Origin of the sequence: Streptomyces lomondensis, assembly GCF_014651035.1 — a bacterium.
GTDB lineage: Bacteria > Actinomycetota > Actinomycetes > Streptomycetales > Streptomycetaceae > Streptomyces > Streptomyces lomondensis.
Genome location: NZ_BMWC01000002.1, coordinates 741922 through 798352, shown reverse-complemented (window position 1 = coordinate 798352; position 56431 = coordinate 741922). Strand labels below are relative to the sequence as shown.

Sequence of the window (56431 nt, the reverse complement as noted above, 5' to 3'; positions counted from 1 at the left end):
GCACTGATCAACCGGCAGTTCGAGGGAGTCGACAACGCACCTCACCTCAAGCGGCAGTTGCGTGAAAGTCTCCTGGCGCAGGCAGCAGCAGCATTCCGGGACGGTGGCATCGAGCTGTACCTGAGCCTGCAGAAGGCCGGCGCCCTCACCATCCCGGCTTCTCTGCTCGTCACGCTCCTGCCGCCGCAGGGCGGAGGGCAGTCGACGGTGCAGGACATTGCTGCCCGCCTCTCCGCCGACCAAGAGCTGGAAGTGTCCGTGGTCGAACTCTCCTCGGGGCCTGCGGTGCGCACCCGCAGGTCGACAGGACAGCCTGAACGCCCGGCTCCACCAGGTCTGCCGGGTAGTCCTGAGGAGACTCTTCCCTCGGTCACGCTCGACTACCAACTGCCGGTCCCGAGAGCCGACGGATGTCTACTGCTGACCTTCTCCACTCCCCTGGTGCAGATAGCGGATGCGATGGTCCAGCTCTTCGACGCGGTGGCCGCGTCGTTGGCGTGGGTGGGCGGTGACGGCGGCCATGAGTGACATCAGTGCCTGCGGCATTGTCGTTCCGACCGACTGGGTACCGCTCCCGCTCGAGCCGGCGGACGACGTCAAGAGCTGGGCCAAGAGTACTGCTGCGGAGCTACGTGACCGCAGTAAGGCAGCGGGCTACGAACTGGACAAGCGGACCTTGAGGAAAGAGTTGCAGGCTCGGGCGGACGACAGTCGCAGCCGAGACCCTTTCTATGCGTTCGCCTTCTTCCCTGACGGATTCGACACCGCGCTGGCGATCCTGGAAGTCGATCTTATTCACCCCGATAAAACAGTCCCCAGGATCACGCTGGACTGGCTCGCCGAGACCTTCCGCGCTGACGACTTCGGCCCTCCACACATTACGCGTACGGATCTGCCGGTCGGCAAGGCCGTACGCATCCGTCAGGATTTCGCTGCTGACTCGGCTTCACGCAGTGGACCCGGCGTCCTGATGGAAACACTGACTTACGGGATCCTGCCGACCGGAGCCGAGAGCGCCGTCATGCTGTTGGTGTCGTGGACAGTGCCCGGTATTACGGAAGAAATGGAAATGGCGGCGGACAGCATCGCGCAGACTGTGACGGTTGACTTCTGAAGTCGTTCCTTATGGCCTTTCACTGACAGGAAATGGTGATGAACGACAAAGAGGTTGGCGTGTCAGTCGACGAGCACGTGTACCAGTTCGACTTCAAGTCGGGATGGCTCGACCTGACGCTGGAGAGCGTCGATTGGGTGGATGCCTGGGCCGTGGCCACCGTGCTAGCGACGACGCAGTTCGAGCCTTCCAGACTCACGGTGACGACACGCAAGCTGACCCGGGAACTCAGGCGCCTTGCGCTCGATCTGAACAGGGAGGAATCGAATCTTGCGGCTGCCCGATACACCCCCGAAGGTCAGGTAGTCGCGGATTTCAGACAGGACACCTACGGCGAAGAGGGAAAACCGAGGCCGTCGCCGGTCGAAGTAGTTCCGCTACTCCTGCAGTCCGTTGGGGCCGCCGTGGTCACAGAGCCGGATGTTCGGCACCTGAGCCTGGAAGTCGGTCCAACTGTTCGAGTCCGGGCCGATCTGAACAAGAAGGGACGCTTTGGCCTCGGCCGCAAGCGGGCGGCTGGCCTGATCAAGTACGCCATGTTCCCTCCCGGTCTCGGAGAGCTGAGTGTTGTCACGGTCAGGTTGTGGCAACCGAAGGAGGCTGACGAGGTTACTTGTTTGGCTGACGAGTTGGTGGCCACGGCGCGAATGGTGCCTGCGGATACCGAGGAGCATCGTAGGGGAGCATGATTCGGGCGGAGCACCGCTACCAGGAGAGCCAGCTTCGAGCAGCCCTCAAGGCAGGTCAAGCGCCCTCGTAGTCGTCCTCTGGTGACCCGTCAGCAACATCTTCCGCCGGGTCGACGAAGGACACCGTCTGCAGGACCGCCGACATCAAGCGGTAGATCTCGGCCCAGTGGTCCATCGAGGCGGTGTAAAGCGTGAAGATCGCTGTGTACGGCCCCGTCGGGAACGGCACATGGACCTGGATCTGCCCCGTGCGGAGCTTCGTTTCCTCGCCGGTCGCGGACAGCTCGGGGCTGAGGCTGTACTCGCGAACGGTGACGCAGGACACTGCTGGGCCACACGGCAGGTCGAGCCAGATGGCATCGTTGTACGGGTCGCCGGAGAGCGTTGCGAGGATGCCCTGGGCGACGACGTCGGTGTCCGCGCCGGCCTGGTCCGTGGGAGCGATGGCCACGGTGAGGGCGCATTGGGCCACGCCTTCCGCGGGTTCGTGTCGGAGTACGTGTCCCGCCGGGGCGTCAGGTTCCTCCACTGTGGAGAACAGGCCCATGGCCGCGTAGGAGACACCGGTGTCCCCCATGAGTTCGGCTATGGCCGCGTAGTAGGGGGCGGCAGGCTCCCAGATGCTTTCGTCGCCTCGGGAGTACAGCTCTCGTACGAAGTGCAGCGCGCGCTCGCTGCGTTCCTCCGGGGTGGCGGCCAGGGGAAGGGCGAAGAAGCCCTCGGGGGCGAGGAACCAGAGGGGAGGGAGGTTCCGACCAGCGGCACTGACGTGCTGAGCGGTCGTGGAGTCGGCGGCGGGGGTCATGTGAAGTGGTGCACCGTTCTGGTCGAGTGCAGAGCCTGGTCAGGTGAGGAAGTCCTCTTGGTGGTACTCCGTCAGGCTGAGTTCCGTGCCGTTCGCGTCCATCACAGTGTTCAGCCCGGAGTGGCCGAAGGACGCGTGAATGGTGCTCGGTGCCACAACCTCGATACGGAAACAGCCGCACGGGTTCCGTTTGACCAGAGGGGGTTGGGCATCCGGCGCTTGGGCTGCGGTGAATCTCTCGGCGGTATGGCGCTGTGCCGGGGCGAGTGATTCCAGTGGAATGAAGTCAGGGGGTTCGATCAGATAGCGAGTGAGCCTCTCCCGCTTGATGCTGCTCACCCTGCACCATGAGCCATCCGTGAATGCGATCTTCGCGTCGTTTCCGATCTTGAAGTCCCGCAGCTCGACCTTTTCGATGCTGGACCGAGGGGTCTCCCAGAGGAATTCGTCGCTGATGCGCTTTTCGTCCCCCTTCATGTAGGGGAAGCCCACGATCACGAGTCGGCGGTCGGTGATCACCGCGTGTGTGCGGTACTGGTCCTGAGGCGAGCGGGCGGGGTCCAGCTGCCAGGGCAGGGTACGGGCGATGGTGCCCGGGGCGGCCCACATGACGGGGAAGTCCTCGACCTCGTCGGCTCGGTCGTGAGAGGTGTTCGAGCCCTTGTCTGAACGGCCAGGGCCGACGCTGCCGCTTTGAGACGACAGGAGGCCCATGACGGCTACGCCTACCGCCATGGCGGCGCCCTTCACGGTGTTCCGTGCGGCGGTACCGCCGGCGGAGCGGGGCGTGTAAGCAGGGCCTTCGGGCCAACCGTCGAGTTCGTTCTGAATGTCCCTGCGCTCGGTGTCGCGAAACCATCGCATTCCTTTGACCGGCGTGGCTGCACCGGTGGCGAAAGTCAGCGGAGCACGGGCGATAAGGGTTTCTCCTGATTCGGGCAGCCAGACGCTCATATCCATACAGATCCTTTTTTGCGGTCACCTGGAGTGGATGGCGAGTCCTTGGGCTAGTCGCCCGTCACATGGCCGTAGATCTTGGGAGCAATTTTGAGGCCGGCGTCGAGGGCTATACCGCCTGCCCCGAAAGGATTGATGTTCACCCCCGGAATCAGGTTGGCTCCCTTGGAGCCGATCAACTGGCCTTGATGGTAGCCCGCGTAGGAGAGACCCCCCATACGGGACATCAATCCGCTGCTGCCATGTGCGACCTCGAAGACCTCGTCCGAGATGCCGCCGATCTTCACCAAGCCGGCCTTGCCGAACCCTCCCACAATGTCCGCGGATTCCTTTCCGAAGGACGTCAGGACGCGCGAACTGCCGATCTTGGTCGCGCTGAAGCCCTTGCCGAGTCTCTCAGCGGTCAGTGCGGCCTTGCCCGCGCCGACCACCTTGACTCCCTTGCCGAACATTCCGATGCCGGGCAGCAGCCCTACCGCGTCGAGTCCGAGCTGAGCCCAACTCACATCCGCACCAGCAGCCTTGGCTACTCCATGAGTGGCCAGGGTGAGGCCGGCGCCGATGAGTGCCGCGGTGCCGAAGATGGCTGCCAGGGGCGGGAACGGAAGCGTGACGATGGCCAGCATGCCGAGTACGGCGGTGATGTCGCCGAGCACGTCACCGATCGCCTTGATCAGGTCGGCGTGTTCCTTGAGCCAGTCGCCGGTGGCGTCCCAGGCGTCCGCGATGCCCTGGCCCAGCTTCTCCCAGAAGCCCGGCTCGTCGGGGGCGATGTCGGCGGCCTTGTCGAGTTCCTTGCTGATCTTCGCGGCGGCCTGCTTGTAGCGGTCCTCGAGGTCGTGGACTTTCTGGATGAGGCCGGTGACGTCGCCGGAGGCCTTGCCGTACTCCTCGGTCCCTTCCTTGGCCTTGGCCTTGGCGTCGAGTTTGTCCCCGGCCGCCTTTTCCAGCCGGTCCGTCTCGTCCTGGAAGTCCTGGAGCTCGTTGGCCCAGCGATGCAGTGCGCGCGAGGCCTTGTCGAAGGACTCGTGGCTCTTGCGGATGAGCGGGGTGACGTCCTGGCCTATGTACTCGGTGAAGGCGATCGCGGTCTTGCCCTTCCAGGCGCCGCATTCGATCCGCTCCAACTCGCGCACCGCCGTGCCCAGTTCGCCCGCCAGCTTGCCCAGCCGTTTGGCGAGTTCCCGGGTGTCCTCCACGCTTCCAGGGGTGGGGTCCCAGCCGATGTTGGGAAGAGGGGGACGCTGACCAGCCACGCTACTTGCCCTTCTTCTTGGCCTTGAGCGACTGGGCCAGCTCCAGGTCGAGGCCGTCGAACGTCTCGCCGATCTTGTTGATCATTTTCACGGCGCCGTGGGTGTGCTTGCCGAGCTGCTTGATGCCGTAGCCCCAGTCGTCGGCGAAGTCCTGGACGTCCTCGACGAGTTGGCTCTCGCCGACGGCCGAGGCGTCTGCGCCTCGAAGGCTGCGGCGGGCGTCCTCCATGCGGTCGCTGATGGAGGAGAAGGTCTTCTTCAGGTGCTCGAATATGGTGTCTTCGAGGCGCAGATCGCTCATCTGGGATTTCAGTCTCTTCGGTGGGCGGCGGCCTGCGGAGCGAACGGACCCCGCATGCGCGGGATCAGCGGCGGGCGACGCACGGCGGACGCGGCGGCGTGCGGAGTGGAAGGCGGCGCTTCAAGTGACTCCCCCGAGAAGCGAGAACGATCAGCCGGGAGCCCTGACGCTAGCTGCCGGGTTCCTCGGTTCGCCAGTGCGAACTCTGCTAAAGGCTTGGCAATTCCTGGCGTAGTGGTTGTTGTTGATGCGCGCGGGTGGTGTGGTGGTGTGCGCGCGTCGAGTGCGTCTCCCCAAAGGTAGACCTGGGCATCCGCTCGCCGAGGCGGGCGGTCGCGGTCGTGAAGAGGTCTTCACAAAGGTCACACGATCGCGGCGGCCCCTTGGGGGTTTGGGTCGGCGGCGGTCCCGCATGGGATCATCCTCGAGCACGCCGACCATCTACATCTGAGGACGGGCGCCATGTTGACCACGCGCCGGAGGGTGGCTACGGCCTGCCTCCTTGCTGCTGTCACCTTCTCTGGGGCTGGTTGCAGCAGCGATTCGGGCGACGGATCGAGTAGCGACGAGATCGCGGGAGCCGGTACGGGGGAGACGGGGGCGTCGACGCCGTCCGCCTCTGCCACGCCTGAGAAGGACGCGCCGACCTTCGACTTTCCGTCGGACGTCAAGGTGACCGTCGAGAACGACCCGACGGGGGATGCCACGAAGGACGCCCTCCTGCGCGATGTGGCGTACTCGGCTCAGGCCCGCCTGGAGGCCTTCGGCAAGGGAAGCGGCCAGACGGAGAACATGAACCGCTACTTTGCTGCGTCCGCCCTCACCTACTGGGCTGATCGGGTCGCGACGGTCAAGCAGGACGGGCTCACTGTCAGCGGCGACTACCGGTACTTCGGCTTCGAGGCCACGGACGTGGCGAACGGCAAGACCGCAGCGGTCCGCTACTGCGAGGACCAGAGCAAGGGGTACAGCAAGGAGATCAGCACCAACAAGGTGTTGCGCACCCAGCCGAGCGACAAGGACTTCATCCTGTACACGCTCCAGGCCGCGAAGGACGCGCGTGGTGACTGGCAGGTGCTGAAGCAGAGTTGGAAGAAGGGGGACGCGTCGTGCGTCCAGGGATAGGGGCACGGACTGCTCGTCCGGTTCTTCGTTCGGCCGCCGCGGCGGGACTGCTCGTGGCGCTGAGCCTCGGCTGTCCGGCGTACGCGGGCGATGTCCAGGTCGGCGGCGACGGCGGCACCACTGAGTCCGACCAGCCGGGTGCCGGTTCCGGCCCTGATGCCGGGGCCGAATCCGGCAACGGATCCATCGGTGCCCACATCCGTATCAGCCAGAGCGCTCCCGCCTCGAGCGGCTCCACTGCATCCGCCACCTCCTCGGACGCCAACTGGAAGCCGCCGGTGTGCTGGTACGAGCCGATGTACACGCCGGAGGAATACGAGAAGTTCATCAAGACCGCATATGCCGGGGCGGGGAAACCCGCCGCCGATTACGCCAAGAAGCGGGACGAGCAGGACTACCACAAGGGTGACGATGGGCTGTGGTGGCAGGTGCAGTTCCGTGACGACACCTACAGCGAGGCGTGCCCCGTCACGACGGACAACTGGGAGATCTGGGTTCCGCCTGCCGACCCGCAGCCGGACCCGAACAAGGTGACTCCCGAGATCCTCTCCGAACTCGCCTTCAACTCCACGAAGTTGCCCGCACCCCCTGTCGAGCTGAAGCCGCGCGCTGACCGGCTGCTCGTGAATCTCGGTACGCGGGTGGCGTTCAAGGGCGATCTCGATCGCGTGTGGACGACGGCGAGCCTCGACTACAAGGGCGTTCAGCTGGCCGCGACCACCGTCGCCACCCCTGTGGCGCTGAAGGTCGACGCCGGCACCTCCGACGCCGACCCGCAGAGCTGCACCTACGACCTGGTCAAGGGCAAGAACGGCTACACGGCCGACAGCGGGGACGCGGGCTGCAACGTCACCTACCTGCGCTCCTCCGGCAGCGGCACCTACCCCTTCAAGGCGTCCATCACCTGGAAGGTGACGTGGACCGACTCGGCCGACCCGGACGGGCCGCCGCGGCAGCCGGGGCTGCCGGACGGGCTGTCCACGTTCGAGCAGGACGTGACCGTCAAGGAGGCCCAGGCGGTGAACCGCTAGGGTCGCGCCTCGCGGAGTCCGCGAGGCGCTGTGCCGAGCAGAGTGTCCCGTCTCCGGCCCCGTCACCTGTTGACGGACTGGATCTCCTGGACGGTGACGTTCTGGGCGTTGCCGAAGGTGCCGTTGGGGAGCTGCGTCGGGTTGGGGTTGCCCGTGCCGGTCCACGTAATGTCCCAGGTGACGGTGGCCTGCAGCTTGAAGGTGCCGTCACCGGAGGAGCGGAGGTACCGGATGCCGCACGGCGGGGTCTGGTTGGCCTTGCCCTTGGCGTACGGCTCGCCGATCGAGCCGTCGTCGTTGATCGTGCACTCGCCGGAGGCGGGGTAGGTCTCGGCATCGGGCGTACCGGGCTCCAGTTTGAGCGAGACCGGCTTGGCGGTGGTGGTGGCCTGGATGTTGAGGCCGCCCACGTTGAGCGCGGCGGTGACGGAGACCTCCTTGAACCTGGCCTTGTCCAGCCAGGCCCACGTGGGGAGGTTGACCTTGGTGGTCGCCTCGGGGGCGAGGGTTACTTCGGTCGTCGGCAGTTGGATGCGGTTGTAGGCGAGTTCGGCGAGGACTTGCGGGGTGACCGCGTTCTCCACGGGCGGGGTGGCACCGTTCTCGACCCAGAAGGGTTGCTTGTCGCAAAGCTGGGCCTCGGGCTCCGTCCAGCGGTCTTCGTCGCGGACGGCCACCCACCAGTTGCCCTCGTCCTTCTTGTCGAGGTTGTAGTTCTTGTACTTTCCGTCCTTGTATTCGTTGCGGAACATACCGACGGCAGACTTGGCATAGCTGTGTTGGCCCGGAGCGTTGACCGTCTCGTCGTACATGTTCTCGACGTACTTGGAGAACTCCTCAGCGGAGCGCGGTTCGTACCAACATGCGGGCGGGGTCCAGTTGCCCACAGGGGTGACGTTGCCCTTGCCTTTACCGCCCGTGGTGGTGCTTGTGTACCTGATCATGGAGACGAGGTCGCTTCCGGACCTCATGCCGCTGGTGTCGACCTCAGCCTCGGACGCGCCAGGGCCCTTTGCCTCGGCGGCGCCTGAGGTCATTCCGAAAGCCACGACGAGAGCAATTGCTGTGGTTGTGCCACGGGTCAGGGCGCGCACGTCTTGTCCCCTCTCTTCGACAGCACCTCCGTGGTCTGCCAGACCCCCTTGCTGTTCTTCTTGAGCTGCGTGCTGTACGTGACGTACGGGCTCTCGTCGGACGGTGACTTGTCCACCGTTCCGGTCTTGCGGTTCTTGTTGTAGGCCTTACTTTCGTCGGCGCAGTAGACGACCGCGGCCGTGTCCCTGTCCGCGACCTTGACGTTCGGGTCGAAGTAGCGCGTAACGCCTGTCCACGTGAGGTCCTCGTCCAGCCAGGCCTGGACCCACTTCTGCGCGCTCACGAGCGCTTTGCCCTGGCGGTAGTACGCGAGGGTCGCAGAGTTCGTGTCGCCGCGGAGGATCGCATCGTCCACCGCGTTCACCGTCTGCGTTACATCGGACAGCACTGCATCCTTGGTCGGATCACCCGTCTTCCAGCCCTCGAACCTGTTCTCCACACCTTCGGGAAACGTGATCCTGGGCCTGTCGGCGGGACCGGATGCGCTGGCGCTTGGTGATGACGACGTCGCCGTGTCGCCGGAATCGGCGCCTGCGATCTTGTCGTTGCTCTTCGAGCTGTCGTCCCCGCTACCGCAGGCCGTCAACAGCAGTACGGCCGTCGTCGCCAACGCGGCAGCAGCGGACAATGGGCGGCGCTTCACAGTGGCTCCCCGTGAGACGGAAGTTCAGTCAAGAGCACTGACGGTATCGGTGAGTTTCCCCGTTTCGCCAGAGCGAACTTCCGCGAGAACGGGGGCAATCCGGGGTGTAAAGGGCTCTCGGGGGCTGGATGTGTCCTGATCGTGCCCAAGCAGGCGGTGGCTCCGGATACCGCAGTGTGCGCCGTCCGGGGCCATGAACTGAAGCGTCTCGATTCACTAGTGCGGTGTCCTGACTCGGTCAAGCGCACGCAGCGTCTGCCGATATGAAGGTGCGTCCATCGCCCAGAGTCTTGTCACCGCTGCCTCGTTGGCTGGTGCTGGGGCCTTGCCGTCGCCCGTCTGCTACTCGGGGTGAAAGGGGGATGCGGACCCAGCCGGGTGGCAGGTCGAGTTCGTAGCCGCGGGGAGCGGTCACCTCGACGGGAGGTGGCCGCGGGCATGCTTCTTGAGCTGTCGGTCGGCCACCAGGATCGTCAGGGAGGAGAGCACCGAAATCACGGCCAGCCGGCTGTAGCCGATGGCCACGATGATGTTCAAGAACAGGTACATGGCGGCAACGATCTTGATCGTCTGGGAGAAGTTGGAACCCATCCGCGGGTTGCGGATGAGTTCTCGGCTCCTGAGGAACAGGACCAGCATCAGTACAGGCGCAATCATCAACGGCCATGCCGCGTAATCTTTGGTGAGCCAGTCCATTCCTCCGTACTTGCTGCCGAGGTCCTGAAAGGCGAAACAGAGAATCGGTACCAGTGTGCACGCGGCAAGGAATTTCATGGCCCGCGATTCCTGTGAGCTTTCCGCCGGGATTGTCGCCACTATCTCCACTCCCTCGAGTTGGCGCTCGTACCCCGCTTGCCCGGATGCCGCTCGTACTGCCGTGAAGGGGCGGCTGACTTACGGCGTTGGGGTTTGGCCGAGCCTTCCGCGCTTTCTGTCTGCTTCTCGGCCCGTCACCTGTTGACGGACTGGATCTCCTGGACGGTGACGGCCTGGGCGTTGCCGAAGGTGCCGTTCGGCAGGTCGCCGCCCGCGCCGCCGGTGCCGGTCCAGGCGATGTCCCAGGTGATGGTGGCCTGGAGTTTGAAGGTGCCGTTGCCGGAGGAGCGGAGGTACTTGATTCCGCATGGCGGTGTCTCGTCGGCCTTGCCCTTGGCGTAGGGCTCGCCGATGGAGTCGTCGGCGTTGATGGTGCACTCTCCGGAGGCCGGGTAGGTCTCGGCGTCCTCGGTGCCCGGTTCCAGCTTGAGGGACACCGGCTTGGCGGTGGTGGTGGCCTGGATGTTGAAGCCGGGGACGTTGAGGGCCGCCGTCGCCTGGACCTCGTCGAAGACGGCCTTGTCGAGCCAGGCCCAGGTCGGCAGGTTCACCTTGGTGTTGGCCTCAGGGGCGAGGGTGACCTCGGTGTCGGGGAGCTCCATGTGCTGGTAGGCGAGAGCGGCGAGGATCTCCGGGGTGATGGCCTCTTCGTACTGGGGCGGCGGCGCCTCGCCGTTCTCGACCCAGAAGGGGAGGTCGTTACACGAGGTCCGCTTGAGAAGGTCCGGCTCATTAGGGTTCTCGACAGCGGCCCAGAACATTCCCTCGCCGTCCTTGTCGACGTTGTAGTCCTTGTAGCCGGGGGTGTCGGTCCAGCCGTACTCGTCCTCGTAGTGGCGCTGCATCTCGCTCAGGGCCGCGCCCGCGTGTCCGCCCATGCCGGGGGTGTTGAGCTGACTCTCGAGGTCCTTGGACATCTTCTTCTTGAAGTCCTTGGCGCCGAGGTAGGGGGCGTACCAGCAGGGCGGAGGCGTCCAGTTGACGTCGGAGGACGTCACGTTTCCGGTGCCGCCGCCCTTGGCGACGGATCCGGAGTACTGGATGCGGGCGGCGGCGTAGATGCCGGTGCCGTTGCCGCCGCCCGACTGTTCTGTGTTGGCACCCTGGGTATTGGCCGGCTCTTCTCCCGCGTAGGCCGGTTCCGCGAGGGCGAGTACGCCCATGGTCAGCCCCAGGGCAGCTGCACCTGTGCTGAGGGCTAGACGCAGTGATCTGTTCACTGGCACTTCGCCGCCTTGGCCTCGACGTACACCTTGGACGCCTGCCACAGACCATCTCCCGTGGGGAGCTTGACCATGATGATCTTGAAGTAGTCGAAGTCCGTGATGCTGGGGGCGCCCTTCAGGACCTTTCCGGTCTTGACCTCTTTGGAGTAGAACTTGCTCGAATCCACACAGAACGCAACCTCCACCGAGTTGCCGTTCGGTGCGGACCGGGTGGTGGCCTGGTAATGGCGCCGTGTGCCGTATGCCGTCCAGCCGCCTTCTAGCCGGGCTTCGATCTGCGTCTTCGCGTACCTCGTCCCATCGCCTGTCGAGTAGGCGACCAAGGAGGCATCCTTGGTCGTGCGTTTGTCGACGCCTCGATAGATGGCCCGGACGAAGTTCGCCGCGTCCTGCATCGCAGCCGCCTCGTTCTTGTCCTTCGGCTTGTTCCAGTCGAAGACCAGGTCCATGTCCTTCGGCAGGGACACGTCCACGCCGTCCGGCTTGTCCCCTGCCGGCACTCCTGAGGGTGATGCCGACTCCTTCGGCGTCTCCGCTCCCTGGTCGGCGCCGGCGATCTTGTCGTTGTCGCCGGACTTGTCATCCCCGCTGCCGCAGGCCGTCAACAGCAGTACTGCCGTTGTCGCCAACGCGGCAGCAACGGGCAATGGGCGGCGCTTCACAGTGGCTCCCCGTGAGAGACAGAAGTTCAGTGAGGGCACTGACGGTACCGGTGAGGTTTTCGGTTTCACCAGAGCGAACTTCCGAGTGGGCAAGGCCAAGCCGGGATCTTATAGGGCACTACCGCGGTGCCCACAGCGCCCCCTTCGGCAGCTCGATCTGCCGGTACCGCACCCACCGCCCCACCGTCTCCTCATAACGCCCCGCCACCACGAACAGCACGTATGGAGCCGGCAGGCCGATCAGGGCCACCGCCCAGCCGGGGAGCAGCCAGCCCAGTTGGGACACGCAGAGGCAGCAGGCCAGCACGGCCGTCGATGTGCGGGCGAAGGACCCCGCGTCGTCGGTCATCCTGCGGCGGCTGTCCGGCGAGTTCGTGAGCAGGGCGCCGACGCGCATGCCCAGGGCGGCGCCCGCCAGGAGGCCCCAGAGGATGCCGCCCGGCAGGAACATGGCCGGGTAGCCGTCCCGCGGGAAGGCGAAGTGATAACCGGACATCAGGCCCGTGACCAGGCCGATGAAAGTGCAGCAGAGCACCGTGACCGCGGTGAGGTGGTCGCGGATCCGCGCGCCCTCGCCTCCTGGCGTACGGAACACCCCGCCCGAGCCGACGGCGAACAGCGGCGTGCCGATCACCATCAGGATCGCCGCACCGAACAGGCCTCCGTTCTTGCCGGGAGCGTCCGGCCCGGGGAAGAACTCCCGCACCTGCCACGCCACCAGCGCCATCAGTGCGACGTACAGCCAGTACCCGGCGATCAGCGCCCAGCCCGCGCCGATCCGGGCGCGCCTGGCCAGCGCCGGGGGAGTGTGGAGCACTCCCGCGACGGGGAGGGCGATCAGGGCCCAGACGAAGATGAAGGCGTCGGAGGCGCGGTCCTCGGCCCGGACCCGTTCGAAGAGTTGGGGGGAGGGGGAGAGGCCGAAGCGTTCGGGAGTCGTCGTCAGGAGCAGGGCCAGGACCAGGGAAGCGACCCCCGCCGTCGTGCCCGCCGCGATGCGCGCCGCCTTGGCCCGACGTGGTGGTGTCTCCCGCGCCGACCCGCCCGTCACCGTGGTCGGAGTCACCCCGCCCCTCCCTCTCCCGCTGTCCCGCTCACCTGTGAAGCTTGCCGTTCCGGCCCTGCGGCCGGAGTTCCGAAACTACACTCGCGCCTCATGCGTAACTCCCTTAGCCCGCAAGCGAGTACGACGTCCGTTCCGTCCGGTCGGTACGAGCGGGGCTCGTGGAGAAGACGGCATGCGCAGGACCCGGGAGCCGGCACGTGGTCGGAGCCCGGGGGCGGTGTCGCCCCCTGACCAGCCCCGCATCCCCCCACACCCCACCCCGCCAGGCCAGAGCCCGCCACAAACAGTCCCGAGACCCCCGGGCCCACTGGCTGTTGCTCGCCCTCACCCTCCCCCTCGTCTTCGCCCTGCTGATCTTCGAGGGCTGGACCCAGCACGAGGTCGACGCCGCGAAGGCGCGGACGCCCTGTGTCTCGCCCGTGCCGGAGGCCGTCGCGAAGGGCGGGCCCGTGATCGGGATCAACCGGGACGGGATCCGGACCGGGTCCATGCCCGCCCGGACCGTGGCGCTCACCTTCGACGGGGGGCCCGACCCGGTGTGGACCCCGCGGCTGCTGGATCTGCTGCGCCGCAATCGGGCACGCGCGACCTTCTTCGTGCACGGGGCCCAGGCCGCGCGCCACCCGGAGCTGATCCGGCGCATCCGTGCCGAGGGGCATGAGATCGGGTCGAACACGTACACCGGGGCCGTGCTGGGCGAGTCGTCCGCGCCCCGCTTCCGGTCCGAGCTCGAACTGACCCAGAGCGCACTGGCCGGCGCCGCCGGAGTGCGTACCAATCTGCTGCGGATGCCGCGGACCACCACCCCCGACACCCTGTGCGGCCGCGAGTGGCAGGCGGCGCGGCGGGCCACCGGGTACGGATATGTGCTGGTCGCCGCCGACAGGGGGGCGCGCAGGCCCGCGCAGGGAATCGTCCGGCAGCTCAGCCAGACGGAGAGCGCCTATCTGGAGGCGCGGCGGCTGTTGAAGAGCAGGAGCGTCGATCGGTTCACCACCGTGTCCGAGGGGCTCGGGCTCGTTCCGTACAGCTCCCCGTCCGTGGTCGAACGGTGGCTGGGGGCAGGGCTGATCCAGGTCACGCGCCTCGGGCAGGCCTTCTCCACCGCGATGATCTGGGTCCTCGGCGTCGCCGGCGGGCTGGGCGTGCTGCGGCTGTTGCTGCTCGCGCTCTTCGCCCGGGCCCATGTGCGGCGGCTGGAGCGGTTCCGCACCGGGGCGCCCTGGATGCGGGAGACGTCCGGGCCGGTGACCGTGCTCGTCCCGGCGTACAACGAGGAGGCCGGGATCGGGTCGACCCTGCGGTCGCTGCTCGGCTCCACCCACCGGCAGCTCCAGGTCATCGTGATCGACGACGGGTCGAGCGACCGGACCGCCGACATCGCCGAGAACATGGGGGATCCGCGGGTCGAAGTCGTACGGCAGGCCAACTCCGGCAAGGCCGCCGCCCTCAACACCGGGCTCGCCCGGGCGCGGTACGACATCGTCGTGATGGTCGACGCCGACACCGTCTTCGAGCCCGATGCCATCGAGCGGATCGTTCAGCCGCTCGCGCACCCGGCTGTCGGGGCCGTCAGCGGTAACACCAAGGTCGGCAACCGGCGCAGTCTGCTGGCCCGTTGGCAGCACCTGGAGTACGTCTTCGGGTTCAACCTCGACCGGCGCATGTTCGAGGTGCTGGAGTGCATGCCGACCGTCCCGGGCGCCATCGGGGCCTTCCGGCGGGACGCGGTGATCGGCGTCGGCGGGGTCAGCGAGGACACCCTCGCCGAGGACACCGACCTGACGATGGCCCTGTGGCGGGCCGGCTGGCGGGTGCTGTACGAGGAGTCCGCCGTCGCCTGGACCGAAGTGCCCACCACGCTCCGGCAGTTGTGGCGGCAGCGGTACCGGTGGTGTTACGGCACGTTGCAGGCGATGTGGAAGCATCGCGGGGCGCTGGTCGGGACCGGCCCCGCCGGGCGGTTCGGGCGGCGGGGGCTGACGTATCTCGCGCTCTTCCAGGTCGCGCTGCCGCTGCTCGCGCCCGTCATCGACGTCTACGCCCTGTACGGGGTGCTGTTCCGCGACCCGCTGGAGTCGGCCGGCGTCTGGTTCGCCTTCCTCGGCGTGCAGATCGTCTGCTCCGGCTACGCGCTGAGACTCGACGGCGAGCCGGTCCGGGCCCTGTGGTCGATGCCGTTCCAGATCCTCGTCTACCGGCAGTTGATGTATCTCGTCGTCATCCAGTCGCTGGTCGCGCTGCTGTTCGGCAGCCGGCTGAGGTGGCAGCGGATGAAGCGCTCCGGGACGGCCGCTGAACAGATCGGCGGGCCCGTTCCGTATAGGAGCGTGCCCATGCCTTGACCCCCACTGAGCCAGCGGGAAGGGCCGATGAACGACTGGACCGACCCTCCGGGAGACCACCAGGCGGGGCAGGACCCGAGAGGCGTCCCGCCCCGGTCCCTCCTGGCACCACCGCCGTCGACCCGCACGGCGCCCCTGCCCGGCATGCCCTCGCCGGCCGCGCCCGGCCGCTACGACGGCAGCGTCCACGAGCGTGGGCGGCGGGGCGGCAGCAGGAACCCGCGGCGCCGCGCCGGCAAGGGCCGCCGGTTCCTGCGCGGCGCGGCCGTGCTGTCGTCCGTCCTGCTGCTCGCCGGTGCCAGTACGTACGTCTGGGCCGACACCCGGCTCAACCAGCAGGTCGACCTCGGCACGCTCTCCGGCCGGGTGCCGCGCGGCGAGGGCACCAACTACCTGGTCGTGGGCTCCGACAGCCGGGAGGGCCTGACCGAGCGGGAGAGGAAGGAGCTGAACACCGGCTCGGCCGAGGGCCGCCGCACCGACTCGGTGATCCTGCTGCACACCGGAGCGGGCGGCACCACGATGCTCAGCCTGCCGCGCGACTCCTGGGTGACCCTCCCGCCCTACGTCGACCCCGACACGGGCCGGAGCTACCGGGCCGCGCCGGACAAACTCAACGCGGCGTTCTCGCTGGGCGGTCCCGACCTGCTGGTGCGGACCGTGGAACGCAACACGGGCGTGCACATCGACCACTACGCGGAGATCGGCTTCGCCGGCTTCGTGGACGTGGTGGACGCCGTCGGCGGCGTGGACCTGTGCCTGGACAAGCCCGTGCGCGACAAGGACTCCGGCGCCGATCTGCCCGCGGGCTGCCAGACCCTCGACGGCGCCGAGGCGCTGGCCTTCGTACGGCAGCGCAAGCAGGAGGCGCAGGGGGACCTGGGCCGCACCCGCAACCAGCAGAAGTTCCTCGCCGCCCTCGCCCGCAAGGCGGCCACCCCGTCCACCCTCGCCGACCCCTCCAGGTCCTTCCCGACCCTGCGCGCCGGCCTCGACACGCTCATCGTGGACGAGGAGACGGAACTGCCCGACCTGATGTCGCTGTTCGAGGCCCTGCGCAAGGCCGCGTCCGGCGGGGGCCGGCAGCTCAACGTGCCGGTGGCCGACCCGGACCTGCGGACGTCCAAGGGCAGCGCGGTGAAGTGGGACGACCGGCGGGCCCGGGCCCTGTTCGCGGCCCTGCGGGAGGACCGGCCGCCCGGCTGATCAACGCGCCCTGCCGAGCCCTTCCGACGGCGGCATCAGCGAGCCGTACCCGGTCGCCGCCCAGACGCTCCGCCCGGCCGGGAGCTCGAAGTAGGGGACGGTACGGCCGTCCGCGGCCGTGTCGGTGAGCACCTCCGGGGCGCGGCGGTCCCGCAGCGCGTCCCCGCACTCCTGGCACACCGCCACATCCAGCCGGTCCCGGCGGCCGAGCGGGCGCCAGCCGGTGCGGCGGGCGGCGCGGCCGTGCAGGGGGTTGAAGAAGCAGAGGGGGAGGCCGGGGGTGTCTGCGAGGGCGTCGCGGCCCTCCAGCGCCAGAGCCAGCACGCCCGCCAGGTCCGGCAGGCCCCGGGCCTTGTCGAGGACCCGGCCGGCGGCGGCGTAGGCGTCGAGGGCGTGCTGGAGGCCGGGTGTCGTGGCGACGTCGGCGGCCTGGGTCGCCTCGCCCAGGGCCAGCACCTCCGCCTCCGCCCGGCGCCGCAGCTCCGCCTCGTCGGCCGCGCGGGCCGTCGCGAACACCAGCTGGGGAACGGCCGGATGGCGTGAGCGGGAACGGGCCAGGGCGCGGATCGCGAGTGCGGTCAGGGCCAGGGCGGATACGGCGATCAGCGGCCAGAGCCACCGGCCCGATCCGCCGGAACCGGACGTGGGAGCCTGTGCCTCGGGCGATGCCGGGCCGCCCGGGTCCTTCGTCGCCTCCTCGTACCGCTGCGTGCCCTTGCCCTCCGCCACCAGATCCACGGCCTTCGCCGTCAGGTCCGCCAGCCCCGCGTGCCGCATCTCGTCCAGGAAGCCGGCGGCGGCCACGGCGTCCCGGGCCTGGTGGGTGGGGGCGGGCCACTCGTAGCCCTGGAGGGAGTCCGGGAAGGCGCCGTCCGTCGTGATGAGGATGAGCTCGCGCTGCTCCGGGAGCCGGTCGCGGACCGTCTCCGCCAGCACGGCCGAGTCGCCGTCGAAGGCGTCGCCCTTGGTGAGCGGGGTGAGGACGACCTTGATGGGCAGGCCCGTGCGGCGGATCCGGTCCGCCAACTGCCGTTGCCGGGACGGCGGTACGGCATCGGCGTACGCCTCGTCGACGTAGACGGGCGAGGTGCGCAACGCCTCGGCGATGCGCTGCCCGGCGCTCGGGCCGTCGCCGTCCGCCGCCCGGGCGGTGGTCGTGCCGAGCGCCGCGAGCAGCAGCGCCGCGAGGGTGGCGAGCACGCGCCTGACGTCAGTGGACACCCGCGGTCTCCCTCACCCTGTCGATGAGCCGGGCGATGCCCTTGGGTACGGCGGCCAGCGGGCCGTCGGTCGCCTCGTAGTACGGCACGCGGCCGCCGCCGGACGAGGCCGGCAGCCTCATCAGCAGGGCCGGAACGCCGCGGGGATCGGCGATGGCCGTGTTGCGGCAGTACTCGCAGACGGGGAGCAGGCGCCGGCTGTTGCCCTCGGTGGCGACGCGGACGTGATGCAGGCTGACGCCGGGCCCGTGCAGAGGGTTGACGCCGCAGCACAGGTCGGCCTTCTCGCCGGCGAGCGCGGCACGGCCCGCTCGGGCGAGCGCGATGACGGCGACCAGGGTCGCGGGATCCAGCCCCGGTTTCCGGGCGCGGTCGGGGTCGCCGTCGACCAGGAGCAGTGCCGCGTCGAGGCAGTCCCCGGCGCGGGGGCTGCGCTCGCCGGACTGGGTGAACTCCCGTGCGAGGGCGCTGATCTCGGTGTACGCGGTACGCCGGAGGTAGGACGCCGACGGCTCCGTGGGTGCCGTGAGGGGCAGGAGGTGGGCCGGCACCGGTGCCGGCCGCCGCCGGCGCAGCACGAGCGCCGTCACTCCGGCCAGGACGGCGGACAGCAGGAGAGCCGCGAAGACGCCCACGGCCAGACCCGGCCAGAAGTCGGTCGCGAACAGCGGGGGAAGAGCGGTCTCCTCCGCGGAACTCGGCGCCGGGGCGGGTGTGAAGCCCTCGGTGGGGCGGTCCGTGCGCGGGGTCTCGTCGAGGAAGGTCATCAGCGCGTCGAGGCGCTCGCCGAGGAGGTGGTCGTCGGCGTCGTCCGCCCTGCTGTCGCCGAGCTCGATGGACTCCGGCAGGTCCAGGGCGAGGTGGTTGGCGTCCAGGCGCAGGCCGTGGTTGTAGACGTCGATCGTGCCGTCGCCCGGATCGGCGACGACGTACACCCCGTCCTCGCCCACCTTGGCCCGCACCGCCGCGGCGAACAGCTCCGCGTCGCCGGCCGCCTCGCTCTCGTGCGTCTGCGGCACGAGCGAGACGTACACCGGCCCGCCGCCGTCGGAGCGCCGGAAGTCCCGGATCCGGTCGTGCAGCCGGTCCAGTTGGCGCGCGTCGAGCACCCGCGGGCTCTCCGGGTCGGCGTAGACGGGGTCCTGCTTCAGGCCCGCCGCGACGCGTTCGACCCGGGCGGACAGCTCGGCGGGGGTGGGCGGCTCCGTCGCGCTCGACCTGGTCTGGTCGAAGACGGCGAGGGCGGTGAGGGCGACCGCGACGGCGGCGATCAGCGCGGCGGTGACCACGGCGACACCGGCGGGTATCCGGCGCCCGGCACGGGCGGTGGCGCTCTTGGCGGACCCGGAGTACCGGCGGCGGCGCAGACGCCGCACGTACGCCGCCGTCAGCAGGATCAGCAGGGGGACGCTGGTGAGCAGGACGCCCGTGAGGAACGACTGGTTGCGGCGGTCGGCCTGGCCGATGTACATCGCGGCGGGCTCGTCGCCCTCGTACTTCTCCCGAGCCGCCTCGGCGCGGGCCGAGGCCTTCTCGGGGCCCTGGGCGATGACGTCCGCGAACCGCTCGAAGCTCAGCAACGGGCCCGCGTCATACGGCAGTTCGTACAGCTGGGCCGTCCAGGCGTCGTCGGCCGGAGCGCGCACGCCGTAGGCCGCGGCGTCCGTCACCGAACTGTCGTCGACCAGCACGTACAACCCGTCCCGGCCCAGCCGGTCGTGCACCGCGCCGAGCAGCTCCTTGCCCTGCCTGACGCTTTCGAGCGGGAGGACCAGCACGTAGGTCGGCACGCCGGTCCTCTTCGCGAGCCGCGCGAAGTCGGGTGCCGTGGACCGCGGTACGGCGCGGGGGAGCTGGTCGCTGACGTAGACCGGGTTCTCCCGCAGCCGCTCGGCGAGGTAGGCGGCCTGGGTGGGAGCGGGGGCGTCCGCCGCCCGGGCCGGGGTGGCGGTTGCGAAGACCGCCGTCAGCGAGCAGAGGGCCAGAACCAGACGGAGCACGCGCAGCCACCCGCTGCTCCCTGCCGCTATAGGTCCTGCGTATGCCCCATTTGCCGTGACTGTTCTCACCGTTGAGCCCCCCCGCGGTCCGCTCGCTGTCCGCGCGGCACTCTACTCGGGGGTTCGCGAGTGCTATAGATCGCCTGGTTGTGGTGGGGTCGTGGCTGTCGGGGCGGCGGAGGGCCGATGACGAGGAGGCCGGAATGTGGCGTGACATGGTCGACGAGTTGCGGACGGGGGCCTTGCGCCCACCGGCACCCCGTGCCGTCCTCCACCGCATCGAGGAGTCCCTCGGCCAGCCCTTGCCGCCGGCCCTGCGCTCCCTCCTGCTGGAGACCGACGGGATCGAGGGCCCCTACGGCGAGGATGTCGTCTGGCCCGCCGAGCGCATCCTGAACGACAACCTCACCTTCCGCACCGACCCCGGCCTCCGCTCGCTCCACCGGCCGTTCGAACCACTGCTGTTCTTCGGCGACAACGGTGGGGGCGACCAGTTCGCCTTCGTACAGGACACCGGGGATGCGGGCGTGTACGTCTGGGACCACGAGACGGACGAGCGCACTCTCGTGGCCACCGACCTGTCCGTCTATGTCCGGCAGGCGTTGGGCAGCGGGGGAGAGGACTGGTACCGGTGACGGCCTGGACGTGCGCGGTACGAGGCGGGGCCGTCCGGCGCTCCCCTTCCGGCTTCGTGAGTGAATCGTGCAGGCATGATGGCCGACAGGTGACGAACAAGCCCGTCGCGCGGGGCGGTTGGGGTGGGTGCCGATTCGCTGGCGCACAGGGGGCGTCCCGTTCCGGCTCTGTTCACGACGGGGCTGAGCCCTTATGACGTTGCAGATGGATAACAGCCCGCAACCTGAGGTCCAGGAGGCAGGACGCGCCTTGAGGGGCTTATGTGCGGCTGATACGGTGCGATGGCTTGACACTCACCCCCAGTGCTGGCTATTCGCCCAGGTCGGGCGGGTACGTCCGGCCCGTCCCGCACATCTCCGTGCGGGTGGACGCGGGTGAAGTGTCCGACTTTGAAAGCAATTTGACAGATATATTCTTGGGTGTACGGGGAGCGGTTGCGTGAAGATCCAAGAGCGTACGGGGGCGGGCGCCGGTCGTTCCGCCACTCCGGCTCAGCCGTCGGTCGGTGACCGGCTTCCCACACCGCCTCGCGAGCGCAAACCGGCACTGGCCGCCCTCGCCGTGCTGCTCATCCTGGTGGGCGCGCTGGGCGCGACGATGCTCGTGCTCCAGGCCGGTGACCGGATCGAGGTCGTCAAGGTGACGAAGGAGATCCAGGCCGGGGAGTCCGTCGGTGACAACGTGACCTCCGTGATGGTCGCCGACGACGCCGGCATCAACTACGTCAAGTGGTCGCAGCTGAGCACGCTCAAGACGCTCAAGGCCAAGACCACGATCTACCCGGACACGGTCGTGATGGGCCAGATGTTCGCCAAGAAGGCCAGCCTCCCCGCCGGCAAGGCCTCCGTGGGCCTCGCCCTCAAGGAGGGCCAGTACCCCTCGGACATCAAGCCCGGTGACCTCGTCTCCGCCTACCGCGTCGGCACCAGCAGCGCCGGCTCGAACAGCTCCGGCGACAGCTCCGGCTCGTCGAGCGGCACCTCGTCCGCCGGCGGCGGCCTCGTCGACAACGCGCGCGTGAACACCGTCGCGGCGGACGACGACGCCACCGTGAGCACGGGCAACCTCTCGCTCACCCTCCTCGTCGACCAGGCCGACGCGGCCGCGCTCGCCACCGCGGCGGCCGCGGGCGAGGTCGCCATCGTGCACGTCCCCGGCAATTAGAAGGCGGCACCCACCCCATGGCGCTCATCGCTCTCGCCGCCGACAAGGGTTCCCCCGGCGTCACCACCGCGGCCGTCGCCCTCGCGGCGGTCTGGCCGCGGCGCGTCCTGCTCGCCGAGGCGGACCCGGCGGGCGGTGACCTCGTCTACCGCAGTGCCGCCGCGCACGGCGGACCGCTCAACCCCAACACCGGCATGCTGTCCATCGCCGCGACCGCGCGCCGCGGCCTCGTCCCCGACCAGCTCTGGGACCACGTACAGCCGCTGAGCGGGGGACTGGAGGTGCTCGTCGGGCTCGGTATCGCCGAGCAGGCCGCCGGGCTCGCGGGCCTGTGGCCCACCCTCGGGCACGCCTTCGCCGCCCTCGCCGACTCCCCGCACGCCGCCGCCGACGTCATCGCCGACTGCGGACGCGTCAGCGGGGACACCCCTGCCGTCGAACTGTTCCCGCACGCCTCGCTGGTGCTGCTCATCTCGCGCACCGAGCCGGAGGCCCTCGCGCGGGTCCGCGACCGTGCCGCCGCCCTCGCCGGGAAGCTGCACGGCGGACCGCGCGGCGCCGCCAGCCTCGCCATGCCCATGATCGGCGTCGTCCTGATCGCCGACACGGCCACCGCGGGCAAGCTCGCCTCGCAGGTCAACGACATGCTCGTGCACGCCCAGACCGGCGCCCGCGTGGTCGGCACCATCGCCGACGACCCGGCCGGCGCCGACCAGCTGGCCGGCCGCAAGCGCGGCCGTCTCGACAAGTCGCTGCTGATCCGCTCGGCCCGCAAGGTCGCCGCCGACCTCTACCAGCAGTACGGCGCCGCCTGGGCCGCCTCCGCCCAGGCGAACCAGGCCCAGCAGCCCCACCACACGCAGCACAGCCACCCTGGCCAGATGCAGGGCCACGCGGGGGCCGGCGCATGACCGCTGTCGACCACCAGTTGGTCAAGCGGTTCCGCCAGGACGCCGGCGACCGCATCGCCGAGCAGCGCCGACAGGACCAGCTCAACAACGTCACTCCGATGTCCACGGAGGACGAGCGGCAGTACGCCCGTGCCGTCATAGCCCAGATCCTGGAGGAGTACGCCCGCGCCGAGATCAACGCGGGCCGTACGCCGCTGGACGCCGAGACCGAGGAGCAGTACGCGGCCGCCGTGCACGCCGCCCTGTTCGGCGTCGGCCGGCTCCAGCCGCTGCTGGACAACCCCGAGGTCGAGAACATCGACATCAACGGCTGCGACCAGGTCTTCGTCGGATACGCCGACGGGCGCGAGGAGAAGGGCGACCCGGTCGCCGAGACCGACGAGGAGCTCATCGAGCTCATCCAGGTCCTCGGCGCCTACTCGGGCCTGTCCTCCCGCCCCTTCGACTCGGCCAACCCGCAGCTCGACCTGCGCCTGCCCGACGGTTCGCGACTGTCTGCCGTCATGGACGTGGCGCGGCGCCCGGCGCTGTCCATCCGCCGCGCCCGCATGGGCAAGGTGTTCATCTCCGACCTCGTCGGCAACGGCACGCTCACCCCCGAGGTCGCCCACTTCCTGGCCTGCGCGGTCCGCGCCCGCAAGAACATCATGATCGCCGGCGCCACCAACGCCGGTAAGACCACGCTGCTGCGCGCCCTCGCCAACGAGATCCCGCCGCACGAGCGCCTCATCACCGTCGAACGGGCCCTGGAGCTCGGCCTCGACACCTTCCCCGACCTGCACCCCAACGTCGTCGCCTTCGAGGAGCGGCTGCCCAACTCCGAGGGCCAGGGCGCCATCTCGATGGCGGAGCTGGTGCGCCGGTCGCTGCGTATGAACCCCTCCCGGGTCATCGTCGGCGAGGTCCTCGGCGACGAGATCGTCACGATGCTCAACGCGATGTCCCAGGGCAACGACGGTTCGCTGTCCACGATCCACGCCAACAGCTCCAGCGAGGTGTTCAACCGTATTTCCACGTACGCGTTGCAGGCCTCCGAGCGGCTGCCCATCGAGGCCAGCCAGATGCTGATCGCGGGCGCGGTGAACTTCGTCGTCTTCATCCAGCGGCGCAACAACTTCGGCAACGGCGGCCGCCTCCAGCGCATGGTCACCTCCGTGCGCGAGGTCAACGGCGTCGACGGGCGCGTCCTGTCCAGCGAGGTGTTCGCGGAGGCCCCCGACGGCCGGGTCGTGCCGCACGCCCCCATAGCCTGCCTGGAGGAACTGATGGCACACGGCTACCGGCCGTCCGGGACCTGGGGGTGAGCCGGCGATGACCACCACTCTCGCCGCACTCGGCTCGCTCGGCACCATGGGCGGCCTGTTCTCCACCACCGTCCTGTACTCGATCGGCAGCGGCGTCGCCGTCGGCGGCGGCCTCGCCCTCCTGCTCGTCGCCGTCCGCGGACTGCCCGCCAAGCCCGACCACGAGAAGCAGAAGGCCGCCCAGCGGGCGAGCGAACTCATCCGCTTCGCCGGTCAGCGCGGCTCGCTCGCCGCCATCGTCGGCCTGGTCGTCCTCGTCCTCACCCGCTGGGCCGTCGCGGGCATCGCGGCCGGCGTCCTCGTCTTCTTCTGGGACCGCCTGTTCGGCGGCGCCGGCGAGGAACGGGCCGCCATGCGCCGCGTGGAGGCCCTGGCCTCCTGGACGGAGTCCCTGCGCGACACCATCGCCGGCGCCGTCGGCCTGGAGCAGGCCATCCCGGCCTCCGCCCGCGCCGCCGCCCCCGTCCTGCGGCCCCACCTCGACGCCCTCGTCGACCGCCTGCGCGCCCGCACCCCGCTGCCCGAGGCGCTCCAGCACCTCGCCGACGAGATCGACGACGCCTCCGCCGACATCATCGTCGCGGCCCTGATCCTCAACGCCCGGCTGCGCGGCCCCGGTCTGCGCCAGGTGCTGGGCGCCCTGGCCAAGTCGGCCCGCGAGGAGGTCGACATGCGCCAGCGCGTGATGGCGCAGCGCGCCTCGACCCGCCGCTCGGTGCAGATCGTCGTCGCGGTCTCCATCGCCTTCGTCCTCGGCCTGTCGATCTTCAACCGCGACTTCGTGGAGCCGTACGGCACGGCCGTCGGCCAGCTCGTCCTGGCCTGTGTCTGCGGCCTGTTCGCGCTGGGCTTCTGGTGGCTGCGCAAGCTGTCCACCATCGAGACGCCCGAACGCTTCCTGGTCCGTGACGAGGCAGCCGTCCAGTTCGTCCGTCCCAGGACGCCGTCGCAGCAGCCCCAGCAGCAGCTGCCGCAGGAAGAGGGGGTACGCCGGTGAACCTCACGATGCCGCTCGTCGTCGGCGCCGTCATCGGCCTGGGCATCTACGCCCTCGTCCGCGCCCTCATGCCCGGCAAGCGGAGCGCGATCTCCCAGGTCGCGCGGATCGACGCGATGCGGGCCCGCGGCTCGGCGTACGAGTCGGCGCGCACCGAGCGGGACACCGGGCGCTTCGGCTCGCTGCGGGCCGAAGTCGGCATCCGCGTCTCCGAGTTCTACCTCCAGCAGGGCTGGGAGCAGCGCTCGCTGCGCGCGGACCTGGCCGTGCTGGACCGCAGCTGGGAGAAGTTCCTGGCGACGAAGGTGCTGCTGGGCGTGGCGGGCCTGTTCTTCGGCCCGTTCCTGTTCGCCATCGTCTACACGCTGGGCTTCGGCAGGAGCCCGATCATCCCGGTCTGGCTGGCGCTGCTGTGCGCGGTGGTCTTCTTCTTCCTGCCCGACCTGGAGGTACGGCGGGACGCGGCCGAGAAGCGGCGCGACCTGCGGCGCGTGATCGGGGCGTACCTCGACCTGGTGTCGATGAGCCTGGCCGGCGGACGCGGTCTGCCGGAGGCCTTGATGGCGGCGGCCGAGGTGTCCGACGGCTGGGCCAGCCAGCGCATCAAGAACGCCCTCTCCGACGCCCGTATCACCGGCCTCAGCCAGTGGCAGGCGCTCGGCCAGCTCGGTGAGGAGATCGGCGTCGAGGAGCTCAAGGACCTCTCCGCCTCCCTCGCCCTGGTCGCGGACGACGGCGCCAAGGTGCGCGAGTCCCTCGCCTCCCGCGCCGAGACCATGCGGCACCGCGAACTCGCCGAGATCGAGGGCAGCGCGGGCGAGAAGTCCCAGTCGATGCTCGTGGCGCAGCTGCTGCTGTGCGCCGGGTTCCTGGTGTTCCTGATCTTTCCGGCGGCGATGCGGGTGTTCCAGGTGCAGTGAGCCGGCCTACCGACTGAAGAACCTCCCCGAACGGATCTCGAAAGGACAAGACGTCATGAACGGACGCACCTTCCACACCGGCATCCCCGCCGTGGACTTCCTCGTCACCTTCCTCCAGGCCCGCACCGAGCGCGCCCGCTCCGGTGAACTGGACCGCGGTGCCTCCGCGGTCGAGTGGGTCATCATCTCGGCGGTCGTCGTGGCGATCGTCGGTGTCGTGGCCGCCATCATCAACGCCGCGCTGAGCGAGGGCGCCAACAAGGTGGGCGACTGCATCAAGGGCGCCGACGCGGGCAAGACCTGCTGATCTTCTCAGGGGCAACGGGGTTCACGGGGATGCCGGCAGACGTGAGCAGACGAGTACGTCGCAGGGTGGAGACCGCACGCAGACGCGCGGCCGCCCGCGGCGACTCAGGCATGACCGCGATCGAGTTCGTGCTGCTCACCCCGGTCCTCTTCTTCATGATCTTCGCGACGGTGCAGTTCGCCCTGTACTTCTTCGCGGACCACGTGGCCCAGGCGGCGGCCCAGGCCGGAGCGCGCAAGGCGCGCGCCACGGCCGACGAACAGCCGGGCGCGTGGCGGGGCGAGGCACGGGACGTGGTCGACAGCTACATCCGCCAGCTGGGCCCGCAGCTGGTGCTGTCCCCGGACGTGACGATGCTCCAGCCGGAGCCGAACACGGTGGGCGTGGAGATCGCGGCGAGGGTGCCCACGGTGTTTCCCGGGCTGGATCTGACGGTGCACGCGCAGTCGGCCGGGCCGGTGGAGCGGTTCGTACAGGAGGAAGGGAACTGAATGACCGTCTCTCCTTCGCTCAAGAGCCGCCGGCCGGGGGACGACCGGGGCCTGTCCACGGTGGAAGTCGTGATCCTCGCACCGGTGATGATCCTTTTCATCCTCGTCCTGGTGGCCTTCGGCCAGCTCGTGGACGGCCGGGGAGCACTCGACGGGGCGGCCCGGGACGCGGCCCGCGCGGGCTCGATCCAGAAGAACCACGCCCTGGCCATGGCCGAGGCCAAGAAGGCCGCGGAGGCGAACCTGGCGGACGTCTGCTCGGGCCCGGTGTCGGTCGTCCAGACGAGCCAGGGCTTCGAGCCGGACACCATCTTCACGGTCGAGGTGAGCTGCCAGGTGCGGGGCCTCGCCATGCTCGGCCTCGACATCCCGACGACCCTGTCGGCCAGCTTCAGCTCCCCGCTCGACCCGTTCCGGAGGTCGGCGTGAGACACCTGCGGCTGGACCGGCGGTCGGGCTGGGCCGCCCGTCGCGCCCATCTGGACGACCGGGGCTCGGGCGCCGGAGCGGTCATCATCTTCGCCCTGGTCTTCCTCTCCCTGTCGGCGTTCGTCATCGACGGCGGCCTGTCCATCTCCAAGCGGGAGCGCGCCGCCGACATCGCCGAACAGGCCGCCCGTTACGCCGCGCAGGACATCGACCGCGATGCCCTCTACGAGAACGAGGGCGGCCCGGCGCCGATCAACTTCGAGAACTGCAACGCCCGCGTGAAGGCCTTCGCCCGCGAGATGGACATGACGGGCGCGGACATCGCGGCGACCCACTGCGTGGCGGCGGACGCCGAGCAGGTGGAGGTCGAGGTGCAGCTCACGTACTCCCCGGTCTTCACCGGGATGTTCTACGGCGGTGACGTGGTGGTCCACGGACAGGCGGTGGCGCAGAACGAGGTCGGCTGAGGCCCGCCGTCCTCGTTCCCCGCCCCTCGCGGCTCCGCTGAGCACGATTCCCCCCACTGGAGGTACAACCCCATGCGCACACGCACGACCACGGCGGCCGCCACCGCCCTGACCGCGGCGGTGGCGCTGCTGCTGACGGGCTGCGGCGGCTCGGACAGTTCCGGCGGCTCGGACTCGAAGACCAGCGACGAGATCGCGGGGGCCGACACGGGGCCGGGGTCGGCGGCGCCGTCGGAGTCGGCCGCGGGTGATGGCATTGAGCGGCCGGAGATCAAGCTGCCGTCCGACGTCGAGAACGTCTTCGAGGGCGGCACGACCGGCGACGAGGCCAAGGACGCCGTGCTCGCGGACAACGAGCGGATGATCAACTCGATCGACGAGGCCATCACCGTCGACGCCGGGAAGCACCCGGCCCTGAAGTTCTACAGCAAGGGCGACGCGCTGCTCGCTGCCGCGACGTACATCAAGTCCTTCTACGACTCCGGCACCTCGTGGGCCGGCGTCACGCGCTACTACGACCGGGACGTCACGCTGAACGGCACCACGTCCGCCACGGTGACGTACTGCGGCGACGAGACGAAGTCCTACAGCAAGGACCGCAAGACCAAGCAGGTCAAGAGGACGCCCGGTGACGCGGACGACTACGTCTCCTACAACGCGCGCATGGAGAAGAACGCCCAGGGAGTCTGGCAGACCGTCAAGGTGTCGTCCGAGCGAGGAGCGGAGCGGTGCCGGCCTTGATCCCCATGCGTTCGCGAGTGCGGATCGCCACCCTGCTCGCCCTCCCGTTGGCTCTCGTGCCGTCGATGGCCCAGGCCGGAAGCAAAACGGGCGACGGGGCCAGCCTGGGCGACGCGCAGGGCGGTACGAAGGGGCGGAACATCACCGTCCAGACCAAGGTGCGGACGACGGTCAACGGAGCTCGCAGTACTGCCAGGACCGGCTCACTGTCCTCGGCCGACAGCAACTGGACGCCCCCGGCCTGCTGGTACGAACCGGCGTTCTCGCCCAAGGAGATCCAGGCCACGGTGAAGGCGTGGCGGGGCATGGACGGCATCGCGTTCCTCGACGGTATCGGCGACATCATCGGTGAGATGCTGGACCAGCGGTACAAGAACGGGCACCCCTACAAGAACTACAACCTCGACAAGCAGGGCGAGGGAATGTTCTGGGCTGCGGCAGTGAACCCCAACCGCAAGGACGACCCCGAAGCCATGTCCTGCGACAAGCCGCCCTTCTGGGTCGACGAGGGCCAACCCCCGAACGAGCCCCTGGCCGTCTCCCCGCAGGTTCTCGCCGAGTACGCCTACGACGAACTCCCCGTCCCCGGCACGGAGATCGAGATGGCCCCGGCGGGCAGGTCGACCGTCAACCTCCCCACCTGGGTCTGGCTCGACAAGGCCAGGTTCAAGAAGCTGTCGGTGACGGCGAGCCTGCCCGGCACGGGCCTGTCGGCGACCACCACGGCGGAGCCGGTCTCCCTGCACATCGAGCCGGGCACGGCCGACGCCCAGACCTACCCCGCTTCCGGCAACTGCGCGATCAACGACGACGGCAGCATCGGCGAACCGTACGCGAAGGGCAAGGCCGACCGGACACCGCCCTGCGGCGTGAGCTACCAGCGCGCGACGGGCTCCGACGGCCCCTACTCACTGCGGGCCACGGTCACCTGGAAGATCAGCTGGACCAGCACGGACGGCGACGGCGGTGACCTCCCCGACGGCACATTCGGTACGACCCAGGACGTGGCGGTGCGGGAGATCCAGTCGGTGAACCGCTGATCCCGAAACTCCCACGGATCTGCACACCGTTCACCGACAGGTCGTAGGGAACGCGGGTAGAAAACGAGCCCCGCTCACCTCCAGGGGCGGGCGGCGTGATTCCGTCCGCCGGATCGGTGGGACATGTGAAGGTGAGGGACCTTTCGATGACCGAATGGTCACAGTCATGAATTGGGCGGGCGAAAGTCACCGCGCGTCCATATCCGCTGACTGGCCGACCCTTCTCCCGACGTGCTTTGATCAGTCGCGCTCCAGCACTTCGAATTTTTGAAACGAAGGGAACCACCCCTCATGGCCTTCACCCCGCAGATCGAGACCGCCCAGATGTCCGACGCCGAGCTGGACACCATTGCCGGCGGCCAGGCGGGCGGCGTCGCCGCGGGTGCCGGCGCCGCAGCCGGCGTCTACGTCGAGACGTCGGCTGCCGGCCTCAACGCCGGTGTCGGCGGTGGCCTGGGCCTCGCCGTCTCGCCCCAGGGCGTCGCGGCGGACCTGCACCTCAACGCCGCCGTCGCTTCCTGACGAAACGCACGCGAAAGGCCCCGGATCTCCGATCCGGGGCCTTTCCGTATGCCGGTATGCCGGTCGGCGGCTTACTTACCGCCCCCGCCGTCCCCTTTACCGCCCTTTCCGCCCCGCTTGTCCTCGGTCTTCATGGCGTCGTTCACCTGCTTGGCGAGTTCGTCGTCGAGTTTCTTGAACTCGCGCACCACGGCATCGGACATACTCGCCAGCGCATCGAGCTGCTGCGTGATGTCCTCACGCCCGTCCTCCCAGTTGGACTCGAAATCACCGAGCGCGTCATTGACGCTGCCGTCGCCGATGTCGTCCTTGTAGGAGTCGAAGAGCTTCTTGGTGTGATTCAGCCGGGTCTTGATGGAACGCAGCCGGCGCCCGTAGCTCTCCAACTCGGTCAGCGGGAGCGCGAGGTCGCTCTTGCCCTTGCCCATACGGCAGTCCCCCAACGTCCGAGGCTCTGGTCCCACCGGCACCGTACCCCGGGCCGATCTTCCCGTCGAACGACTGTGCCTTGTAAGTTCACGTGACCTCACCTCGGCGGACTCATGGAAGGGGTTCCGTGACTATTACTGGTGAGTTGACCGAGGAGTGGCTGAGTCGTATGCAGACGCTCACCTCCACCTTCATGGAACGGTTCCAGTCCACATTCGGCTACCCGCCCGACGACAACTGTGTGGTACCCGCTTCGACGTCCGAGTCGGGAGAGTCCTCGAGCCTGGACGACCTGCCCCAGGAACTGATCACCTTCTATCGGCACGTGGACCGGGTCAGCCTCCCGGACGTGGGTTCAGGGTTCTTCGTGCACCCGGTCGACCAGACGCTGGGAGGGATGCGGGGAGACCTCCCGACACGGATCGTGGGCTCGCGTGAGGACTCCGTCGTGGTTTTCGGGTCTGATGGGGGAGGCGCTCTCTTCGCCTTGAGCACTTCGGACGAGTCGACCGTGTACCGGCTTCCGCCTGCGCGTGTCGAAGACGGCGTATACACCGAGGGATCGATCCCGTGTGAGGTTGTCGCCCCCGGACTTGCTGCGTATCTGTCGCTCCTCGAGCAGGAGCTGCAGTGCGCCGGGTAGGTGCTGCTTCGGGCCTGCCTGCTCGATCCGAGGCGGGCAGGCAGACACGGCAAATCTCACATGGCGTTTCCGGCGGGCCAGTGGCGGCCGGACTATCTTCGTGGGGCAGCGGTTGACCGACTGGATCTCCTGGACGTTCATGTCCTGAGCGGTCTCGAAGGTGCCGTCGGTCGCACGGAGTTAGTGAAAGGTCAGGTTGTGCCCGTCCCGGAAAGCGTGCTGGCGCGCGAGGTCTTCGGGCCGCTCGGAGGCGTCGTCGAGGTCGGTGCGGTGTCCGCGACCGGTACATGGAGCCTCGGTACGGCCTCCGTCGGGGAGTTGGTGATCCGGCGGCGTGACGAGATCGGCCGGGTACTGGAGCTCATCCGCGGCATCGGTGGATTCTCCGACTCCACGATGGCCATCGCCGATGAGCTCGGCTATCTGCGGGACCACGAGGTGACGGCCCCGGCCCTGCTGCTCTGGTCGGGGGCGATCGAGGGGATCCCGTCCCGGCTGGAGGACCTGGAACGGCCGGACGCCGTCCGCCGCATGTGTCACATGGCTGCCGACCTGCAACTGACGTATCTTCTGCAGGCCCTGGTCACTTCGGCCATCGCGGCGGAAGGGGACGTCCCGGACGTCCGGCGGAAAGCGGCCATGGTCGCCGAGGCCCTGGGGATCGCGTGCGAGATCGCGGACGGGACCGGCAGGAGCGCCCCACCGCTCGTCTTCAGGGCGTGGCGAGTCGCCCACCTGCCGGGCATCCTCCGTCCCGACGCGGGCACACCGGAGCACGGCAAAGCGGGGTTCCGTGCCTACGACCAGGCGCTCGAAGCCCTGATGACGCGCGCCTGACCCTTCGCCTCCGTGCGTCACCGCATCAGCGGTTGACCGACTGGATCTCCTGGACGTTCATGTCCTGAGTGGTTTCGAAGGTGCCGTCGGGGAGGTCGCCGCCGGTGCCGTCGGAGCCCCGCCAGGTGATCTTCCAGGTGACGCTGGCGGAGAGCTGGTACGGCGTGCCGTCCGTCGCGCGGAGGTAGCGGATTCCGCAGGGCGGGGTCTTGTCGGCGGCGCCCTTGGTGTACGGGGTGCCGATGGAGCCGTCGTCGTTGATCTGGCAGTCGCCGGAGGCGGGGAAGACCTCGGCGTCCTCGGTGCCCGGGTCCAGGTGGAGCGCGACCGGCTTGGCGGTGGTCTCCGCCCACAGGCCCGTTCCGGGGAGTTCGGCGCGGACCTTGACCTCCTTGAAGGTGCCCTTGTCGAGCCACACCCAGGTGGGCAGGTTGACCGTCGACCGGGCCTCCGGCTTCAGCTCGATCTCGGTGCCGGGGACCTTGACCTTGTCGTAGGCGTACTCGGCGAGGGTCTGCGGAGTGGGCGCGTTCGGTACGTCCGGGTTCTCGCCCGCGGGGACCCAGAACATGAGCCGGCTGCACATCGACGTGTCGTCCAGGGCGTTGAAGTCCGGTGCGACTCCGCGCCAGAAGTAGCCCTTCTCGCCGAGGTTGTAGTTCTTGTAGCCCTTCACCGTGGACGGCTCGGTGAAGATGGTGTTCGCGTCCTTGCCGTCCCTGAAGTGGTCGGTCCACAGCTCGGATCCGTACCACCGTCACGCAGACCGGCGTCGCCGCTGCCGTCGTTCTCCGCGAAATTCTTCAACTGCTCGGGCGTGAAGACGGGCTCGTACCAGCACAGCGGCGGCTCCCAGTTCACGTCCGCCGACGACAGCGTGCCCTGTTTGCCGCCGGTGGGGCCGCTCGTCTGCGTGACCTTGATCCGGGTGTGCTGGGCGGAGGCGGTCAGTTCGCCGCTGTCGTCGCTGCCGCCTCGCACGTCGCTGCCCGAGCCGCCGAACGCGGCGGCGGGTGTCGAGCCTAGCAGCGCCACGACGAGGGACGTGGCGATCAGGGGTATCGCCCGGTACCGCCCCCTCACCTGGAGCATCCCCCTCGCTCACCGTGCAGCGACGAGTTCTGCCACACGCCCTGCGCGTTCTTCGTGAGCGAGACCGAGTAGCGGACGTAGGGGTTCGTGCCCGCCGGGTTCCCCTCGACCTTTCCGGTCTTGCGGTTCCTGGTCTTCGCGTCGGTCTCGTCCGTGCAGTAGCTGAGCGACGCGCCCCTGCCGTTCGGGGCGAGGGTGACCTTGGGGTCGAAGGCGGGCAGCTTGCCGATGACGGTGAGGTTCTTGTCCGTGTAGGACTTGATCCACTCCTTGGTCTGCCCGAGGACCCCTTCGGTGTCGTAGAAGGCGACGGCCTCGCTGTCGGGGTCGTTCTCGATGATCGCCGCGTAGCCGGCCCGCAGCTCTTCCCTGGCGTCGGTGAGTACCGCCTGCTCGCCCCGGTCGCTGCTCGTCCAGTTCTCGAACGTCAGCCGGAAGCTGTCGGTGATGGTGATCTCGGGGCGCTCGGGGCCGGACGACGCCGAGGCCGACGCCGGAGCCGGCGGACTGCCCTGCCCCTTGCCGGGACCCTTGATCGCGTCCGAAGAAGCACTGCCGCCGCTCCCGCCGCAGGCGGTGAGCAGGAGCGCCGCGGTCGCGGTGAGTACGGCCGTGGTAGCGGGCAAAGCGCGGCGGGCCACTGGTGTCCTCCTCCGTGGTGGATCGGATCGTCGTCTGCGTGTCAGCCCGCCCTGCCGTTGAGGCTCAACCGCGAGGGCACGGCTCACTGCCGGTACGAATCGACGTGCGAGAGCAGCCCCGGGACCGTCGCCAGCACCCGCGGGTCGACGCTCGCCCGCAGCAGGTCGGCAGCCTCGTCGCCCCGCTCGTCGGCGAGGACGGCCACGACGAAGTCCGGCGGCAGGTTCGGGTGCACCCGTCCTTGGCGCGCGGACGCCGTGATCTTCCGGCAGATCCGGGCGATCGCCCGGTCGTGCGCGGTGTCGAGCGCGTCGGTCTCCGCTTCCGAACCACTCGCCTGCGCCAGCGCGGTGAGCCGTTCGTACCACGGCCGCATCGCCTCGCTCGCCTCGTCGATGACGTCCCAGCGCCATTCGGCAGGCGTGAAGCGGGTGGAGACTTCGTACGGCTTCGTCACGGCGGACTCCGCGTTCGCGGCGAGGGCCGGGGGCAGGATCTGCGAGCCGTCGCTGTAGAAGAGGTGGAACGCGGCGGCGTACAGGCGTTCCTCCGGGTGCGCGGCGGCCAGACGAGCGATCGCACGGCAGCCGTTGTCGCACCACGCGGCTTCGAATGCCTCCCAGTCCATGGCCCTGTCCTCCACGGCCCTCCTCAGCGGTTGACCGACTGGATCTCCTGGACGTTCATGTCCTGGGTCGTCTCGAAGGTGCCGTCGGGGAGGTCGCCGCCGGTGCCGTCGGAGCCCTCCCAGGTGATCTGCCAGGTGACGCTGGCGGAGAGCTGGTACGGCGTGCCGTCGGTGGCGCGGAGGTAGCGGATGCCGCACGGCGGGGTCTTCTCGGCGGCGCCCTTGGTGTACGGCGTGCCGATGCTGCCGTCGTCGTTGATCTGGCAGTCGCCGGAGGCGGGGAAGACTTCGGCGTCCTCGGTGCCCGGCTCCAGGTGCAGGGCGACCGGCTTGGCCGTGGTCTCCGCCCACAGGCCGGTGTTGGGAAGCTCGGCCCGGACCTTGATGTCCTTGAAGGTGCCCTTGTCCAGCCACACCCAGGTGGGCAGGTTGACCGTGGACTTGCCCTCCGGCTTCAGCTCGACCTTGGTGTCGGGGACCTTGACCTTGTTGTAGGCGTACTCGGCGAGGGTCTGCGGCGTGGGCGAGTTGGGGTCGTCCGGGACCTCGCCCGCGTCGACCCAGAACATGATGCGGCCGCAGTCCCAGGAATCCGGGTCGCTGGGATTGGGAGCGACGCCTCGCCAGAAATACCCGTCCTTACCGAGGTTGTAGTTCTTGTAGCCCTCGGCGGAGCTGTTCGTCGGCGCGTGCAGATCGAAGTTGTCCGCCGGCTTGCCGTCCCGGTAGTGATCGGTCCACAGGCCCTTGCCGAACCAGGACTCGTGGATGCCGACGTCACCACCACCGTCCCTGTCCACGAACCTCTTCAACTGCTCCGGGCTGAAGGCAGGTTCGTACCAGCACGCCGGTGGCTTCCAGTCGGGGTCGACCGTGCCGAGGTTTCCTTCCCCGCCGCCGCCGCCGTCACCGCCACTCACGTACGTGACCTTGATGTTGGAGACGGATGCCGACAGACCGCCCTTGCCGTCCGTGCCGCCGCCGCTCTGCTCGTCGGCCGGCGGCACGTTGGTGTTGTCTTCCGGGCCCGCGGCGTACGCGGTGCTTCCGGACCACAGCACGGTGGCAGCGGTCAGTGCGGCGGACCAGGCCAGAGCGCTTCCCGCGAACCTCATCGCCGGCAGTCCTCCACTCGCCCCTGCACCTCGATCTGCAAAACCTTCCAGACTTTCTGGGAGCCCTGGGGCGGCTTCATCAAAAGGCGGAACTCCTGGAAGTCGTCGAGGCTTTCCTTCGTGTACCGGATCTTCTTCGTCTTGACGTTCTTGCCGTAGAACTTGCCCTGATCCCGGCACATCGTGACGAGGACGCCGCCGGAGCTGCCGACGTCATCGGTCCTGCCCTTGTAGTAGCTGTCCGTGCCCGTCGCCGTCCAGCCGTCCTCGACCCACGCCTGGATCTGCGATTTCGCGTACTTCGAGGCGCTTCCCAGTGAGTAGAACCGGTACGCCGGATCCTCCGGGTCCTGGGCCGTGATGCCGTGGTTCAGGGCCAGGATGTAGCTCTCCGCGCTGTCGAGGGCGGCCGCGTGGCGTGTGTCGGACGGCTTCGCGAGGTCGAACTCGACCTTGAGGTCACTCGGCAGGCTGACGTCGGGTCGACCGGCAACCGCGGACGGGGAAGCCGAAGGGCTGCTCGCACCGGTGCCCGCTCCCTTGATGTCGTCCGACGACCCGTCGTCGCCGCTCCCGCCGCATGCCGTGAGCAGAAGGGCTGCCGTCGCCGCGAACGCGGCGGCTGTGGTGGTCAGAGCGCGGCGGGCCACGGTTTCTCCCCCGAAGTTCGGTGTGTGCAACAGAGAACGAAGCTATCAGGGGCTGGTGACACTCCCCTGAATGGCCATGGCGGACTGTGTGGGGAAGGTGAGGAGTGTGCGTGGCAGTCGCGAAGAGACGGCCCCGGCAATCCGGTCGATGGGTGCAAGCGCGCGGAACACAGGGGCAAAACGGACGCCGCCGGCGTTCGTCCCCTCCGCCCTTCGACGACCCCCATAAGAGTCAATAAGATCTCTGTAGGCTCAGCACACCTCTCACCTCACAGCTCGGCCTCACCGCACTCCACACACGACCCCAGGACACCCGCCATGCCGCGACGCCGCACCTCAAGCTCGTCAAGCTCGACGGGAAGTACGACGGGAACGCCGGCCCCGAGGAACCGGACGCCGCAGCCGGTCCGGGTGCGGCGGCGGTCGTTCGGGGACTTCGTCAAGGCGTTCCTGGCGTTCGTCGCCCTGGTCGTGCTGCTCGTCGGTGTGCCCCTCGCGCTGGCCACGCAGATCGGGTGGCCGCTGCCGAGCGGGGTGCCCAGCCTGGACTGGCTCCAGCAGGAGATCACCGTCCAGACGTTCCTGAACATCCTCACCGTCGTGGTGTGGCTGGCCTGGGCGCAGTTCACGGCGTGCGTGCTGGTGGAGATGAAGGCCGCGCTGTCCGGTGTCGGCGTGCCGGGGCGGGTTCCCGGCGCCGGGCCCAGCCAGTTGCTCGCGCGGCAGCTCGTCGCCGCGCTGCTGCTCGTCGGCGCCACGGCGGCCAGCTTCACGCCCGGGCTGTCGCAGCTCGGGCAGAGCTACGACGCCAACCAGAAGCCGACCGTCGCGGCCGCCCAGGCGACCCCCGGGCTCTTCGCACAGCAGCAGGAGCAGGCCGCCGGTGCCGCCTCCGCCCTGGCCGAGCAGGCCTCGCACGCCGCCTCGCACGCCGAGGCCGGCGGCAGCACCGCCCAGCAGGGCGACACGAAGTACTACCGGATCCAGCCGCCCGAGGGACGTCACCACGACTCCCTGTGGGAGATAGCGGAGCGGCACCTCGGTGACGGGCGTCGCTACAAGGAGATCTTCGAGCTCAACAAGGACCGCATCCAGCCCGACGGGTCCAAGCTCTCCGAGGCCAGCCTCATCCGGCCCGGCTGGATCATGGAGATGCCGGGCGACGCCCGCGGCGGCGAGCTCGTCGAGCTGCCGGACGAGGCGCCCAACGTGTCGCCGGACGTCCAGCAGCAGATCTCCGACTACGCCCTCACCGGGGACCACGCCCAGGGCGGAGGCGGCGCCCAGGGCGGCAGCGACCACGCGCAGGGCGGCGGTGCCTCCCAGGTGTCCCTCCCGGACCAGCAGCGGCCCGCCCCCGACACCGGGCACCAGCAGGTCACCGGCGTCGACGCCGAGTCCGAGAGCTCCTTCGGCCTCCCCGAAGCCCTGCTCGCCGCACCGCTCCTCGCCGCCGGTCTTCTCGGCGCTCTCGGGCGGCGGCGCCGGCAGGCGCTGTGGCAGTCGGCGTTCGGGGCCGTCGGCGGGCGGCGCGGCATGGAGCCGCCCACGCCGAGCGGTGACGCGCAGGACGTCCAGGACGCGCTGCTCGTCGGTGCCGACCCCGAGGGCGTGCGGCTGCTCGACCGGAGCCTGCGGGGTCTCGCCGCCTCCCTCGCCGAGGAGTCGCGCGCGCTGCCGGTCGTCTACGCGGCCTGGCTCAGCAACGGCGACCTGCACCTCCAGCTCGCCCAGCCCGCCGGCAAGCCGCCCGCGCCCTGGCAGCAGGGGCAGGACCAGACCTTCTGGATGCTGTCCCGGACGGACGCCGAGCGCTACGACGACGTCGACACGGCAGCCCCGTACCCCGGGCTCGTCAGCCTCGGCACCATGGACGACTCGCGGCTGCTGCTCAACCTGGAGGCCGTGCCCGGCATCGTCTCGCTGAGCGGCCGGGAGGCCGACCGGGCCGCCGTCTTCGCGTCCGTCGCCGCCGAGTTGGCGACCAACGGCTGGTCCGACCGCATGACCATCACGCTCGTCGGCTTCGGCGAGGACCTGACGCCGCTCGCCCCGAACCGGATCCGGCACCTGGAGGACGTCGAGGCGCTCGTAGAGACCATGGAGGCCGAGACGCGGCAGCGGCGCGGCGCGCTGGGTGCCGCCGGGCACGACTCCGTCCTCACCGGGCGCACCGGGCCCGCCCAGCACACCCGTTGGGCCCCGCACCTCGTGCTGCTCGCCGCCCAGCCGTCCGCCGAGGACGCCGTCAAGCTCGCCGAACTCGCCGCCGACGCCGGCCGGCTCGGCATCGGCTACCTCGTCGGCACCGAGTCCGGCGATCTGCCGGGCGCCGCCTGGGAGATGGAGATCACCGGCCAGGGCAAGCTGCTCGCGCCCCTCCTCGGGCTCGAACTCGACGCCCAGCTGCTGCCCGCCGCCCAACAGCGGGCCGTGGTCGAGCTGTTCGTCGAGGCCGACCCCGAGCACGGGCCCGAGGGCGGCCCGGCCAACCGGCCGCCGTTCCTCGTCGACATCAGCGAGCAGGGGCGGCCGGCCGTCTACGCCCGGCTCGTCGGGCCGTACGAGATCATCGGCCTGGACACCCCGGACGGGGACCGCAGCGCCCTGCTGCACGAGGCGCTCGCGCTGCTGCTCCTGCACCGCGAGGGCGTGCACCCGCGCGTGCTGTCCTCGGCGCTGTGGCCGCGCGGCGTCACCGACGACGTCCGCGACGCGCTGCTGGACCGGCTCCGCGACTGGCTCGGCACCGACCCCGACGGCACCCGCCGCCTCGGTACCGACAGCACCGGGCGGCTCACGCTCGCCAAGTCCGTCGTCTCCGACCTGGACGTGCTGCGGTCCCTCTACTACGAGGCCACCCAGGGCAGGGGCGTCGACAGCCGGGCCGTGCGCGGGCGGCTGCTCACCGACGCGCTCGTGCTCGTGCGCGGGCCGCTGCTCGCCGACCGGCCCGAGGGCCGCTACCGGTGGCTCACCCACGAGATCATCGACGCTCAGCTGCCGCTGCTCGTCGCGGACACCGGGCTCGCGCTGTGCGAGTTCCACATGGAGAAGAACCGCGCCGAGAAGGCCATCGAGGCCCTCAACGCGGCCCTGCGCACCGCCCCGGCCGACGAGCGCCTGTGGCACGAGCTGCTGCGCGCCACGCACGCCACCGGCGACACCTCCCGGCTGACCGCGCTCGCCACGGACCTCATCGGCCGCAGCGGGGCCCGCGGGCTGCCGCCGCGCACCGAGGCGCTGCTCGACGAGCTGCTGCCGACGTGGCGTGACGCGATCGCCGCGGCGGGATGAGCACCGGGCTGCTGGTCGTCGCCGCCGCGCTGTGGGGCGCGGCGGCGGGAGCGTTTCTGCCGCGCGCGGCGTACCGCTTCTCGGCCCCCTCGGGCGAGCCGTGGCGGGAGCACTGCCCCGCCGGGCATGCCGTCCGGGGCTGGCTGGGGCGCGCGGGGTGCCGGGAGTGCGCAGCGCCCGGCCGCTACGGGCCGCGCACGACACCCCTGGTGATCGCCACCGCCCTCCTCTGCGCCGCCCTCGCCGCCGCCACCGGCACCCGCCCCGAGCTCGGCGTCTGGCTGCTCCTCGCCCCCGTCGGCGTCCTCCTTACGGTCGTCGACTTTCGCGTACGGCGCCTCCCCGACCCGCTCACCCTCCCCTTCGCCGCGGCCGCCCTGGCCCTGCTCGGCCTCACCGCGCTCGTCCCCGAACACGGGGGGCAGTGGACCACCGCCCTCCTCGGCTCCCTCGCCCTGGGCGGCGGCTACTTCGTCCTCTTCCTCGTCAACCCGGCGGGCATGGGCTTCGGCGACGTCAAACTCGCCCTCGGCGCCGGCGCCGTACTCGGCTGGTACGGCTGGCCGACGGTGATGCTCGGCACGTTCGCCGGGTTCCTCCTGGGCGCCCTGTACGGCGCCGCCCTCGTCCTCACCCGCCGGGCCACCCGCAAGACGGCCATCCCCTTCGGCCCGTTCCTGATCGCCGGGGCCTGTCTCGGCCTCCTCGTGGGCGCCTACACGGCCTGATCTCCGGCCGGAGGTTCTCCTTCTGGGGGCGGACGCCCCCGGTCTGCCCCGGTTGGCATGCTTGTGATCATGACAACCGAAGCCCTGCCCGGCCCCACCGGCGTCCCGTACCACCGTCTGGACCGCGCAACGGGCCGTCACCGCTGGTGGCGGCCGCTGGTCGGCAGTCTGCTGGTGCTCGGCGGGTACGTCGTGCTCGTCATGGCCCTGGTCGTCGCCTCCTACGTGGTCGGGGCGATGGCCGGACTGCCCGAACTGCCCGACGGGGGCGTCGACCTGGGGCCGCTCGGGAACACGGCGATAGAGCTGATCTCCCTCGCGATCGCCCTGCCGCTGGTGCTGCTGGCCGTGCTGTGGCCGGGGCGAAGACCGGTCGGCACCGTGTCGTCGGTCGCCGGGCGGCTGCGGGCCGGCTGGCTGGGCCGGTGCCTGCTGGCCGCCGTGCTCCCGCTCACCCTGCTGACGGTGACGGCCTTCCTCCTGCCGGGCTCCTCCGAGGGGTCCGACGTGTGGGTGGGCTGGGGTTCCTTCCTCGTCTCCCTGGCCGTGCTGGCCGCCCTCGTCCCGTTGCAGGCCGCGGCCGAGGAGTACGTCTTCCGGGGCTGGCTGACCCAGGCCGTCGGGGCCTTCGTGCGGTCACCGTGGCTCGCGGTGGTCCCGCAGGCCGTGCTGTTCGCCGCCGCCCACGGCTGGGGCACCCGCTGGGGCTTCGCCGGCCTGCTGGTGTCCGGACTGGTCTCGGGGCTGCTGACGATCCGCACGGGCGGGCTGGAGGCGGCCATCGCCCTGCACGTGCTGAACAACCTGCTGGCCTTCGGCGCCTCCGCCGCGGTCGTCGGCGGGCTGTCGTCCGACGAGACCGCGGCCGACGCCCCGCTGTCCCTGGCCCTCGCCGCCGTGGCCGCCGACCTGCTCTACGCCGGCATCGTGCTCTGGCTCGCCCGGCGTCACCGGCCGCAGCGCCTCTGGACGCCGGCCACCGCGCCGGCGCGGCTCCCCGGACCCGCCCGCACGGCCTGACGTCCGGCGCCCCGAACCCCTGGCGTACGCTGGGCTGGTCCGTCCACAACCCTTACGAAAGGGACGCCCGGTGACCGAGAAGGCCGACCTTCAGCCCATCCTCGACCGCGCTGCCGCCGGTGGGCGGATCACCCCGGACGAGGCGCTCGTGCTGTACCGGGACGCCCCGCTGCACGCGCTGGGAGCCGCCGCCGACGCCGTACGGCGGCGCCGGTACGCCGGGACCGAGCACATCGCGACGTACATCATCGAGCGCAACATCAACTACACGAACGTCTGCGTCACGGCGTGCCGCTTCTGCGCGTTCTACGCCGCGCCCAAGGACACCGCCAAGGGCTGGACGCGCGACCTGGACGACATCCTGCGCCGGTGCGCCGAGACGGTCGAGCTGGGCGGCACCCAGATCATGTTCCAGGGCGGGCACCACCCGGACTACGGCGTCGAGTACTACGAGAAGCACTTCGCCGCCATCAAGCGGGCCTTCCCGCAGCTGGTCATCCACAGCCTGGGGGCGAGCGAGGTCGAGCACATGGCGCGGATCTCCAAGGTCAGCGTCGAGGAGGCGATCCAGCGCATCCACGCCGCCGGGCTCGACTCCTTCGCCGGCGCCGGTGCCGAGCTGCTGCCCGAGCGGCCCCGCAAGGCCATCGCCCCGCTGAAGGAGTCCGGCGAGCGCTGGCTGGAGATCATGGAGATCGCGCACAACCTGGGTGTCGAATCCACCTCCACCATGCTCATGGGCACCGGCGAGACCAACGCCGAGCGCATCGAGCACCTGCGGATGATCCGGGACGTGCAGGACCGCACGGGCGGCTTCCGCGCCTTCATCCCGTACACCTACCAGCCCGAGAACAACCACCTGAAGGGCCGGACGCAGGCGACCCTCTTCGAGTACCTGCGGATGATCGCGATCGCCCGCCTGTTCCTCGACAACGTCGCCCACATCCAGGGCTCGTGGCTGACCACGGGCAAGGAGGTCGGCCAGCTCTCCCTGCACTACGGCGCCGACGACCTCGGCTCGATCATGCTGGAGGAGAACGTGGTGTCGTCGGCCGGTGCCAAGCACCGGTCGAACCGGATGGAGATCATCGACCTCATCCGGAAGGCGGGCCGGGTCCCGGCCCAGCGGTCCACCACGTACGAGCACCTCGTCGTCCACGACGACCCGGCGAACGACCCCGTCGACGACCGCGTGGTCTCGCACATCTCGTCCACGGCCATCGAGGGCGGCACGGCTCATCCCGAGCTGAAGCTGATCGCCTCCAACTAGCGCGTCGCGGAGAAGAGTTGGAGACCATCCACACGGCGGACGCGGTCCGCGTCACCTGGGACTCCGATCCCGTCAAGGGCGGCGCCGTGGCCGTCGGACGGGACCGTATCGGTGCCGTCGGGACCCTCGACGACGTGCGCGGGGCGTTCCCGAAGGCCCGCGTGCGCAGCTGGCCCGGGACCCTCGGCCCCGCCCGCGTCCACGAGGGCCCGCTGCCGGACGCGCCGAGTCCGCGCGAACGCGTCCACGCGGTGCTGAAGCTCGGCGCGGTGGCGGTCCTGGAGGAGTACGTCGACTCGGCGGAACTCCGGGCCGCCGCCGAGCGGAACGACGTCGTCGTCCTGCCACGCGCCCCCCGGCCCGCGATCGTCCCGACCGGCCGCGCCGACCTCGCCGTCTTCGACGACGCGGGGGAGTGCGTCGCGACGGTGTGCGCGGGCCGGCTCGTACACCGGCGCCGCTGAACCGCATTCCAGGCGCCGCGACTTCGCTGCCGCTGGGCCGCGTGTCGTTGTCCCGTCGCCTCGCTGTCGCTGGGCTGCGTGTCACGCGTCCGTCGCCTTGCTGTCGCTGGGTTGCGTGTCGTCGTCCCGCCGCTTCGCTGTCGCTGGGCGGCGCGTCACGAGCCCGTCGCCTTGCCGTCGCTGGGCCGCGCGACACGCGCACGTCGGCGCGTCAGCCCGCGAACGCCTTCCCGAACGCTCCCGAACTCTGCGTCACCCCGCTGCAGTCGGTCGCCGCCTCACCGGACCCGGAGCCGGCCGGGCACTGCCGGTCCCGGGCCGTGGACCACATCGACACCCACGCGATGCCCTTCTCCTCGGCGAAGGCACGGACCTGGGCGGCGTCGGAGAGCGTGAAGGTCTCGCCCTTGACGTCGTTGACGCCGATCATGGAGGTGAGCGCCATGCCCCGCCAGGCGGCCGCGTCCGACGTGCCGAAGACCTTCTTCAGCTGGGTGTGCGCGGCCTCGGCGGCCGTGAGGGCGTAGCCGCCCATGTCGCCGTCGTAGGACGTGCCGTAGTTCATCGTCATCAGGTTGACGGTCGAGACCTGGACGCCGTTGTCGTTGGCGGAGGCGAGGAGCGCCAGGCTGTCCTTCCCCAGGCCGGACGGCATGACCGGGAGGGTGAAGGAGACCTCCAGGTCGGCGCGTTCCCGCTGCAACCGGGCGATCGCCTGCGAACGCAGGGCGATGGACGCGGAGTCGGCCAGCTCGTCGCCCTCGATGTCGAAGTCGGCCAGGGTCGCGCCGGCCGCGTCGAGCGCCTCGTCGTACGCCGCCGCCAGGTCGGACGCGCTGTCGCAGTTGGCCGCGAGCTCCTTGCCGGAGGCGCCGCCGAAGGAGACCCGGACCTGGCCGCCGGCCTCCTTGAGCCGCGCGATCCGGGACGCGATCGCCGCGTCGCCGATGGCGTGCGTGCCGTTCCAGCGCGGGGTGCAGTCGCCGCCGTCGGCTATGACGAAGGCCAGGTTGTACGTCGCGGGGGAGCCCGCCGAGTCCGTGCCGGCGGCTTCCGTGGAGCTGACGTACGGGGCATACGACGTGCCGGTCCCGGCAGGCGGCGAGGTACCGGGGGCGGCCGTCGTCACCGGGGGACTCGCGGGAGCCGCGGGGGCCGCGTCGCCCTGCCCGGAGCATCCCGCGGTGGCGAGGGCGAGCAGGCAGCCCAGCCCGATCGCCGCCGGTTTCCGGTAACTCCTCATGACGTGCGCTCCCGTTCTCGTGAGGTGGGGGTCAAACAGGAAGTACGTTTCCCGCCAGCAAACGTCTCACGAGGTCGGTCACTCACGGCGAGTTCCGCGGGCATTCCCGAGAACTCTCAGAGAAAGAACAGCTTGGGCCGTTTCTCATGGGTCTCTCACATGAAAACCCGAGTTTGGGGCACATAAAGGCGCCCTAGTGTCCGGGGAATGCATTCCGAGCCTGCCATCGAAAGCCGCGCCCCTCGCGGTCGCCGCCGCAAACGCGGCAACGGGTCCGCCGCGCCCGGACGAGGCGCCGAAGGACCCGTGTTCGTTGACACCTCCGGGCGCCGGGCCCGGCTGCTGCGCCGGATCGGCCTCCTGCTGGGGGCCGGCTGCCTCGGGTACGCGGCCGTCCTCGGCGCCGCCTTCATGGGCTGGGGCACCTCGCTCACGCCGTCGCAGCTGCTGCCGTTCGCGGGCGCGGGGCCCGGGGGCGGCCCCGGCGGTCCCGGCGCCCCGGGGGTCCCGACGGCACCGCCCGGCGCCGGAACCGCCGTTCCCACACCACTCCCGACCGCGTCCGCCGCCGCGGCCTCCGACTGACCGGGGCCGCCGTATGACCACGACCACCCCCTCCCGCGGTCGCCGCCGCGCCCCCTCCCGGATGGAGCGGGCCGCCGGCAGGGCCGCCGCGCTCCAGAGGCCGCGCGTCATCCTCGCCCTGCTGCTCCTGCTCGCCCTGGTCTGCGTGATGCTCCTCGACGGCTATCTGCGCGCCGAGGTCGGCGGCGACCAGCGCGTCCGCACCGGGGCCAGCTCCAGCGACGTACCCGACGACGTCCTGAACGGCGGGCCGATCGTCACCTTCCGCGGCGGACAGGCCACGACCGTCTCCGTCCCGGACAGGACCATCGCGCTCACCTTCGACGACGGCCCCAACCCGACCTGGACGCCCGAGGTCCTGGAGATCCTGGAGAAGTACGACGTGCCCGCCACGTTCTTCCTGGTCGGCTCGATGGTGTCGCGCTACCCGGGCATCGTGGCGGACATGGTCGAGCAGGGCCACGAGGTGGGCATCCACACCTTCACGCACGTCGACCTGTCGTACCAGAGCGACGCCCGCGTCCGGCGCGAGATGGAGCAGACCCAGCTCGCGCTGGCGGGCGCGGCCGGCATCACGACCACCCTGTTCCGGGCGCCGTACTCCTCGCAGACGGACGCCATCGACAACTACAGCTGGCCCGTGTACAAAAAGCTCGGCCAGGACGGCTACACCAGCGTCTTCGTCGACACCGACAGCGACGACTGGAAGCGGCCGGGCGTGGCGAAGATCGTCCAGTGGGCGACGCCGGAGAAGAACAAGGGCGCCTCGGTCCTCTTCCACGACGCGGGCGGCGAGCGCTCGCAGACCATCGCCGCGCTGCCGAAGTACATCGAGAAGATGCGGGCGAAGGGCTACACCTTCACCACCATCAGCGGCGTCATGGAGAAGCAGCAGGCGCCGGCCGGAGCGCCCCAAGCCGGCGGGACGCGCCTCCAGGCCGCCCACCGCGAGGCCACCGGCGCGATCCTCTACGAGGGCAGGGCCCTGGTCGCGGCCGTCACGGTCGCCGAGTGGGCCGTGCCGACGCTGTCCGTCGGACTCATGGTGGTCGGCGTCGCCGTCATGGGCCGCTTCGGGATGATGCTGCTCCTCGCCCGCCGCCACCACCGGCAGCGCAACCGGCGCCGCTTCAGCTGGGGGCCGCCGGTCACCCGGCCGGTGAGCGTGATCGTCCCGGCGTACAACGAGAAGGAGTGCATCGCCAACACCCTTCACTCGCTGGCGCGGAGCACGCATCCGATCGAGATCATCGTCGTGGACGACGGCTCCACGGACGGCACGGCCGACATCGCCGAGTCCCTCGGCATGCCCAACGTCCGCGTGATCCGCCAGGCCAACGCGGGCAAGCCGGCGGCGCTCAACCACGGTGTCCGCAGCGCCCGGTACGACATCGTCGTGATGATGGACGGCGACACCGTCTTCGAGCCGGACACCGTACGGCAGCTCGTCCAGCCCTTCGCCGACCCGGAGGTCGGCGCGGTCGCGGGCAACGCCAAGGTCGGCAACCGCACCACCGTCATCGGCGCCTGGCAGCACATCGAGTACGTGATGGGCTTCAACCTCGACCGGCGCATGTACGACCTGCTGCGCTGCATGCCCACCATCCCCGGCGCGATCGGGGCGTTCCGCCGCGAGGCGGTGCTCCAGGTGGGCGGCATGAGCGAGGACACCCTCGCCGAGGACACCGACATCACCATCGCCCTGCACCGCGCGGGGTGGCGGGTCGTCTACCAGGAGCACGCGCGCGCGTGGACCGAGGCGCCGGGCTCGCTCAAGCAGCTGTGGTCGCAGCGCTACCGCTGGTCCTACGGCACCATGCAGGCGCTGTGGAAGCACCGCAAAACCATGACGGACAAGGGGCCTTCGGGGCGCTTCGGCCGGGTCGGGATGCCGCTGGTGGTGCTCTTCCAGATCGTCACGCCCGTCTTCGCCCCGCTCATCGACGTGTTCACGGTCTACGCGATGATCTTCGTCGACTTCCAGGCCTCCCTGCTGGCCTGGTTCGCGGTGCTGGGCGTCCAGCTCCTGTGCGCCGCGTACGCCTTCCGCCTCGACCGTGAGAAGTACCGCTACCTGCTGATGATGCCGCTCCAGCAGCTGGCCTACCGGCAGATGATGTACCTCGTCCTCATCCACTCCTGCGTCACCGCCCTCACCGGCGGCCGGCTGCGCTGGCAGAAGCTGAAGCGGACGGGCGAGGTGGGGACGCCGGCGGGGGCGGGCTGATGGGGGCGCACAGCAAGGGCGCGGTGGTCGCGGACCGGATCCGCACGACGGCGCCGGCCCGCCGCGACCGCTACTTCGACACCCTCCGCGCGGTCGCCCTGGTCCGCGTCGTCGCGTACCACACCTTCGGCTGGGCCTGGGCCGGACTGGTCTTCCCGTCCATGGGGGTCATGTTCGGCCTGGCCGGCACCCTGATGGCGCGGTCCCTCCGGCGCCCGGCGCCCACGGTGATCGGATCCCGGGTCCGCCGGCTGCTGCCGCCCTTCTGGTTCTGGGGCGTCTTCGTGGTCGGCGCGATGCTGGTGCACGGCTGGATGCCCGGTTGGCAGATCGTCTACTGGATCGTGCCGCTCGGCGACCCGCCGGGCAGCGCCTGGGGCGAGCAGGCCTGGGAGATCCTCTGGTACCTGCGGACCTACCTGTGGTTCGTGCTCCTCTCCCCGCTCCTGCTGCGGCTCTTCCGGCTCGCGCCCGTCCCTGTACTGCTGGCGTCCCTGATCCCGGTCCTGGCTCTCCAGTACGCCTGGCAGCCGCCGGACGACCGGCTCGGTGCCGCGCTGTGGGACCTGGCGACCTTCCTGTGCTGCTGGCTCCTCGGCTTCGCGCACGAGGACGGCGTCCTGGCCCGGCTGAAGCCCGCCGCGGTGGTCCCGCTCGCGCTGGGCGCCCTCGCGTTCGGCGGCTGGTACGCCCTCGCGCACCAGGCCGAGTACGGCACGTACGACCTCGACGAGAACCCGCTCGCGCAGGCCTTCTGGTCGGCCGGGTTCGTGACGCTGCTGATGTACGCGAAGGCCCGCTTCCGGACCGACTTCGCCGGGCTCGCCCGGTTCCGGCGCCTCGACCGGCTCGTGACCGTCTTCAACGCGCGGGCCGTCACGATCTACCTCTGGCACGAGATCGCGCTCGTCCTCGCCGTACCGCTGATCGACCGGTTCTGGGACGTGCCCGCCTTCGAGGCGTACCTGCCGCTGGACAGCCAGTGGTTCCTGTTCGGCGTGGGCTGGGTGCTGATCGCGGTGTTCGTGCTGCTGTGCGGATGGGTGGAGGACGTGGCGGCGCGGCGGAAGCCCAGGCTCCTGCCGTGACGGCGTGCTGCAAGAATGGGCCCGTGACCCGCGCATCCCTGGACAAGCAGCCGCACGAAGTCGCCTCGATGTTCGACGACGTGGCGGAACGGTACGACCTGACCAACGACGTGCTGTCCCTCGGCCAGGACCGGCGATGGCGCAAGGAGGTCGCCAAGGCCGTCGACGCGCGGCCCGCGCAGAGGATCCTCGACCTGGCGGCGGGCACGGGCACCTCCTCGCTGCCCTTCGCCCGCACCGGTGCCTACGTCGTCCCGTGCGACTTCTCCCAGGGCATGCTCAAGGTCGGCAAGCAGCGGCAGCCCTGGCTGCCGTACACCGCCGGCGACGCGACGCGGCTCCCCTTCCGGGACGACACCTTCGACGCCGTCACCATCTCCTTCGGGCTGCGCAACGTGCAGGACACGGACGCCGCCCTCAGGGAGATGCAGCGGGTGACCCGGCCCGGCGGGCGGATCGTGATCTGCGAGTTCTCGCACCCGACGTGGGCGCCGTTCCGCACGGTCTACACCGAGTACCTGATGCGCGCCCTGCCGCCGGTCGCCCGGGCCGTGTCCTCCAACCCCGACGCCTACGTCTACCTCGCCGAGTCCATCCGCGCCTGGCCCGACCAGCCCGCCCTGGCGGAGCGCCTGGGCAAGGCCGGCTGGTCGCGGGTGGCCTGGCGCAACCTGAGCGGCGGGATCGTGGCCCTGCACCGGGGCTTCAAGGAGGCCTGAGGGCGCTTACGGCGAGCTGGGGACCATGGACGGGTCGCCCGGCTCGTCCAGCTCCCGCTGGAGTCCGCCCCTCGGCGGTCGCGGGAGGCGCGGCTCGTGCACGCCCCCGCCGCCCTCGCCCGGGCCGAAGTCGAACCACACGTAGACCATCGAGTCCCGCGGCACCTCGGCGCCGGGCTGCGGGTACTGGCGTACGACGTAGTCGACGACGGCGAGGTGGAAGTCGGGCCGGTCCGGCGCGTTGAGGAACAGCCCCCGCGCCCGGGCCGTCTCGCGCGCGTCCACGGCCATCAGACCGACCAGATGCGGTACGCGCACTTCGGGTGTCTTGCGGGATATGTGCACAGATGTCACCCCCAGCGGTACAGGAAGGGTAACTCCCGCCCCGCACCGGCCGGAAGCGAAAGATGTCTTTCTGTGACAGTCGATTACTGTGCGTCGCCGACGGGGAGGTCGAGCCGGTAGCAGTGCCCGGCCCGGTCCGACGCCGGCGTCGTGAGCGTCTGGGCGAGGCGCATCCCGAGTCGCCGCGTCACCGCGATGGACCGGCTGTTGCGGGCGTCGACCAGCGCGACGACGCCCGGTACGCCGGCCGCCCGCACCCGCTCCAGCGTCTGCCGCGCGGCGGCGGTGACGTACCCCCTGCCCCAGTGCTCCCGCCCCAGCCGCCAGCCGATCTCGATCTCGCCCGCCGGGCCCCACTCCCGCTCCCACGGCTGGGCCCCGGTGAAGCCGATGACCTGCCCGGACCCGTCGAGCACGGTCCACAGGCAGAACCCCAGCTCCGCGTCGTGCCGGCGCTGCCGTGCGGTGAGCTCCTCGTACACCGACAACTCCGCGGCCCTGCCGCCCTGGTACTCCATGACGTCCGGGTCGTCGAAGAGCCGGTGCCAGGCGAACGCGTCCTCATGGGTGGGGACGCGCAGCCGCACAGCGGGGAGAGCTCGGTTCACGGGGCAGCCCTTCAGCCGGGTGATGAATGCCGCTGCATAGACTGCCCATGTCCTGTGCCGGTCGGCACGCAGATTTCGAACTGGGGGAGATCCCGCCGTGACCGTCGTGACCGAGCCCCTCTCCGAGAACACCGCCGATGTGATCGTCGTGGGCGCGGGGCCGGCCGGCTCCACCACCGCCTACCACCTCGCCAAGGCGGGACTCGACGTCCTCCTGCTGGAGAAGACCGAGTTCCCCCGGGAGAAGGTCTGCGGCGACGGCCTGACCCCGCGCGCCGTCAAGCAGCTGGTGGCGATGGGCGTCGACATCTCCCAGGAGGCCGGCTGGCTGCGCAACAAGGGCCTGCGGATCATCGGCGGCGGGGTGCGGCTCCAGCTCGACTGGCCGGACCTCGCCTCCTTCCCCGACTACGGACTGGTCCGCAAGCGCGACGACTTCGACGAGCAGCTCGCCCGGCAGGCCCAGAAGGCCGGCGCCCGGCTGTTCGAGAAGTGCAACGTGGGCGCGCCGATCATCGACGACCGCACGGGCCGGATCACCGGTGTGCACGCCAAGCTCGGCGAGGAGAAGCGCGAGGTCACCTTCCACGCGCCGCTCGTCGTGGCCGCCGACGGCAACTCCACCCGGCTGTCCCTCGCGATGGGCCTGCACCGCCGCGAGGACCGCCCGATGGGTGTCGCGGTGCGGACGTACTTCACCAGCCCGCGGCACGAGGACGACTACCTGGAGTCCTGGCTCGAACTGTGGGACCGCCGCGGCGCCCAGGACCGCCTGCTGCCGGGCTACGGCTGGATCTTCGGCATGGGCGACGGCACCTCCAACGTCGGCCTGGGCGTGCTCAACACCTCCGACTCCTTCAAGGAGCTGGACTGGCGCGAGGTCCTGAAGGCCTGGTGCGCGTCCATGCCGGAGGACTGGGGCTACACCCCGGACAACATGACCGGGCCCATCCGCGGCGCCGCGCTGCCCATGGCCTTCAACCGCCAGCCGCACTACACCAAGGGCCTGCTGCTGGTCGGCGACGCCGGCGGCCTGGTGAACCCCTTCAACGGCGAGGGCATCGCCTACGCCATGGAATCCGGCCAGATCGCCGCCGACGTCATCGTCCAGGCGCACGCCCGCGCGACGCCCGCCGGGCGCGAGATGGCCCTCCAGCGCTACCCGCAGGTCCTCAAGGACACCTACGGCGGCTACTACACGCTGGGCCGCGCCTTCGTGAAGCTCATCGGCAACCCGAAGGTCATGCAGATCGCCGCGCAGCGCGGTCTCACGCACCCCCTGCTGATGAAGTTCACGCTGAAGCTCCTGGCGAACCTCACCGACCCGACCGGCGGCGACGCGATGGACCGCATCATCAACGGGCTGAGCAAGGTGGCGCCGAAGGCCTGACCCACGGCTGGCGGGAACCGGGCTTCCGGCATGGGAAGCCCCTCCCTACCCTCCGTGCTCATGACAACAGAACACGCGCAGCAGTCCCAGGAGCAGTCCGGCCACTCCCGCAGACGCTTCCTCGCCGCGACCGGGGGAGCGGCGGGCGCCGTGGCCTTAGGCCCGGGCGTCGGCGTGGCCTTGGGGCCGGGCGTCGGCGCCGCGAGCGCCGGGCCCGCCTCCGCCGGCAAGCGCGTCGCCGTCCTCGGCGGCGGCGTCTCCGGCCTCAGCGCCGCCCAGGAACTCGCCGAGCGCGGCTACGCCGTCACCGTCTACGAGTACTACGACGCCCTCGGCGGCAAGGCCCGCTCGATGGACGTCCCGGGCACGGGCACCGGCGGCCGCAGACCGCTCCCCGGCGAGCACGGCTTCCGCTTCTTCCCCGGCTTCTACCGGAACCTCCCGGACACCATGCGCCGCATACCCTTCGCCGGCAACGCCGACGGCGTCCGCGGCAACCTCCGCTCCGGCACCGAGGCGCTGTTCGCCCGCGGCTCGGGCCGCCCGGACCTGCACTTCCCCCTCCGGCGCGCCACCACCCCGCCCCGCCCCGGCGACCTCACCCCGTCCTGGATCCGCGACCAGATCCTCTCCGTCCTCGACCTCGGCACCCGCCTGCCCGCCCACGAGGCCGCCTACTTCGCCAACCGCCTCCTCGTCCACCTCACCAGCTGCGAGGCCCGCCGCGAGGGCCAGTGGGAGAAGGTCGCCTGGTGGGACTTCATCCGCGCCGAGGAGATGAGCGAGGAGTACCGCACGGTCCTCGGCATCGGCCAGACCCGCAACCTAGTCGCCACCCGCGCGGAGGTGGCGTCCACCAGGACCGTCGGCCGGGTCATCATCGAGGCGCTGCTGCTGTGGGGCCTGCTCGGCCGCGGCATGGACGGCCCCGACGCCGACGTCGACCGCGTCCTGAACGCCCCCACGAGCGAGGCCTGGATCGACCCCTGGGAGCGGCACCTGCGCTCCCTCGGCGTCGAGTTCGCCCTCGGCACCCAGGTCCACGAGGTCCTCTACGGCGAGGGCCGCGTGACCGGCGTACGCGTCTCGCCACGGGACGGCGGCCCGGAGCGCGTGGTCACCGCCGACCACTACGTCAGCGCCCTGCCAGTCGAACACGCCCGCCTCACCTGGGGCCGGGCCTTGCGCGCCGCCGACCCGCAGCTCGCCCGGTGCGACGCGCTCCAGACCGACTGGATGACCGGCGTGATGTTCTACCTGCGCACCCCGACCCCGGTCGTGCACGGCCACGTCAACTGCCTCGACTCGCCCTGGTCGGTGACGGCCATAGGCCAGGCCCAGTTCTGGGACGGACGGGACTTCCCGCGCGACTACGGCGACGGGCAGGCCCGCGACTGCCTCTCCGCGATCATCTCGGAATGGGACAAGCGCGGCATCCTGTACGGCAAGACGGCCAAGGAGTGCACGAAGGAGGAGGTCGTCGCCGAGCTCTGGGCGCAGCTGAAGGACGGGCTGAACGACGCCGGCAGGACGACCCTGCGGGACGAGGACCGGCTGGGCTGGTTCATGGACCCGGCGGTGACGGGCCTGGGCGGCCCCGACCCGCGCAACCGCGAGCAGCTCCTCGTCCACCCCACGGGCACGCTCCACAACCGCCCGACGGCCCGCACGAAGGTGCCCAACTTCTTCCTCGCGGGCGACTACGTCCGCACCGACGTCGACCTCGCGTCGATGGAGGGCGCCAACGAGTCCGCGCGACTCGCCGTCAACGCCCTGCTGGATGCGGATGATTCGGACATCGAGCGCTGCCGGGTGTGGGAGCTGTACCGGCCGCCGGAGTTGGAGCCCCTGAAGCGCGTGGACGACCTGCGGTACCGGCTGGGGCTGCCGAACACGTTCGACGTCGGCTAGGCGCCCTGCGGGGCCCTGGAGGGCCTTGAAGCCATACCGGGGTCCCTCGGACAGGCCGGGAGGGCCGTTGCCCCCGAGCGGCAGCGGCCCTCTGACCCGTATGTGCGTTTATGTCAGAGGACGCGCACCGCGCCCGACGCCGGGTAGCCCGACAGGTCCTGGATGACGACGCCCTTGGAGGGGTTGGCCGCGTCCAGGTACTTGCCGTCCCCGATGTAGACACCCACGTGGTACGCGGAGCCCTTGCCACCCCAGTACAGGATGTCGCCGACCTGGAGGTTGGACAGCGAGACCTCGGTGCCGGCCATCGACTGGTCCTGCGAGACGCGCGGCAGGTCCACACCAACCTGCTTGTACGCGGCCTGCACGAGGGAGGAGCAGTCCCAGGCGTTGGGACCGGTGGCGCCCATGACGTAGGCGTCGCCCACCTGGGCCTTCAGGAAGGCGATGACGGTCGCGACGCTGCCGCTGGCGGGCGCCGACACCGACGCCGAGGCGGACGCCGACGCGGAGGCGGAGAGCGTGGCCCGCTCGGCGCTGCGCGCGGCGCGCTCGGCGGCGGCCTTGCGGGCGGCCTCGGCCGCCTTCTTCTTGGCCTCGGCCTTCTTCTTCGCCTCGGCGAGGTCCTTCTTGGCCTCCGCGGCTGCCTCGGCGGCGGCGGCGTCACGCTCGGCGCGCAGCTCGTAGTCGGCGGCCGCCTGCTGCGTGACGGCCGCGGACTGGGCGACCTGAGCGGACATATCGGCCGTCAGGGTGGGCAGTTCGATGGTCTGCGTCACCGGCTCGGCGGCGTTCGCCGAGGCCGACGCACCCGCCGCTGCCATGCTGAGAACGCCACCGGCAACTCCGGCACGCATGGCGATCGCAGAGGTCGCGCTGCGGCGGGGTTTCCGGTGGCTGCGTATGTGAGCGGTGTGGGACATGGGAATAACCGGTACCAGGGGCTCCTTCATATCTTCAAGAAACGTGTGCTGCGCCACAGTTGCTCAATCGGGCCTCCAAAACCCCCGAACGAGGCCCTTTATTGACGCCGTAACGGACATTGCGGGCGCCTCGTAACCGGCCTGTGATCACGGTCTTTGATCAATACGCCCGAATTGCCCCGCGCCTACCACTGGTTGCGATGAATGGCCAAGCCCCGTTCTCATGAACCTCTTATCCATGTGACGGAGGTCACGGAACGGTTGCCGCGACGGCCGCGTCCCGGCGCGTAGATCACGACCGGGTCACGGCCTCGCGAAGATCGTGAACGCGTGCACGCGTCCACACCCCCCTCCCTTCCTCCTCCAAGGTGTGAACGCGCCTCTATCAAGAGATCGAGTCCATCGCCAATTTGCATGCACGGGAACTCTCTTGATATTGAGACGCACCCTCTAGCCTGCGCCGACGAGCCAAAATGTCACCTCTGGTGATCACTCGGACGCTTCGGGTGTGAAGATCACCGCTCATCCGACTTCATGATCGATCGTCAGGTGGTGGAGATCACAAAGCTTGTGCAATACCCCGTGTCGCAGATCACAGAGCGTCGGGCATAAGATGCACGCGGTTGGGCTTGTGACCTGCTTCACATGTTCCCGATCTTCGCCGGGACAGGCGGGGTTCGAGGGACTGACGGGGCGGATGTGAGTCCGACGCAAACCGCCAGCAGTCAGTGCCGACTGAGAGGAGCGAGGAGCGGTGAACGCTTATGCGCCCATCCTCGTACTGGGAGCCCTCGGGGCAGGCTTTGCGATCTTCTCCGTGGTCATGGCCACGTTGATCGGGCCCAAGCGGTACAACCGGGCCAAGCTCGAGGCCTACGAGTGCGGTATCGAGCCGACCCCCACGCCGGCCGGCGGCGGGCGCTTCCCCATCAAGTACTACCTGACGGCGATGCTCTTCATCATCTTCGATATCGAGATCGTCTTCCTCTACCCCTGGGCCGTCACCTTCGACGCCCTGGGTCTTTTCGGGCTCGTGGAGATGCTGCTCTTCGTGCTCACCGTCTTCGTCGCGTACGCGTACGTATGGCGGCGCGGCGGCCTGGAATGGGACTGAGGGGCCACAAAGTCATGGGACTCGAAGAAAAGCTGCCGAGCGGCTTCCTGCTGACCACCGTCGAGCAGGCCGCGGGCTGGGTGCGCAAGGCGTCGGTCTTCCCCGCCACGTTCGGCCTCGCCTGCTGTGCCATCGAGATGATGACCACCGGCGCCGGCCGCTACGACCTGGCGCGCTTCGGCATGGAGGTCTTCCGGGGCTCGCCGCGCCAGGCGGACCTGATGATCGTCGCCGGCCGGGTGAGCCAGAAGATGGCGCCGGTGCTGCGGCAGGTCTACGACCAGATGCCGAACCCCAAGTGGGTGATCTCCATGGGGGTCTGCGCCTCCTCCGGCGGCATGTTCAACAACTACGCCATCGTCCAGGGCGTCGACCACATCGTGCCGGTCGACATCTACCTCCCCGGCTGCCCGCCACGGCCGGAGATGCTGATGGACGCCATCCTCAAGCTCCACCAGAAGATCCAGTCCTCCAAGCTCGGCGTGAACGCCGAGGAGGCGGCCCGCGAGGCGGAGGAGGCGGCGCTCAAGGCCCTGCCCACGATCGAGATGAAGGGGCTGCTGCGGTGAGCGACGCGAACGGCGCCAACGGCGTGAACCCCGAGAAGGACCTGTCGGCCTCCAACCTCCCCGGCCAGCGCGGCCAGGGCGGCGAGGAGATCCGCGTCCAGCGCGGCATGTTCGGCGCGAACAACGGCGGCGACACCTCCGGCTACGGCGGCCTGGTCCGCTCGGTCCGGCTCCCGGGACCGGCGACCAGGCCCTACGGCGGGTGGTTCGACGAGGTCGCCGATGAGCTGGAGGGCGCGCTGGAGGAGCAGGGGCTGCTCCCCGAGAACGCCATCGAGAAGACGGTCGTCGACCGGGGCGAGCTGACCTTCCACATCGAGCGCGAGCACCTGGTCCGCGTCGCCCGCACCCTGCGCGACGACCCGGCCCTGCGCTTCGAGCTGTGCACCGGCGTCAGCGGCGTCCACTACCCGAACGACAAGGGCCGCGAGCTGCACGCCGTCTACCACCTGCGCTCGATCACCCACAACCGGCTGATCCGCCTGGAGGTCAGCGCCCCCGACAGCGACCCGCACATCCCGTCGCTGTTCGAGGTCTATCCGACGAACGACTGGCACGAGCGCGAGACGTACGACTTCTTCGGCATCGTCTTCGACGGCCACCCCGCCCTGACGCGGATCATGATGCCGGACGACTGGCAGGGCTTTCCGCAGCGCAAGGACTACCCCCTCGGCGGCATCCCCGTCGAGTACAAGGGCGCCCAGATCCCGGCTCCGGACCAGCGGAGGTCGTACTCATGAGCACGTCGCACGCATCCGACGCCGCCGCCGCGGCGCGCGAGACCACCGAGGGCACCGTCTACACCGTCACCGGCGGGGACTGGGACGAGGTCGTCCAGACCGCGGCCCGCGCCGACGACGAGCGCATCGTCGTCAACATGGGCCCGCAGCACCCGTCCACGCACGGCGTGCTCCGCCTGATCCTGGAGATCGAGGGCGAGACCGTCACCGAGGCCCGCTGCGGCATCGGCTACCTGCACACCGGCATCGAGAAGAACCTCGAGTACCGGACGTGGACCCAGGGCACCACGTTCGTGACGCGCATGGACTACCTGACGCCGTTCTTCAACGAGACGGCGTACTGCCTCGGCGTCGAGAAGCTCCTCGGCATCGAGGACCAGATCCCGGACCGGGCCTCCATCATCCGTGTGCTCCTGATGGAGCTGAACCGGCTGTCCTCGCACCTGGTGTGCATCGCCACCGGCGGCATGGAGCTCGGCGCCACCACGATCATGATCTACGGATTCCGTGATCGTGAACTCATTCTCGATATCTACGAGCTGATCACCGGCCTGCGGATGAACCACGCGTACATCCGCCCCGGCGGACTCGCCCAGGACCTGCCGCCCGGCGCGGTGGACCAGATCCGCGAGTTCGTGAAGAAGATGAAGAAGAACCTCCCGGAGTAC

The 56431-nt window shown here is 69.9% G+C and carries 58 protein-coding genes and 1 pseudogene (2 of these 59 running past the window's edge); 37 read left to right on the top strand and 22 right to left on the bottom strand.

The window, feature by feature from the left end:
- The 3 genes in view from IE255_RS11095 to IE255_RS11085 are tightly spaced (at most 38 nt apart) and all read left to right on the top strand, a layout consistent with a single transcriptional unit that may run on beyond the window.
- Window positions 1–528: the 3' portion of a hypothetical protein gene (locus IE255_RS11095; protein ID WP_190049992.1), read on the top strand. 117 nt of this gene lie to the left of the window's left edge; only the last 528 of its 645 coding nucleotides appear in the window; its start codon lies off the left edge, out of view; its stop codon occupies window positions 526–528.
- On the top strand, window positions 521–1114 hold the full coding sequence (locus IE255_RS11090; RefSeq protein ID WP_190049991.1) for a hypothetical protein: 594 nt from the start codon (window positions 521–523) through the stop codon (window positions 1112–1114). The genes IE255_RS11095 and IE255_RS11090 overlap by 8 nt, the downstream gene beginning before the upstream one ends.
- Window positions 1115–1152: 38 nt before the next feature.
- Window positions 1153–1803 carry a hypothetical protein gene (locus IE255_RS11085; protein WP_190049990.1) on the top strand — a complete coding sequence of 217 codons (651 nt, stop codon included), beginning with the start codon at window positions 1153–1155 and terminating at the stop codon, window positions 1801–1803.
- A 55-nt stretch (window positions 1804–1858) separates the two neighbouring features.
- Here IE255_RS11085 and IE255_RS11080 read toward each other — a convergent pair whose 3' ends face one another.
- The 4 genes from IE255_RS11080 to IE255_RS11065 are packed head-to-tail and all read right to left on the bottom strand — an operon-like array spanning window position 1859 to window position 5122.
- On the bottom strand, window positions 1859–2608 hold the full coding sequence (locus tag IE255_RS11080) for a hypothetical protein (RefSeq protein ID WP_190049989.1): 750 nt from the start codon (window positions 2606–2608) through the stop codon (window positions 1859–1861).
- 39 nt (window positions 2609–2647) lie between these two features.
- Window positions 2648–3562: a hypothetical protein gene (locus IE255_RS11075; protein WP_190049988.1), complete on the bottom strand. Its 915-nt coding sequence runs from the start codon at window positions 3560–3562 to the stop codon at window positions 2648–2650.
- A 53-nt stretch (window positions 3563–3615) separates the two neighbouring features.
- Window positions 3616–4821 (bottom strand): WXG100 family type VII secretion target, encoded by a 1206-nt coding sequence (locus IE255_RS11070; RefSeq protein ID WP_190049987.1) that lies wholly within the window; start codon window positions 4819–4821, stop codon window positions 3616–3618.
- 1 nt (window position 4822) lies between these two features.
- Window positions 4823–5122, bottom strand: coding sequence for a hypothetical protein (locus IE255_RS11065; RefSeq protein WP_190049986.1), 300 nt, complete (start codon window positions 5120–5122; stop codon window positions 4823–4825).
- Between the two features lie 672 nt (window positions 5123–5794).
- Here IE255_RS11065 and IE255_RS11060 point away from each other — a divergent pair.
- Together IE255_RS11060 and IE255_RS11055 are read left to right on the top strand one after the other, a co-directional pair.
- Window positions 5795–6247: a hypothetical protein gene (locus IE255_RS11060; protein ID WP_190049985.1), complete on the top strand. Its 453-nt coding sequence runs from the start codon at window positions 5795–5797 to the stop codon at window positions 6245–6247.
- A gap of 53 nt (window positions 6248–6300) precedes the next feature.
- Window positions 6301–7278, top strand: coding sequence for a hypothetical protein (locus tag IE255_RS11055; protein WP_190049984.1), 978 nt, complete (start codon window positions 6301–6303; stop codon window positions 7276–7278).
- A 62-nt stretch (window positions 7279–7340) separates the two neighbouring features.
- On the opposite strand, the gene IE255_RS11050 is transcribed toward IE255_RS11055, so the two are convergent.
- From IE255_RS11050 to IE255_RS11025, 6 genes are all read right to left on the bottom strand, one after another.
- A complete protein-coding gene (locus IE255_RS11050) occupies window positions 7341–8315 on the bottom strand; it encodes a hypothetical protein (protein WP_372487607.1) in 975 nt (324 codons plus the stop codon).
- Window positions 8316–8359: 44 nt separating this feature from the next.
- Window positions 8360–9016, bottom strand: a complete 657-nt coding sequence (locus tag IE255_RS11045; protein ID WP_190049982.1) for a hypothetical protein — start codon at window positions 9014–9016, stop codon at window positions 8360–8362.
- 411 nt (window positions 9017–9427) lie between these two features.
- Window positions 9428–9832, bottom strand: coding sequence for a hypothetical protein (locus IE255_RS11040; protein ID WP_190049981.1), 405 nt, complete (start codon window positions 9830–9832; stop codon window positions 9428–9430).
- A 134-nt stretch (window positions 9833–9966) separates the two neighbouring features.
- A complete protein-coding gene (locus IE255_RS11035) occupies window positions 9967–10995 on the bottom strand; it encodes a hypothetical protein (protein WP_229906357.1) in 1029 nt (342 codons plus the stop codon).
- Between the two features lie 53 nt (window positions 10996–11048).
- Window positions 11049–11720 (bottom strand): hypothetical protein, encoded by a 672-nt coding sequence (locus tag IE255_RS11030; protein ID WP_190049979.1) that lies wholly within the window; start codon window positions 11718–11720, stop codon window positions 11049–11051.
- Window positions 11721–11838: 118 nt separating this feature from the next.
- On the bottom strand, window positions 11839–12786 hold the full coding sequence (locus tag IE255_RS11025) for a hypothetical protein (protein WP_190049978.1): 948 nt from the start codon (window positions 12784–12786) through the stop codon (window positions 11839–11841).
- Between the two features lie 314 nt (window positions 12787–13100).
- Between IE255_RS11025 and IE255_RS11020 the strand changes: the two genes are divergently transcribed.
- Both IE255_RS11020 and IE255_RS11015 read left to right on the top strand, forming a co-directional pair.
- A complete protein-coding gene (locus IE255_RS11020) occupies window positions 13101–15131 on the top strand; it encodes a bifunctional polysaccharide deacetylase/glycosyltransferase family 2 protein (protein WP_229906356.1) in 2031 nt (676 codons plus the stop codon).
- Between the two features lie 27 nt (window positions 15132–15158).
- Window positions 15159–16337: an LCP family protein gene (locus IE255_RS11015; RefSeq protein ID WP_190049977.1), complete on the top strand. Its 1179-nt coding sequence runs from the start codon at window positions 15159–15161 to the stop codon at window positions 16335–16337.
- Here the strand turns inward: IE255_RS11015 and IE255_RS11010 are convergent, their stop codons facing one another.
- Window positions 16338–17558: a hypothetical protein gene (locus IE255_RS11010; RefSeq protein ID WP_190049976.1), complete on the bottom strand. Its 1221-nt coding sequence runs from the start codon at window positions 17556–17558 to the stop codon at window positions 16338–16340.
- Complete coding sequence (locus IE255_RS11005) at window positions 17548–19557, bottom strand: hypothetical protein (protein WP_229906355.1); 2010 nt, start codon at window positions 19555–19557, stop codon at window positions 17548–17550. Before IE255_RS11005 ends, IE255_RS11010 begins: the two co-directional genes overlap by 11 nt.
- A 203-nt stretch (window positions 19558–19760) precedes the next feature.
- Here IE255_RS11005 and IE255_RS11000 point away from each other — a divergent pair, with 203 nt between their 5' ends.
- The 13 genes from IE255_RS11000 (at window position 19761) to IE255_RS10940 (ending at window position 29486) form a co-directional block, all read left to right on the top strand.
- The gene (locus IE255_RS11000) at window positions 19761–20192 is read left to right on the top strand and encodes an SMI1/KNR4 family protein (RefSeq protein ID WP_190049974.1); all 432 of its coding nucleotides are present in this window, start codon (window positions 19761–19763) and stop codon (window positions 20190–20192) included.
- A 439-nt stretch (window positions 20193–20631) separates the two neighbouring features.
- Window positions 20632–21357: a hypothetical protein gene (locus tag IE255_RS10995; RefSeq protein ID WP_190049973.1), complete on the top strand. Its 726-nt coding sequence runs from the start codon at window positions 20632–20634 to the stop codon at window positions 21355–21357.
- Between the two features lie 17 nt (window positions 21358–21374).
- Complete coding sequence (locus tag IE255_RS10990; protein ID WP_190049972.1) at window positions 21375–22268, top strand: hypothetical protein; 894 nt, start codon at window positions 21375–21377, stop codon at window positions 22266–22268.
- Window positions 22265–23572 carry a TadA family conjugal transfer-associated ATPase gene (locus IE255_RS10985; protein ID WP_190049971.1) on the top strand — a complete coding sequence of 436 codons (1308 nt, stop codon included), beginning with the start codon at window positions 22265–22267 and terminating at the stop codon, window positions 23570–23572. Before IE255_RS10990 ends, IE255_RS10985 begins: the two co-directional genes overlap by 4 nt.
- A gap of 46 nt (window positions 23573–23618) precedes the next feature.
- Window positions 23619–24569 carry a type II secretion system F family protein gene (locus IE255_RS10980; protein ID WP_190050118.1) on the top strand — a complete coding sequence of 317 codons (951 nt, stop codon included), beginning with the start codon at window positions 23619–23621 and terminating at the stop codon, window positions 24567–24569.
- Window positions 24566–25489 carry a type II secretion system F family protein gene (locus tag IE255_RS10975; protein ID WP_190049970.1) on the top strand — a complete coding sequence of 308 codons (924 nt, stop codon included), beginning with the start codon at window positions 24566–24568 and terminating at the stop codon, window positions 25487–25489. The genes IE255_RS10980 and IE255_RS10975 overlap by 4 nt, the downstream gene beginning before the upstream one ends.
- A gap of 55 nt (window positions 25490–25544) precedes the next feature.
- Window positions 25545–25796: a hypothetical protein gene (locus IE255_RS10970; protein WP_031107180.1), complete on the top strand. Its 252-nt coding sequence runs from the start codon at window positions 25545–25547 to the stop codon at window positions 25794–25796.
- Between the two features lie 29 nt (window positions 25797–25825).
- A complete protein-coding gene (locus IE255_RS10965; RefSeq protein WP_190049969.1) occupies window positions 25826–26287 on the top strand; it encodes a TadE family protein in 462 nt (153 codons plus the stop codon).
- Complete coding sequence (locus IE255_RS10960; RefSeq protein WP_190049968.1) at window positions 26288–26716, top strand: TadE/TadG family type IV pilus assembly protein; 429 nt, start codon at window positions 26288–26290, stop codon at window positions 26714–26716.
- Entirely contained in the window at window positions 26713–27183 is a 471-nt protein-coding gene (locus IE255_RS10955) for a TadE/TadG family type IV pilus assembly protein (protein ID WP_190049967.1), read from the top strand. The genes IE255_RS10960 and IE255_RS10955 overlap by 4 nt, the downstream gene beginning before the upstream one ends.
- A 72-nt stretch (window positions 27184–27255) precedes the next feature.
- Window positions 27256–27924: a hypothetical protein gene (locus tag IE255_RS10950; protein WP_190049966.1), complete on the top strand. Its 669-nt coding sequence runs from the start codon at window positions 27256–27258 to the stop codon at window positions 27922–27924.
- A 5-nt stretch (window positions 27925–27929) separates the two neighbouring features.
- Window positions 27930–28964, top strand: coding sequence for a hypothetical protein (locus IE255_RS10945; protein WP_229906354.1), 1035 nt, complete (start codon window positions 27930–27932; stop codon window positions 28962–28964).
- Between the two features lie 291 nt (window positions 28965–29255).
- Window positions 29256–29486 carry a hypothetical protein gene (locus IE255_RS10940; RefSeq protein WP_190049965.1) on the top strand — a complete coding sequence of 77 codons (231 nt, stop codon included), beginning with the start codon at window positions 29256–29258 and terminating at the stop codon, window positions 29484–29486.
- A 71-nt stretch (window positions 29487–29557) separates the two neighbouring features.
- On the opposite strand, the gene IE255_RS10935 is transcribed toward IE255_RS10940, so the two are convergent.
- Entirely contained in the window at window positions 29558–29914 is a 357-nt protein-coding gene (locus IE255_RS10935) for a hypothetical protein (protein ID WP_190049964.1), read from the bottom strand.
- Window positions 29915–30084: 170 nt separating this feature from the next.
- Between IE255_RS10935 and IE255_RS10930 the strand changes: the two genes are divergently transcribed.
- Together IE255_RS10930 and IE255_RS10925 are read left to right on the top strand one after the other, a co-directional pair.
- On the top strand, window positions 30085–30558 hold the full coding sequence (locus IE255_RS10930; protein WP_190049963.1) for an SMI1/KNR4 family protein: 474 nt from the start codon (window positions 30085–30087) through the stop codon (window positions 30556–30558).
- A 198-nt stretch (window positions 30559–30756) separates the two neighbouring features.
- On the top strand, window positions 30757–31395 hold the full coding sequence (locus tag IE255_RS10925; protein ID WP_190049962.1) for a hypothetical protein: 639 nt from the start codon (window positions 30757–30759) through the stop codon (window positions 31393–31395).
- 25 nt (window positions 31396–31420) lie between these two features.
- Here the strand turns inward: IE255_RS10925 and IE255_RS10920 are convergent.
- The 5 genes and pseudogenes from IE255_RS10920 to IE255_RS10900 all read right to left on the bottom strand — a co-directional run bounded on the left by IE255_RS10920 (window position 31421) and on the right by IE255_RS10900 (window position 35522).
- Window positions 31421–32487 (bottom strand): annotated as a pseudogene (locus IE255_RS10920) (hypothetical protein).
- Window positions 32475–33128, bottom strand: a complete 654-nt coding sequence (locus tag IE255_RS10915; RefSeq protein ID WP_190049961.1) for a hypothetical protein — start codon at window positions 33126–33128, stop codon at window positions 32475–32477. The pseudogene IE255_RS10920 and the gene IE255_RS10915 overlap by 13 nt, the downstream one beginning before the upstream one ends.
- Before the next feature lie 83 nt (window positions 33129–33211).
- Window positions 33212–33757 carry a DUF4303 domain-containing protein gene (locus tag IE255_RS10910; RefSeq protein WP_190049960.1) on the bottom strand — a complete coding sequence of 182 codons (546 nt, stop codon included), beginning with the start codon at window positions 33755–33757 and terminating at the stop codon, window positions 33212–33214.
- Window positions 33758–33780: 23 nt separating this feature from the next.
- Window positions 33781–34872 carry a hypothetical protein gene (locus IE255_RS10905; RefSeq protein ID WP_190049959.1) on the bottom strand — a complete coding sequence of 364 codons (1092 nt, stop codon included), beginning with the start codon at window positions 34870–34872 and terminating at the stop codon, window positions 33781–33783.
- Entirely contained in the window at window positions 34869–35522 is a 654-nt protein-coding gene (locus tag IE255_RS10900; protein WP_190049958.1) for a hypothetical protein, read from the bottom strand. The genes IE255_RS10905 and IE255_RS10900 overlap by 4 nt, the downstream gene beginning before the upstream one ends.
- Window positions 35523–35840: 318 nt before the next feature.
- Between IE255_RS10900 and IE255_RS10895 the strand changes: the two genes are divergently transcribed.
- From IE255_RS10895 to IE255_RS10875, 5 genes are all read left to right on the top strand, one after another.
- Window positions 35841–38819, top strand: a complete 2979-nt coding sequence (locus tag IE255_RS10895) for a BTAD domain-containing putative transcriptional regulator (protein ID WP_190049957.1) — start codon at window positions 35841–35843, stop codon at window positions 38817–38819.
- Window positions 38816–39547 carry a prepilin peptidase gene (locus IE255_RS10890; RefSeq protein ID WP_190049956.1) on the top strand — a complete coding sequence of 244 codons (732 nt, stop codon included), beginning with the start codon at window positions 38816–38818 and terminating at the stop codon, window positions 39545–39547. The genes IE255_RS10895 and IE255_RS10890 overlap by 4 nt, the downstream gene beginning before the upstream one ends.
- 69 nt (window positions 39548–39616) lie before the next feature.
- Window positions 39617–40567: a CPBP family intramembrane glutamic endopeptidase gene (locus IE255_RS10885; protein WP_229906353.1), complete on the top strand. Its 951-nt coding sequence runs from the start codon at window positions 39617–39619 to the stop codon at window positions 40565–40567.
- Between the two features lie 70 nt (window positions 40568–40637).
- Window positions 40638–41837: a cyclic dehypoxanthinyl futalosine synthase gene (gene mqnC, locus IE255_RS10880; RefSeq protein ID WP_190049955.1), complete on the top strand. Its 1200-nt coding sequence runs from the start codon at window positions 40638–40640 to the stop codon at window positions 41835–41837.
- Window positions 41838–41854: 17 nt separating this feature from the next.
- Window positions 41855–42301: a hypothetical protein gene (locus IE255_RS10875; RefSeq protein WP_190049954.1), complete on the top strand. Its 447-nt coding sequence runs from the start codon at window positions 41855–41857 to the stop codon at window positions 42299–42301.
- Between the two features lie 211 nt (window positions 42302–42512).
- Here the strand turns inward: IE255_RS10875 and IE255_RS10870 are convergent, their stop codons facing one another.
- Window positions 42513–43544 (bottom strand): chitinase, encoded by a 1032-nt coding sequence (locus IE255_RS10870; protein WP_190049953.1) that lies wholly within the window; start codon window positions 43542–43544, stop codon window positions 42513–42515.
- A gap of 306 nt (window positions 43545–43850) precedes the next feature.
- Between IE255_RS10870 and IE255_RS10865 the strand changes: the two genes are divergently transcribed.
- Genes IE255_RS10865 through IE255_RS10850 form a run of 4 tightly spaced genes read left to right on the top strand, consistent with a single transcriptional unit; the run spans window position 43851 to window position 48163 of the window.
- The gene (locus tag IE255_RS10865; RefSeq protein ID WP_308280908.1) at window positions 43851–44129 is read left to right on the top strand and encodes a hypothetical protein; all 279 of its coding nucleotides are present in this window, start codon (window positions 43851–43853) and stop codon (window positions 44127–44129) included.
- A 13-nt stretch (window positions 44130–44142) separates the two neighbouring features.
- Window positions 44143–46356, top strand: a complete 2214-nt coding sequence (locus IE255_RS10860) for a bifunctional polysaccharide deacetylase/glycosyltransferase family 2 protein (RefSeq protein WP_190049951.1) — start codon at window positions 44143–44145, stop codon at window positions 46354–46356.
- Window positions 46356–47444, top strand: a complete 1089-nt coding sequence (locus IE255_RS10855; RefSeq protein WP_190049950.1) for an acyltransferase family protein — start codon at window positions 46356–46358, stop codon at window positions 47442–47444. Before IE255_RS10860 ends, IE255_RS10855 begins: the two co-directional genes overlap by 1 nt.
- A gap of 23 nt (window positions 47445–47467) precedes the next feature.
- Window positions 47468–48163: a demethylmenaquinone methyltransferase gene (locus IE255_RS10850; protein WP_190049949.1), complete on the top strand. Its 696-nt coding sequence runs from the start codon at window positions 47468–47470 to the stop codon at window positions 48161–48163.
- Window positions 48164–48169: 6 nt separating this feature from the next.
- On the opposite strand, the gene IE255_RS10845 is transcribed toward IE255_RS10850, so the two are convergent.
- Window positions 48170–48481 (bottom strand): PASTA domain-containing protein, encoded by a 312-nt coding sequence (locus IE255_RS10845; protein WP_190049948.1) that lies wholly within the window; start codon window positions 48479–48481, stop codon window positions 48170–48172.
- A gap of 110 nt (window positions 48482–48591) precedes the next feature.
- On the bottom strand, window positions 48592–49116 hold the full coding sequence (locus IE255_RS10840; protein ID WP_190049947.1) for a GNAT family N-acetyltransferase: 525 nt from the start codon (window positions 49114–49116) through the stop codon (window positions 48592–48594).
- A gap of 97 nt (window positions 49117–49213) precedes the next feature.
- On the opposite strand from IE255_RS10840, the gene IE255_RS10835 reads away from it, so the two are divergent.
- Window positions 49214–50506, top strand: coding sequence for a geranylgeranyl reductase family protein (locus IE255_RS10835; RefSeq protein ID WP_190049946.1), 1293 nt, complete (start codon window positions 49214–49216; stop codon window positions 50504–50506).
- Between the two features lie 60 nt (window positions 50507–50566).
- Window positions 50567–52417, top strand: a complete 1851-nt coding sequence (locus IE255_RS10830; protein WP_190049945.1) for a hydroxysqualene dehydroxylase — start codon at window positions 50567–50569, stop codon at window positions 52415–52417.
- Between the two features lie 113 nt (window positions 52418–52530).
- On the opposite strand, the gene IE255_RS10825 is transcribed toward IE255_RS10830, so the two are convergent.
- Complete coding sequence (locus tag IE255_RS10825) at window positions 52531–53370, bottom strand: C40 family peptidase (protein ID WP_190049944.1); 840 nt, start codon at window positions 53368–53370, stop codon at window positions 52531–52533.
- 724 nt (window positions 53371–54094) lie between these two features.
- Here IE255_RS10825 and IE255_RS10820 point away from each other — a divergent pair.
- The 4 genes in view from IE255_RS10820 to IE255_RS10805 are tightly spaced (at most 14 nt apart) and all read left to right on the top strand, a layout consistent with a single transcriptional unit that may run on beyond the window.
- Window positions 54095–54454 (top strand): NADH-quinone oxidoreductase subunit A, encoded by a 360-nt coding sequence (locus tag IE255_RS10820; RefSeq protein WP_007490928.1) that lies wholly within the window; start codon window positions 54095–54097, stop codon window positions 54452–54454.
- 14 nt (window positions 54455–54468) lie between these two features.
- Complete coding sequence (locus IE255_RS10815; RefSeq protein ID WP_007383964.1) at window positions 54469–55023, top strand: NuoB/complex I 20 kDa subunit family protein; 555 nt, start codon at window positions 54469–54471, stop codon at window positions 55021–55023.
- A complete protein-coding gene (locus IE255_RS10810; protein ID WP_190049943.1) occupies window positions 55020–55763 on the top strand; it encodes an NADH-quinone oxidoreductase subunit C in 744 nt (247 codons plus the stop codon). Before IE255_RS10815 ends, IE255_RS10810 begins: the two co-directional genes overlap by 4 nt.
- Window positions 55760–56431 carry the 5' portion of an NADH-quinone oxidoreductase subunit D gene (locus IE255_RS10805; protein ID WP_190049942.1) on the top strand. The gene runs 666 nt beyond the window's last position, so the window shows 672 of its 1338 coding nt (coding positions 1–672); its start codon is at window positions 55760–55762; the stop codon falls past the right edge of the window. The genes IE255_RS10810 and IE255_RS10805 overlap by 4 nt, the downstream gene beginning before the upstream one ends.

Bases quoted from the DNA above. Each gene is read 5' to 3' on its own strand.
- IE255_RS10990 (WP_190049972.1), top strand. From the start codon at position 21,375: ATGGCGCTCATCGCTCTCGCCGCCGACAAGGGTTCCCCCGGCGTCACC.
- IE255_RS10870 (WP_190049953.1), bottom strand. From the start codon at position 43,544: ATGAGGAGTTACCGGAAACCGGCGGCGATCGGGCTGGGCTGCCTGCTC.
- IE255_RS10945 (WP_229906354.1), top strand. From the start codon at position 27,930: ATGCGTTCGCGAGTGCGGATCGCCACCCTGCTCGCCCTCCCGTTGGCT.
- IE255_RS10960 (WP_190049968.1), top strand. From the start codon at position 26,288: ATGACCGTCTCTCCTTCGCTCAAGAGCCGCCGGCCGGGGGACGACCGG.
- IE255_RS10970 (WP_031107180.1), top strand. From the start codon at position 25,545: ATGAACGGACGCACCTTCCACACCGGCATCCCCGCCGTGGACTTCCTC.
- IE255_RS10860 (WP_190049951.1), top strand. From the start codon at position 44,143: ATGACCACGACCACCCCCTCCCGCGGTCGCCGCCGCGCCCCCTCCCGG.
- IE255_RS11000 (WP_190049974.1), top strand. From the start codon at position 19,761: ATGTGGCGTGACATGGTCGACGAGTTGCGGACGGGGGCCTTGCGCCCA.
- IE255_RS10935 (WP_190049964.1), bottom strand. From the start codon at position 29,914: ATGGGCAAGGGCAAGAGCGACCTCGCGCTCCCGCTGACCGAGTTGGAG.
- IE255_RS10950 (WP_190049966.1), top strand. From the start codon at position 27,256: ATGCGCACACGCACGACCACGGCGGCCGCCACCGCCCTGACCGCGGCG.
- IE255_RS10965 (WP_190049969.1), top strand. From the start codon at position 25,826: ATGCCGGCAGACGTGAGCAGACGAGTACGTCGCAGGGTGGAGACCGCA.
- IE255_RS11085 (WP_190049990.1), top strand. From the start codon at position 1,153: ATGAACGACAAAGAGGTTGGCGTGTCAGTCGACGAGCACGTGTACCAG.
- IE255_RS11075 (WP_190049988.1), bottom strand. From the start codon at position 3,562: ATGAGCGTCTGGCTGCCCGAATCAGGAGAAACCCTTATCGCCCGTGCT.
- IE255_RS10885 (WP_229906353.1), top strand. From the start codon at position 39,617: ATGACAACCGAAGCCCTGCCCGGCCCCACCGGCGTCCCGTACCACCGT.
- IE255_RS10940 (WP_190049965.1), top strand. From the start codon at position 29,256: ATGGCCTTCACCCCGCAGATCGAGACCGCCCAGATGTCCGACGCCGAG.
- IE255_RS10985 (WP_190049971.1), top strand. From the start codon at position 22,265: ATGACCGCTGTCGACCACCAGTTGGTCAAGCGGTTCCGCCAGGACGCC.
- IE255_RS11015 (WP_190049977.1), top strand. From the start codon at position 15,159: ATGAACGACTGGACCGACCCTCCGGGAGACCACCAGGCGGGGCAGGAC.
- IE255_RS10815 (WP_007383964.1), top strand. From the start codon at position 54,469: ATGGGACTCGAAGAAAAGCTGCCGAGCGGCTTCCTGCTGACCACCGTC.
- IE255_RS10930 (WP_190049963.1), top strand. From the start codon at position 30,085: ATGCAGACGCTCACCTCCACCTTCATGGAACGGTTCCAGTCCACATTC.
- IE255_RS11050 (WP_372487607.1), bottom strand. From the start codon at position 8,315: ATGACCTCAGGCGCCGCCGAGGCAAAGGGCCCTGGCGCGTCCGAGGCT.
- IE255_RS10905 (WP_190049959.1), bottom strand. From the start codon at position 34,872: ATGAGGTTCGCGGGAAGCGCTCTGGCCTGGTCCGCCGCACTGACCGCT.
- IE255_RS11065 (WP_190049986.1), bottom strand. From the start codon at position 5,122: ATGAGCGATCTGCGCCTCGAAGACACCATATTCGAGCACCTGAAGAAG.
- IE255_RS10855 (WP_190049950.1), top strand. From the start codon at position 46,356: ATGGGGGCGCACAGCAAGGGCGCGGTGGTCGCGGACCGGATCCGCACG.
- IE255_RS11080 (WP_190049989.1), bottom strand. From the start codon at position 2,608: ATGACCCCCGCCGCCGACTCCACGACCGCTCAGCACGTCAGTGCCGCT.
- IE255_RS10830 (WP_190049945.1), top strand. From the start codon at position 50,567: ATGACAACAGAACACGCGCAGCAGTCCCAGGAGCAGTCCGGCCACTCC.
- IE255_RS10895 (WP_190049957.1), top strand. From the start codon at position 35,841: ATGCCGCGACGCCGCACCTCAAGCTCGTCAAGCTCGACGGGAAGTACG.
- IE255_RS10825 (WP_190049944.1), bottom strand. From the start codon at position 53,370: ATGAAGGAGCCCCTGGTACCGGTTATTCCCATGTCCCACACCGCTCAC.
- IE255_RS11090 (WP_190049991.1), top strand. From the start codon at position 521: ATGAGTGACATCAGTGCCTGCGGCATTGTCGTTCCGACCGACTGGGTA.
- IE255_RS10890 (WP_190049956.1), top strand. From the start codon at position 38,816: ATGAGCACCGGGCTGCTGGTCGTCGCCGCCGCGCTGTGGGGCGCGGCG.
- IE255_RS10980 (WP_190050118.1), top strand. From the start codon at position 23,619: ATGGGCGGCCTGTTCTCCACCACCGTCCTGTACTCGATCGGCAGCGGC.
- IE255_RS11035 (WP_229906357.1), bottom strand. From the start codon at position 10,995: ATGGGCGTACTCGCCCTCGCGGAACCGGCCTACGCGGGAGAAGAGCCG.
- IE255_RS10910 (WP_190049960.1), bottom strand. From the start codon at position 33,757: ATGGACTGGGAGGCATTCGAAGCCGCGTGGTGCGACAACGGCTGCCGT.